The sequence below is a fragment of the Paenibacillus sp. FSL R7-0163 genome (genome assembly GCF_037969975.1).
Classification (GTDB): Bacteria; Bacillota; Bacilli; order Paenibacillales; family Paenibacillaceae; genus Paenibacillus_AQ; species Paenibacillus_AQ odorifer.
On the sequence record NZ_CP150224.1, the window covers coordinates 4,094,670 to 4,152,340 of the forward strand.

Sequence of the window (57,671 nt, forward strand, 5' to 3'; positions counted from 1 at the left end):
CACATCCTGCCAAGCGATCCGAATCTTTTGGCGCAGCTTAGTTGAAACAAAGAACATAATCGGAACCGTAACCATTACTGCAAGACCTAGCTTCCAGTTGATCACTAGTAGAATAATGGTAATCCCCATAAGCTGCACGCAGTCGATCATCAGATTGACAACCCCGTTTGTGAACAAGTCCTGCAAAGAGTTGATATCATTGGTTACCCGCACTAATACCGAACCTGCCGGACGTTTATCAAAGAAGTTAAAGGAGAGCTTCTGAATATGCTTGAACAAATCTGAGCGCAAATCATAAATCACTCTTTGGCCGATGATGTTCGTGTATTTAATCCGGTATACTCCCGCAATCCATTGAATCAGATATAAGACGATTACCCCTGCTGTAAGCGAATATAGCAGAGATAAGCTGGGATTCCCCACCTTTGGTGCAATCGCACGGTCAATGGCTAAACTTGTTAGGAACGGGACGGTCAACTTCGTGATAGTTCCCAGAATCATCATGATGGACACCAATGGAAGCATCTGCTTTGCATAAGGCTTCATGTACCCGAACAGTCTGGTGAATTGCTTCCAGTCAAAAGCCTTATCGATGACATCATCATCTTTATATACAAAACGTTCATCCAGCTCTTGCTGCTCGGCTGCTTTATTTTTTGCTCCCGTAGCGGTCATTGGTTTGGCTTCAAGTTTCATATGCCTCACTCCTCCCCTCTTCCGGTCGCTCTGGCCAGATAATCAGCATACTGTATCCGGTATACATCCTGATAAGGACCCGGCACTTCAATTAGCTCTTTATGGGTACCACGCTGCTGTACATGACCTTCGTTCATGACGATAATCTGATCCGCATGGCGCAAGGAGGAGATCCGATGGGCAATAATAAGTGTAGTGCGCCCCTTCATGACCTCTTGGAATCCGGCTTGAATCTCGTGCTCCGTCTCCATATCGACAGCGCTGGTCGCATCATCGAGGATAAGAATCCGCGGATTCTTAAGCAGGGCTCTAGCGATGGCAATCCGTTGCTTTTGTCCACCGGAAAGACCCATTCCGCGCTCACCCACCACAGTGTCATAACCATCTTCCATCTCCATGATGAAATCATGGGCTTTGGCAAGTTGTGCAGCTCGGATAATTTCTTCCATGCTTACATTTTTCAACCCATAGGAGATGTTGTTGCGAATTGAGGAGGAGAACAGGAAGGTCTCCTGAAAGACCGTCGCGATCTGTGAACGCAAGCTGCGAACATTGTATTCTCTGATGTCCATCCCATCCAGTGTGATGCTGCCTTCATTAACGTCATAAGCACGCATCATCAGCTGTGTAATGGTCGATTTACCAGAGCCCGTTCCTCCAAGGAACCCTATAACCGCACCAGATTTAGCCTCAAAATCAATGTCTGTAACCGCAGGCATTTTGTTTCCATAAGCAAATGTGACGTGATTAAACGCTACATCTCCCTTAACCTCAGAAGGTACCAGTTCACGGGCGTTCTCTTTATCCTTCACATCAATATTCTGATTAAGTACTTCCAATACACGTTCTCCCGATGCTTTGGACTGTGTATAGTTATTAATATGGAATCCAAGACCCCAAATCGGTCCAATGATGTACCAAATTAAGCTGAAAAAAGCAACCAGTTCGCCCAGCGACATTTTCCCCTTAATAACTAACGTTCCGCCTACTCCAAGCAGAATAGCTGCACTGATCGATGCTAAAAACTCCATCGCTGGAAAAAACTTACTCCAGAGCTCAGCGGCAAAAATCTGGTTATTCTTATAACGTTCGTTGCGGTGTGAGAATTTCTCTACTTCATGAGCCTCTCTCGCAAATGATTTTACGGTGCGCACACCCGTGATATTCTCCTGTACAGCCGTTGTCAGAGAACTGAGCGCAAGACGCATCTCTTGAAAGGCCGGGTGAATCTTAGACTCGAATTTTAGCGCAATAAACGCCAGGATTGGCATCGTAATCAAAGTTACTAGAGTAAGCTGCCAATTGAGTGAGAACATCATAATCGAACCAAAAATGACCATAAAAAAGACATTCAGCAACTGAGCAAAACCGAAACCGATAAAGTTACGAATCGCTTCCAAATCTCCGGTTAGCCGGGACATCAAATCTCCCGTTTTCGCGGTATCATAATAGCGGAAAGATAGGAATTGCAGCTTCTCATAACAAGCATTACGCAGCCGGTATGCAAGAAAGTTACCTAGCCGTCCTCCAAAAAATCCATGTGCAAACTGCAGGCATGCTTTTACTATTACTACAGCTAACACGCTCAATGCGAGCACTGGCACCTCTGTAAACTTAAGTGGCACAATAACATCATCGATCAGCTTTCTTAACAAATTGGGGGTAATCAGCCCCACTGCAGTTGCAGCGGCCAAACATATAATCGAAAGAATCAGAAAATGCAGCTTCTCCCGATAATAACCGCGCAGTTGCCTGAGAACATCCATATCTCTCCTCCTTAAGGCTTACTTAGTAAGCATTTTTTTGTATAAAGCAAATGTTACATCGTAAGCTAGCTTTTTTTAGCGCTTACAATTTAGTGACTTTAAGCAGTGTATCATCCATAATTTAATGCGGCAAAGGGGAGAATTGCGCGTTTTTGCGGTTATTTCGGAAAAAAGCAGCATCTACATGATATAAAGGACCCTCGTTATCTTAAAATGCTCGTGTTTCCTCCTTAATCCTGATGAATTAAGAATCTACATGATTATTGTAATCATCGTGTAATATTAGGAGGACCTTTATTCGGTTTTTTGCATAATTATTGGGATTTATTCGGGGATACGAAGAGTTCACTTTTTCGCCGTCTTAAATTTGCTTCAGATGTAAAACTTTTACCACAATTTACCGTAATATAGTAATACAACACTTTTTACTTATATTATGGAGGGGAACTATATTGAAAAAGCAGCTTGTTTTATCTTGTATTATCGCCATTATCCTTCTTTCAGGGTGTAGCAATACAAATAACATTAACCCTACGGACGCAAACACAGCGATCAACGAATCTAAAAACTTGTTTAATTTCGGGGAAATCTCCTCAAAAACTGATACAGCACCCTCACCTGAAAAAATGCTAAGAGAAATAAGCAATTTTGTTATTGCGGACATTTGGAATGTGGGGTTTGTAGATGTTATCTCATACACTAGAAGTGGTACAAGCAGTACAGGAGCGAGCATGGACATTGACTTTACGATCGAACAGCTTGGCAAAGCCATGGAAGAGAAAAAAGAATACGATACATATATGAACAAGTTAGATACTAAGTATGATTCTATAAAAAAAATATGGGCCAAGCTTTCCCCAGAAATTGATCTTTTATATAAACAGATTCAGGAGACACCTCCAAAAGCAAACGATAACAGCTTAAAACTTGATGCAGGTAAATTCAATCAATATTCAGAGGCTTTTAGTAAAGAAGTGAATGATCTGGCAAAACAGTAGCCTTTACTATATAAAAAAACCCCGCCAATGATTTGGCGCCATTCTATTCTTTCTCTCATAAAATATAAAATCTACAATGAGAGGTTAGGTGAATTGGATGAGTATACAGTTTCTTGATATGAGAATTTCACAGGGCAGCACTATGGATGCACAAAGTCTTAATTTAGTTCGTTCAAGTGCAATTTTCGGTGATATTGGACTTCAGACAGTAAATGTTAACCCTGCCAATGCAGGTTTAGTGAGAGTCACATTGAATGCTTTTGCCAGACTTAGTGTTGATGTTAGCATTATAGTTCAGAATGATGTTACTTTTAGTATTTACCGCAATAATATATTAATTTTTAGTACAACGTACCCCGGAAACATCAATAATACAACGACCCAATATGAAATGGTTGGAATCACCGCTGTCGACTATCCGCCTTCGACCGATGTGCTTACCGGCCAGATTCAATACACCATTGTAGCATCAGCGATTAGAACGGCATCTCTGGGAGCCAGATCCTTCAGTGGAATTGCCGTTGCCGGAAATGGATAGTTGAAAATATTAAAGGTGTGTCCCCGGAGCATTCGGGGATTTTTTCAATTGTGCCCATAAAAAAAGCATCCGTAGAAAAATATCTACGGATGCTTTGAAGAAATATAAACGTTAGGAGGACGGGCCTCCATTCATAAGCGCTCTTATTAACCGATTGAACCTTCCATCTCGAACTTGATCAGACGGTTCATTTCGACCGCATATTCCATCGGCAGTTCTTTTGTGAACGGCTCGATGAAGCCCATGATGATCATTTGAGTCGCTTCAGCTTCTGTGAGGCCACGGCTCATCAGGTAGAACAGTTGCTCCTCAGAAACTTTAGACACGGTTGCTTCATGTTCAAGAACGATGTTATCGTTCATGATTTCATTGTAAGGAATAGTATCCGAAGTGGACTCATTATCCAAAATCAGCGTATCACATTTAATGTTCGATTTCGCACCTTCTGCTTGACGGCCGAAGGAAGCTAGACCACGGTAAGTTACTTTACCGCCATGTTTACTGATGGATTTCGATACAATGGTGGATGTTGTATCTGGAGCCAAATGGATCATTTTGGCACCCGCATCCTGATGCTGGTCTTTACCTGCTACCGCGATGGATAGTACTGAACCTTTAGCACCACGGCCTTTAAGAACAACCGCAGGATATTTCATGGTCAGCTTGGAACCGATGTTACCATCGACCCATTCCATGGTAGCATTCTCTTCTGCAACCGCACGTTTGGTAACGAGGTTGTAGATGTTTGGAGCCCAGTTCTGGATTGTGGTATAACGAACGCGGGCGTTCTTCATACACAAGATTTCAACAACCGCACTGTGCAGAGAGTTCGTGCTGTAGATTGGAGCAGTACATCCTTCTACGTAATGCACGAAGCTGTCTTCGTCCGCAAGGATCAAAGTACGTTCGAATTGTCCCATGTTCTCGGAGTTAATACGGAAGTAAGCCTGCAAAGGAACTTCACATTTCACACCTTTAGGAACATAGATGAAGCTGCCGCCTGACCAAACTGCACTGTTAAGTGCGGCAAACTTATTATCGGTTGGAGGGATGATCGTCCCGAAATATTTTTTCAGAAGCTCTGGGTGCTCACGCAATGCAGTGTCGGTATCTGTAAAAATAACCCCTTGATCTTCAAGGCTCTTCTGCATGCTGTGATAGACTACCTCAGATTCATATTGTGCCGATACGCCGGCGAGGAACTTCTGTTCCGCTTCCGGAATCCCCAGCTTGTCAAAGGTTTCTTTGATTTCGGAAGGAACTTCTTCCCAAGTCTTCCCTTGCTTCTCTGAAGGTCTTACATAATATTGAATATCCTCGAAGTCCAAATCATCCATATTGCCGCCCCATGTAGGCATTGGCATTTTACGGAACTGCTCCAAAGATTTCAAGCGGAAGTCAAGCATCCACTGTGGTTCATTTTTGATCGCTGAAATTTCTTTAACAATTTCGGCCGTCAAACCTTTACCAGACTGGAATATCGACTTATGCTCATCACGGAACCCGTACTGGTATTCTTCCATATCAGGCGCTTTCTTAGCCATGGTGTCAGCCTCCTTGTTCTACTGTTATTTATGTTGCTCTTCTTCGTCAATTCCTTTACGGAGTGCGTTCCAAGCCAGTGTTGCGCATTTGATCCGCGCAGGGAATTTATTCACACCCGAAAGGGCTTCAATGTCTTCGTAATCTCCAAAATCCACGTCTTCACCCTTCATCAGTAAGGAGAAGTTATCGGCCAGTTCAAGCGCACGTTCAACCGTTTGTCCTTTGATCGCCTCAGTCATCATCGAAGCCGATGACATACTGATCGAACAGCCTTCACCATTATAACGGGCATCCTTTACAATTCCATCCTCTACCTTAAGCTGAAGAGTAATACGGTCACCACAGGTTGGATTATTCAGTTCGATTTTTAGAGCATCATCTTCAAATGAACCGCGATTCCGAGGACTTTTATAATGATCCATAATTACGCGTCTGTATAAGTCATCCAAGTTCATAGCTGAAGTACTCCTTTGTCTTGATTAAAGCGTCCACCAGTCGATCTACATCCTGCTCAGTATTATACAGATAAAAGCTTGCACGTGCTGTAGAGCTGGCTTCCAGCCAGCGCATCAGCGGCTGACAGCAGTGATGACCAGCGCGGATGGCAATACCTTCCGCATCTAGCACTGTAGCGACATCATGCGGGTGAACGTCACCCAGATTAAAGGTGACAACGCCGACTTCACGATTCCGAGGACCATAAATGTTCAGACCCTCGATCTCTGACAGACGTTGCTCTGCATACGCTGCAAGAGCTTTCTCATGGCGGTGTATCTCATCCAATCCGATTTCTTGTAAGAAATCAATGGCTGCACCTAAACCAACAGCACCAGCTATGATCGGCGTACCGCCTTCAAACTTCCAAGGCAGTTCTTTCCATGTGGATTCATAAAGACCCACATCATCAATCATCTCGCCACCGAATTCGACGGGCTCCATGGCTTCGAGAAGTGCTCTCTTGCCATACAAAGCGCCAATTCCGGTTGGTGCGAGCATTTTATGACCAGATAGTGCATAGAAATCACAATCCAGATCCTGCACATCGACTTTCATATGTGGTGTGCTTTGTGCACCATCTACGACAATTACTGCACCATGACGATGAGCAATAGCCGCAAGCTCTTTAATAGGATGAGTTACTCCCATAACGTTGGATACATAAGCGATAGCAACGATCTTGGTTTTATCCGTAATCGTCTGCTCGGCAGCTTCCAACGTAACCGTTCCATCAGGTTGCAACGGTATATATTTCAATGTAGCACCTGTCTTCTTAGCGAGCTGCTGCCATGGAATCAGATTACTATGATGCTCCATTAAGGTGATGACGATTTCGTCGCCTTCACCCACAGCAGAGGGTCCGTAAGAAGAGGCTACAAGATTTAAGGCTGTAGTCGTTCCGCGTGTAAAGATAATTTCTTTAGTGCTGCGGGCGTTAATAAACTTAGCTAGCTTCTCCCGGGCTCCCTCGTAGGCATCGGTTGCTCGGCTGCCTAAAGTATGGACGCCACGGTGTACGTTGGCGTTATCCCACTCATAATACGACTTGACCGCCTCAATCACTTTCCGAGGCTTCTGTGAAGTAGCAGCACTGTCCAGATAGACCAGTGGATGTCCGTTCACATTTTGGTTCAGTATGGGAAATTGCTCCCGGATGGCGTTGCTAATCATTGAACTAACTTCCTTTCCACAAGAGATTGGAGCTGATTGCGCAGTCCCTCCAGTGGAATTTGTGACACAACAGGAGCCAAGAAGCCGTAGATGATCAGAGTCTCTGCATCATGCCGTGTAATTCCGCGGGACATTAGGTAAAAGACTTGCTCGTGATTGACCTGTCCTACGGAAGCGGCATGGCCGGCTGTAACATCATCTTCATCAATAAGCAGGATCGGATTGGCGTCACCACGGGCTTTTGGACTCAGCATCAATACTTTTTCCGTTTGCTGGCCATCCGCTCTAGTAGCACCTTTCTCAATCTTGGTGATTCCGTTGATGATAGAAGTAGCAGAATCACGCATAACTGCACGAGTGATCATATCACTTGGTGTGCTTTTGCCAAAATGCTGAGCTTGAGTGGTGTAATTCAGTTTCTGTGATCCCGTACCTACTGCAATTACTTTAGCATCGGAGCTAGAACCGTTGCCTTTAAGCACAGACTTGGTATCACTCGCAGTATCTCCGTAGTTCATCTCACCAACGATCCATTCGATGACTCCGTCATTCTCAACAACAGCCCGGCGATAAGTTACATCTGTAGTATCTACACCAAGCTGATGCACTGTAGCATAACGAACTTTAGCGCCAGCGCCCACGAATACCTCTACCGCACCATTGTGTAGTCCAGCTTCTTCTTTATCCGATACGTAGTTGTCTACATAGGTTACGGAACTGTTAGTATCAGCTACGACCAGAATGTGTGGAACAAAAGTAGCTTCCGCATCATCCGTTAACAGCACTGCTTGAAGCGGAGTTTCAATAACAACATTCTTAGGAACATAGAGGAATACTCCACCATTCCACAATGCAGCATGCAGCGCTGCGATAGAATGCTCGTCTGGCTGAATGGCTTTATGCAGGTAACGTTGAACCAAATCTCCGTGTTCTTTAACAGCTGTCTGTAGATCTGTAAAAATAACACCCTGTTCTGCAAGCTCAGGAGCGATACGTGTATATACTGCACCAGAGTTGCGTTGAATAATCAGGCTGCCTTCCTCCTGATCCTTGATCAAGGAAGAAATAGATGCAGGTGCATCACTTAGCGAAGCAAAAGGTTCACTTGCTTTATAGCTACCATAATTATTGACATTCCAACGATCAATCCGTGTCTTCTCTAATTTAGGCAGTGTCAGAGTAGCTGCCAATTCTAGTGCCTTCAAGCGGCTTTCTTTCAGCCAACCCGGTTCGCCGCTGCTGTGCGATAATTCGCTCAAGCGTTCGGCATCCACCGGAAGAATGGTCTGTGTCGTCATAGTGGTCTCCTCCTTCCTGGCGTTTCTTACGCTTCTTGCCCTACAGTTTCATCTTCAATTCCAAGTTCTTCTTTAATCCATTCATAACCCTCTGCTTCCAGACGCTGTGCAAGCTCTGGACCACCGGATTTCACGATTCTACCTTGCATCATAACGTGAACATAATCAGGTTTGATGTAGTTCAAAAGACGTTGATAGTGGGTAATAACTAAGAAGCCGCGTTCTTCGCTCCGCATGGAGTTTACGCCTTCAGCTACAATTTTCAAAGCATCAATATCAAGACCGGAGTCAATTTCGTCCAAGATCACGATTTTTGGATCCAGCATCATCATTTGTAGAATTTCATTACGTTTCTTCTCACCACCGGAGAAGCCTTCGTTCAAGTAACGGTGTAAAAACTCAGGGTTCATATCTAGTTCTTTCATCTTTGCTTCCATTTGGCGAATAAAACGAATCAACGAGATTTCGCTTCCCTCTTCACGACGGGAATTAATGGCAGAACGCAAGAAGTCGGAGTTAGTTACTCCAGAGATTTCGCTTGGATATTGCATTGCAAGGAAAAGACCTGCACGTGCGCGTTCATCAACAGCCATCTCCAGAAGATCTTCACCATCAAGAGTTGCAGTTCCATCAGTTACTTCGTATTTAGGATGACCCATTAGCGCCGAAGCCAAAGTACTTTTACCTGTACCGTTTGGTCCCATGATGGCGTGAATTTCGCCACCTTTCATTTGAAGGTTAATCCCCTTCAAAATTTCTTTTCCCTCAATCGTCGCTTTAAGACCCTCAATGACAAATTCTGCTGCCATAATATTATTCCCTCCATTGATCGATTTGCGAAATCAAAAGTTGTATTGAAACAGGATAATCCTGATTCCCAGCACAATTAGATTTTCTATCACATTATAATTATTATAAATTGAATCACAATGATTATCAATGATTCTCACTAATTTTATATCAAACCTTGTTTTTTTACAAATTTCTCTTTAGCTAATCACTTGTGACTCAGAGAAGATTTTCATTAAGTATAAGACTAACGCAAAAATAAGACTTCCCGCAGGAAGTCTTATTCAAACTGCTTAATGATTAGCTAAGAAATGAACGTAGCATCCATTGGTGTTTCTCCAGATCACTACGGATTTTAATGAACTTATCTGAGGTTGGCTGATCCTTGGTTTCTTCGGCAAGCTCGATGCCTTCTGTCAGCTCTTCAGAGATGGTGGCGAAGTCTTCAATCAGAGACTGAACCATTCCCCGTGTATCTTCCTTACCTGTAGCTTCTTGAATTGTAGCTAATTCCAAATATTCTTTCAATGTTGCTGCCGGACTACCTTTGATGGTTAGCAAGCGTTCTGCTACTTCATCCATGTGAAGGGTTACTTCATTATATAATTCCTCAAATTTCACATGAAGGGAGAAAAACTGTTCTCCTTTGACGTACCAATGAAAGTTATGAATTTTTACGTACAGGACATTTAAGTTAGCAACCTGACGATTCATGATCTGTTCCAGTGAAGTTGTATTTACTTTATTCGATGCTTTAGCCATGAGATGATCCCTACCTTATCCATTATATTTACCGGTTACTATTTCCTTCGTCCGGTAGTAACTTGTCTATTCTTAATTTACCCTTTTACCTGTAATACGAAACAAGGAGAAGCCTTCCATAACCCCTTTATTTGTACTAGCATGAGCAAAGACACACCCGATTATGCTTAAATGTGAATACTTGCACACAAACAAAAAGGGCCTAAGCCCCGTTTGTTTGGAATTGTTAAATTTTCCGGTCAGACCATAAGAAGTAACGCTTCCGCACCCGTCATACCTGGTACGATGCCAAGACTCTCTGCTTCTATCGTTACAGACTCCAACGGGGCAGCTAAAAGCTGGGCAAGTGTCCGTACACCCACCGCACGAGCCGCGATGATATGCCGATCACTAAGTGTTTCATTAAGGAGACCGACATCCAGTGCACCGCACATAATATAATGGTCAAAAAACCCTTGATACATAAGGCTTTTTTCGTCCGTGGTCACAGAATATCACAGATTGGTCACAGAGTTATGATTTCTTCTAGAGTGTCAGTGACCTCTTGTTCCATGCTTGGCAATACATGCGAATAAGTATCTAAAGTTACTGCTGTCTTACTATGACCTAACCTTGACGAGATGACCTTGATATTGATTCCCTTTGATAACAATAAGGTCGCATGACTGTGACGAAGGTCGTGGAACCTGATGTGTGGCAATTTAGCCTGTTTAACATCTCTTGTATAGGACTTAACTAAGTTGCCGGGAAATACTGTTTTTCCATTAGCCAAATTAAAAATTACAAGATCCAAATCAACGAAATTATCACCTAGCTCAATTCTAAGAATCTCATACCTTTTCTTTTGTTCCTCTAGAATCTCAACAAGTTGATTAGGAATTGATATTCGTCTCGTTCCAGCTGTTGTTTTTGCTCCAAGAGACAATTCAGTACCATGAAACTTAAGAGTCTGAATGATACTAATTTTTTTATTAACAAAGTCAACATCTTGCCATCGTAAACCCAATATTTCCCCTTGACGGAGACCTGCTAACAGTGCCAAAGCATATACGCAATGATACCGCTTCTCCTTTGTTTTATTCAAAAATTCATTTGTCTGTTCCAATGTCCAAATATTAAGCTTATTTTTCGTTTGTTTTGGAAGGGTCACTTTTCTCATGTAATTAATATTTATGATCTCATATTCAATTGCCTTATCAAATATCCTTTTCAGCATTGTACATATTCGATCAATTGAATTCCTTGCAAGTCCTTTATCTACCAATTCCTTAACAAACTGCTGACAAGACTCAAGATCAATTCTTTGGAGTTTTTCTTTGCCAAAGGTTTCTTTGATGTGATTCTTAAAATACAACTGATTATTATAAAATGTTGTTTGTCCTACTTCCATTTTTCTTATGTTGTCTAACCAATATTCAGTAAATTCATTCAAAGTGGTGTGCTTAGTACCAACATATTGACTTGTTTGTACTTCAGATTGTAGTTCAATCATCTTATCATTTGCTTCTCTACGACTGTCGAATCCTCTTCGTTTAACTTGTCTTCGTTTTCTTAGTTTCTTGTCGTAATAATCAAATACGAATTCCCATTTCTTCGTTTGCACATTTTTACTGACAGAAGCCATTTTAATTCCTCCGATTCTTATTGACCATATAAGAATGGAGCTAAACATGTGACTAAAAATATCTTAGCACAGTCTTAACTCCATAGGTATATTAAGTCAAACTATTTGGTTGCAAATGATGTAACCCAATTTTCTAATGTCTGTTTTGGAATGTAGTACCTCTTTCCAATTTTCTCAGGATTCAATTTGTGCATAATTTCCGTTGCTGAATTTCTTCCAACATTCAAACGTTTCATAATATCTTTGACACACAATAATTCTTTTTCTGTCGTACTTGCGTTCATATTTAATCACCTCAATAACACTTATGTATTTTAAAATTTGTCCTATGTATTCTAATTTTCATAGCTTGTCTCTTTTAGCAAACGCATTAATAACTTCTCTACCCGCTCCACACAACAAGCAAGAGGGATTAACCCTCTCACCTTTCTTTAATTAGAATCATTCCAGATAAAATAGTCGTTTCATATGTATGTTTATTCATTTAACTTTGCTCTTACTTAATCTAAATACTCGATTAATACAACTCTCTAAGATATGATTCTCTAACATCCTGTAAATAGAAGTGTTCCAGAAATACCCTAGCCTCTTCTTCTGAAACATCTTCATCCATTAGTAAACTTCTAATATAGACAATTGGCTCAAGGTGTTCTCCATCAGTACTGCACTGCCCTGCTACAATCCCATAATCCTCAAGTAAATTCTTATTACCCAATACTTTCCATCCTCCAATTTATTACATTTCATAATCGTCATACTCAACACTATCGTCCACACTACTGCTACTACCATATGTATCTACTTCTTGTTCCTTCTGAGCCACAGCGACAGCAGTAAGTGATTTAATTTCATTCTCGCTCAAACCGACATCATTCAATTTAAGTATCATCTTTGACAATTCCTTATGTGAGATAGTCCATCCACGTTCAACAAACTTAATTGTTCGGATAAAGGTATGTGCTATGTTTCTAGCTCTCTGCTCATTGTAAACGAGTTTATTATCATCAAGATATTTAAAGCTGCTTAGTGTTCCAATCTCTCCATCATGGTAATAGAACTGGTTGTGTTTAAAATCAAACTCTGAAACAACCTCATCAATACTTCCTACCCATTGAGTAATGATTTGATATTTGCCAATAGTAATTGCATTATCAGTTAGAATAAATGGGAGTCCTTTATATTCTCCCTTTTTAACCCCTTTCTTCTCTTCCATATCATCCAAGTTGTCAAAGTACTCTCTTAACGCAGTAGCGAATCGTTTACTTGTAAGGAAGAAATCATAATCGTTTGGCTCCTGCTCATTGTAAATACTATGTATTCAACCACCAGCGATGAATGAATATGTATCAAAACTTTCTTGAAGATTTTTAGGTAACAGACTTTTTAATTCAGCTTTAGCTTTTTTATATAAATTCTTTTCAGTAATCTTAGCAAGTGGTTTATTATCATCCAAACTATGTTCCTTCAATATCTCACTATATTTCTTATAAAATTCATGTCTATCAGTAATCTCTTTGCCTTGTTCAAACCGTCTAACCTTTTTGTCTGAGCATCCAATAAGTCCAGCAATAGCTTTTTGCGTAAATGAAGTTTCAAGGCGTTCATTTTTCATCATCTCTCCGACTAAATCCCAACCAAGGTTTTTCATTAACTCCATCATCCTTTTTATGTATTTTTATTATTAAAATAGATATATTAGGAGCGGGACAAATCACCAATTTGATGAGTCGTTTAAGCCGCTCCTATATAATAATACTCTAGTTTACTATTACATTATCACTACCACCATCTATTGTTGTTGTATTCCCTAGATGTGTTGTAACAGTTGAACCCTCAAACGCTAATGCTTTACCATTTACAAAAACATTACTACTTCCCACAGAGACCGAACCTGAGCCACTTCCTGATGTTGCTGGACTAATTGAAGTAATCCAACCCCCATAATGTGGATAGGGTTCAGGATCGGCTGTCCATTGCTCTTGTGTCGTATCTCCAACGGTTATAGCAGGAGAACCATTAATAAAGACATTACTATTGGATGAATTCAATTCCCCTGTAACCTTAGCATCAGAATTCCAAGATGTATTACTATATGTGGGATTACCATTACTATTCGAACCAGATTGATAACGCTCAGTATACGTTACGTGGCTTGATTTAGTTGAATCGTTAATTGTTGAATTGCCGTTTGCTGCTCTTGGCATTAAATCACTCCTTGTTGAAAAACATGTAAGTTGTAAGACCAGTTTCTATAGCTGAATTTTTCTCAGCATAATCAATTGCTTGTTTCCCGCTATTATCTTTAATTGTTGCTTTTGCTTTCAAATTCTTTAGTTCACTTGTATAAAAATCGCTTTTCTCAATTACCGCCAAATGTAACGGCGTTTGTTTTTCGGAATTCTGTAAATCCACATTCAAACCATTAACTTTAATTACTGAGTATAGTGCAAATGTGTCTTCCAAAATTGCATAGTGCAACAGAGAATTGCCAGTCTCTTTATCTTGTGCATTTACTGTAATCTCTTTAGCTGCAATAGCTGCCTTAACTTTCTCAGCATCTAACTTACCATCTGTACTATATTTGTCATGTAAACCTTGCACATATTCCCCTCCTGCTTTGGTCGATGAAGCGTTCGTATTCCCTGTATTAGTTTCTGTAGATGCTGAATTAGTAGTATTGGTTACTCCTTCTGCAAACGTTACAGTAGATGAAGTAACACCATTAACTGAATATCCGAAAGAACTACCTGCGTCACGTACACCTACGTATAATTTGTCATTAACATTCATAGCTTCGACCGATTTTTGATTACTACCTACTACAATTTTAACCGTTTTAGGAGTTGCTTTTAAGTAGGTGACTGCTCCCACTGCCGTTCCTGCTGTTAAAGTGATACCTACTATTAAACCTAATGCAAATGTTGGAATTTTTTTCATTGTTATGTACCCTCCCGATATAGAATGGTGTATTTCTGTATTTCTAATATATACCCATTCTATATCGGTTATTTAAGTATTTTGAATTAGTTCAGCTTAATAGTTTGACCGTTGATTGTAACTGTTCCAGTAGCTTTAATATCAAGATCTCCTTGAACATTTAACTTTGTACCTGTTGGAGTCATTTCAAATACAGAACCATTTGAAAGTCCCATTTTCAATGAACCCTCTTGAGCAAGAAACTCAAACTCTTTACTGATTGCTGTAAACTTTCCCTTGTCAGACCGAACGGATATGCCATCATCATTCATGTCAATACTGCGTTCAAATCCATAGTTGCTACTTTTATACTCACTTTTATATCCTCCATTACGCTTACGATTAACAACTCGACCATTGCCCGTGTTATCACCTGTACCAATATACTCTGCTGGTGTGGCTGCATCTCCGCTTTCCTCAAACGTTAGAACACGCTTCTCTTTGATATCTCCCTTATTGAATCCATATTCATAAGCAATAATTCCCGTGTTTTCAGTGGTCAGAATTCGCTTTTCTCCATCTTGCCAATACAATAATCTATCTCTGGAGTCTTTTGCCTGTGTTTTCGTGCTCACTCTTGCAGTAATAAACTTTATAAAATTATCTTGAATATCAATGTAGTCAATATATTGCCCGACTTCAACGTCCTTACCAATCGTTTTAAGGCGATTAACAGTTAGATTGTTAACATAACCATCATCAGCTAAGATTGTATTCACTTCGAGCATCTCAGCTACCAATTTACCCACATTGATAATATCTAGCTTATCCATATCAATGTATCCTGCTTCAGCATCAATCAAGATGCTTCCATCTTTACCAATGAATTTCCCTTTTTTAAAAATAGCTTCACCATTTGGTTTAATAAGTGCAGGTGCATCTTCTGCGTTTTCCGCTCCTGCCCAGAATCCCTCACTCGGATAAAGTTTCATTACTCCACCATGACCATCACGAAGAATGATGTATGAGCCTTCAATTCCCCCGCCCTTGACAGATGGATTGTTAATCTTAAAGTCTTCTGCATGGACAATACCGTCAGTATCTGCCCAAAATAGATCAACCCAAATTGGCTTATCAGCAGTACCATTATTGCGTTGCACTGCGAATCCTTTGATTGCGTTCATAACAGTTCTGTACACAGTATCGTTTCTTGTTGCTGTAATGCCCTCTACGCTGTCGATTAATACGTTATTGTAGTAGCTGCCAAGCTGAACACTACTATACTTAATCGAATCATTAATCCCTTGTACAATTTGTACTACAGCATCAAAGTAGGCTTTAAATTTCTGGATAAACTCATCACGGTTGATATCAGATGTAATCGTCATATTGCTCAAAAGCGGCTCAAGATACGTAATCAGCGCATTATAAGCAGATGTAAATGGAGGGATATCAATTCGAATGGTATCGTCACGACTTGTCTTCTTATATGCGTTAGCTTGATCTAGTAACTTAGTATACTCAGACATGATTCTGGTGCGTTCGCCCAATACTGTTAATTTTTCAATTCCTGTCAATTTACCATCAGTAACAATATTTTCGAATTTACTAATATTCATGTACTTCGTAAAACCATCAAGCAACAATCCATTATCTTTATCAATGATCTTTAAGGATTTCGTGGTCATATCTTGAGTGTACAAATAACCATTATTATCAACAGAGAATACCTTGTCATAGTTATAACCATTCCAACGTTCAATAGTAAAGCCGCCATCCTCTTCAACGCTAATTTTATTGATTGGAGTTTCATCATCTTCATCATCTGTAGCATAGCGATTAACAGTCATACCAAACTTATCAGGTTCTTCCTGAATTAAACCAAGAAACATAGCTTCTCTTCCGTGTCTGTCTCTAATTGTCGTTGTTGGTCCTTCCATTAACCACACGCCGTCGCTGTCACCAATGACAACACGTTGGGAAAGAACAACTTTACCATAAAGCGTCTCTGCCACTATTCTATGTTTTTGTGGTAGCAACCATTCTTGTTTATTCTCAAGAGCTATACTTTCTTTTACTTTTAAGGCTAAATCTAGAAAATAATCACTGTCCATTTCAATTGCAGCGTTAGCAAGCCAATCCGCCAACACAGATTGATTAAGCTGCTTTAAGTTGTGTGGCTCTTGGATCTTCTTTTTCATTGTGTTTTTTACGAATTTCTTATTAATTTGGAAAACATTCAATTCTCCACCAACTTGTTCACATGCAAGATAATTAAATGTATTTTCAAATGTCTTTCTAACATCTAATCCCCATTCTAAGAATTCAGATGCTCTATTAAATGCTTCCTTCACTTTGAATCCCGCTGCATATACAGCAATGCCATCTTTTGGAGCTTCAATTCTTTTGACATCAAAATTATTCTCACGATCAATTACATAGATTACAGGAGTTTTCTTTTCCATTTTACACAATACTGCACATATTACTCCGTTTGTACTTTCATTAAATGCCTTTTCTGTCTCAGGAAATTTATACAGATAATCAGGGAGCATTCTTCTAATAATATCTCTTAATGTGTAGATATTTCCATCTGAGTCTTTGTAGACCTCATATACTTCTTTAGCCAACTCATCGGCTCCAGATAAGAAAAGTACTGCTTTTTCTTTTTTGTTGTATGAAAGCTTATTAGTTTCTCCACAACGGTATGATTGTCCATTTACTGATACGGATAAGGCGGTATCTGCACCTGTATAAATTTCATTTTTAGTCATAATAATTAGATTAGCGCTCATATTATCTCCCTTTAATATATGTATTTTTATTAATAATATTCATTTACTCAAAGTTATATCCCGCTTCCTCCAACTTACTACACAGTTCATAATAGATATCTGCACTTTCACCAGATAGTGGTTTATCATATGTACTGAGTTTTTCATACAGAAAGTCATTCATAAACGCTTCATTAATCCACTTCATTTCTTTCTCATTAATCTCAATCAATCCTCTCACCACCCTTCACCATAATAAGCATTACAATTCAAACGGCAATCCATTATATTTCTTGAATAAATCCCTTACCTTGCTTTCTTGATCAGGTTTTAAATCTCTGTTACCAGTTAAAAACATTGAGAATTCTGATAGTGAGATACCTATTCCTCTTGCAATGAAATTCTTCTTTACTCCATATTCCTTAATTACATATTCGATTTTTTCCTTCACATTCATCATTATCACCTCTTATTTTTATGTATGTTTATTATTAAAACCCCATCAATTCTAACTCTTCCAAGAAATCTGAGTATTGATCAACATCATAATCATGTAATTGAAACTCAAACATACTCAAGTCGCTACAGATCTTAGTTGGATTTTTCATTATTCCCCCGCTCCTTTCATTTATTCTATCAAATCGTCCACCTTCTTAGTAGTTGTTGCCTGTTGATGTTTCCATCTTATCATCCGAATTTTATTTTGTATATATTTATTTATAAAAATATACTTTTTTATTTATCCTCATATGATATACAAATTGACCACCACTCAGTGCGTGTCTCATGACACATTTGAAAGAATTTCGCCAACTAGAGTGAGACTCTTTTCTCGTTGGGCAATTCTGTCGGATGTCACTTAACTATTCCTTTTATGGGGTTGTAAATCTGCAACATGTATACTCTACCTGACCTTCATATTAGACACGCCTTCAACCAAGACTCATCACGACACAATATGTGAGCTTTGCATTTAAGCCTATCTTTAGTCGATGCCCTCGATAATATCGCCGCATCACATCATTTATGTTTTATTTTAAAATGTTGCATATGTTTATTATTAAATGATAATATTGTTCTCATAATTACTTATGGGACGGTGTTAAATGAAAAAAGATAGAGTTGAGCTTGAACCTCTACTGATCGAAGTTATTGATCAAGTGAAACACAATCGAAAGATAGTTCAGCAAATCAATGACGTTTTTAGAGAGTATGGGTTGCCATCTGGCACGTTTCAGTCAATCAGTAGATCCAAAAACGAAGTTTATTCATTAGATGCAGCAAGGTTGTATGTCCTAACACATGCACTCCATATCACAACTAATAATAATGCTATTTCACCTTTCGAATACTTCACTATAAAAGAAATAGACCAAGCCAAGGAGTATATAAAAAAGACAAAATCGAATAACGTCCTGGAATTACCTATTATACTGGATAACGTTATCAAAATGAGTGATGAAGAATATGTAACTAAGATAGATGCAAGTACATTAGTGCAAATGTATTTATCACAACTGATTTTTTACGATTTTGAAACGCAAAGAAGTCCAAAATTTAAAAAGCATGGGAAAAACAGTTTTATTGAAGTACCAGAGATAAATAAAAGTAGTGTTGATGATATATCTCAACATATGTTAAACGGAATCTATCTTCCAGACACAATCACTCTCAATGTTTATTCAGAACAAGTTGAATCGATTAGCTATGCTCCCAAGACACAAATACTCACTATAAATGAAGAAGCTATAATCTCAATACTTGATGGATTTCACCGTTTACAAGGAGCTGTAAAAGCTTTTTCAGTCAATCCTGACTTAACTCAACAAATGTTCTTGTCAATACGTTGCTATGATAAAGACACAGCTAAAAGATTCTTTGGACAAATAAACACGGTGAATATTGTAAAACCGGAAAGATTGAAGGAATTAAAATCTGAAAAGTATTCGGATAAGATTGTTAAGGATCTTCAGCGGAAGTCTGAGCTAACTGGTAAAATTGCCTCCGCATCAAAAGTGAGTAAGATAGCTGGTCAGTTAACAACTTTCGATACATTGTCTTACGCCATTGAAAAAGTGTTCAATCCAACTAACTTTATTGAGGAACGAGAAATCGCACAATATCTAACCGATTTTTTTGGGTATCTGATTGCTTATTATGTTGATGAATTCAAGGATACTAAAACAACATATATGAATCACCCAAAGATGTTTGCTGGATATATTCAAATCGCGAAAATATTTAAGAATGAAAATATAAGCTTGAATAAACTTAAACAATATGTTGATGAAATAGACTTTAATGATTCCGAATTGATTAAGGCTTTAGAGGATCGTAGCACAAATAAATCGAGAAATATGACTATCACTTACTTCGAAAACAGAGGTGTACTAAATGTCTAACAAAATATATGAGGATACTCTGTATAATCAAGCTCAAAAACTGAGGTATTTAAACAACCACAATGCGAACACAAGAAGCATATACTATCGGGTGTTAATCAGAGCATCTTCTCTGGAAGAAGAGTATGGCAAAGACTTATATAATTTTAATATTGTAGAAATCGAACAATTGTTGAGTTTCTTGAATCCTAAGACACTCAGTTCGTGCAAAGTTGCTACTTCAACTATCCAAAGATACATACGATGGGCGATTGAGCAGGGACTCAGAACAGACAATACAAACCCTTTAGATGCTATGGTTGATAAAGATTTCATGAACAAATTTATTGATCAATCGAATGAGTTATTATTTTCCAAAGAAGACATAGACAATATTACGGGTAGATTAACTAACTTCATTGATGCTGCTTTGGTACAATCTATATTCGAAGGAGCCTTAGGTAAGGGATATTCTGAGATCCTTAATCTGCAATTTAACGACATTGATGAAGCAAATAATCAGATCACTTTAACTAATAGTATTGAAGATGGACAGACAACAACAAGAATATTGAAATTACGGGATGATTCTAATTTGATCACCTTGTTAAAGAAAGCGTTTGAACAAAAAACATACTATAAAAACAATGGTAATCCATCCCCTAACAATAAGTCAGATGAAATTAAATTAGTCGATAATAATTATATATTTAGATCTGCTGCTCTTAATATTAAACACGAAGATAAAGCGCACCCTCATATGGTTCTACGTAAGCTTAAATTAATGTCTGAGTGGTTTGGATATCCATATTTGACTGCTATTAATTTACGAAACAGCGGTATGTTATATGAACTTTACAGGCTTTATATGACATACGATGAAATTGAAAAAGAGCAGTATGATATTTTATGTGATAAGTACAATGTTAACAAATCAAAGGTAGGATATTACATTGTATCGAGATATAAAAATGAATTTTTAAACCTACAGACCTTAAAACAGATTTATGATATAGAGTGAGCAAAATCCTGCTTTCCCTATACTTTATTAATAAATATAAACATAATATATACAAATTACATTTATCCGTGTACATTAAGATTACCAAATATTATTTTTGATATAAATATTATATGTTTGGGAATGTTTATTTAATAGATCAATGATCTATCAAAAGAGGATTTTATTAATAAACATAGTTATATTTTAAACCACTACCTATTCTATAGGTGGAATTAATGGGAAAGGAGTAAAGACAATCACAAACAAGGATGATGGTTTTTGCAAGTCGCAAAAAGCCTTGGCGAAGGGGCTAATGTGACAACAAGGGTATTGACATTGTGTCAAAAGCCTTACCAAAAACTAAACACTCTTATGAAAATATGAATATTAAAACTAGCTTTAACTGAGTTACAAATAAAAAGGAGAGGTTATTTGATAACAGAAAATTTACACGTTGGGTTAGTGGCAAAGAATTATAAGCACATGTGTCTATTATTAGGTGAGTCGGTTATGAAGGGCAAATCTAGGCAATTACAGTTGAAAAGATGGGGTTGTTATTTTGAACATGAGAATAGCGGTCAAAAATGGACAATCACAGAAATATTTGACGATCCAAAAGAATTAGTAAAAGGGGGGAATTTCACTCCATACATAGGCGAAATAAACAAATTGATCGTGCAACTGCTATTGTGTACAAAAGAAAAACGTGTGATATTGCCCAAAAATAGGTTATTCCTATTATTGAATATGATAAATGGGAATTACAGAGAAGGTAAAAAGAATATCGCAAGTCTAAGCGAATATTTAAATATGGCGAGGATTGATATATATGATTTTTACAACTCTGCAAACGATGTTCTCACAGGAAATATTGAATCATCATTAAAAGATTTGAAGAATAAAAAGGCGGTTTTCCACCATTCTGTAATGATGGTTGTTAAAGGGAATATCTCACATGAAGCAACTGATGCAGAAATGGATATCATCTACCCTATTCAGGCTAGAGTATTAAAGGAAATGGGATTTGATAGTATGGTTGATGTGTATAGGACTGGACGAATCGAAACATATACAGATAGAACCAATAAATTGTTAATTGCTGAAGCAGGAATATCATATGTATATGAAGCTTATAACATCTATCTGAACAGAGAAGTTTTACAAAAAGAATTACATAGAATAAGTAAAGACAAGGTAAAGGAAATAGAGGAAGGGTTGAATCAGTCAGTCAAGGAAAGATTGGTGAATCTATCCGAAAAAAGGAGAGATAGGGAAATAGCAAGCATTGATCAGTGGTTTGGTGTTTCCAATTATAAAAAAGGATACAGAGTGAGTGACAATTACATAGGTAATCAAATCAAGCTGGCAGATGTTTTAATAGATAGCAAACATAAATTAATTGTTGATGATATCAAAAAAATCAATGATAAGTGTGGGAAATAAGGAATACATATCAAAAAGTGTCACCTAAAAACCATAGTACTATATATTCTATTATAGGTGTTTGGGTGACACTTTTAACAGTCGTTCAATTATATAAGCGTAAGCAATCCATAATGAGCCGTGAAGGTGAATTGCCGTAGGCAAGAGGATGGTGCGGCAGGTCTATTATTTTGACAGTACTGCTTGCCAGTGCTGGAAATATAATAGAGTTGGTATTAGCATCTTGCACTTGACCTAAAGTATGAGCAACTCTAAGCGTAAAGGTCAAGAGAATCGTCACAAAAGCTGCGCTTATGTTCCGTAGTCGGTTCCCGCCTTCGTTAAGTTATAAATTCTCAATTTCAAATGCAAGAGAGAAAGTCAAAAGCGCTTAAACATGGATGAAGTGTATAACTAGTCAACTATTACTCTCACGTCAATTCTAAGCTTCATTTACTTATAGTATTATGTATAAATTCAAACTATACCTGCTTCCCCCTACACTTATGACTCCCTTTAGTTTGAGTATGGATTTCACTGATTAATTATAATGAAAATGACAGGTCCCGTCCCGTTGTTGGGTTAACTACTGAGTCGAATACAATTGACCGCTGGACTAATAGTCCATCTTAATAATCAAGTTACATATAAAAATAGCACTCCATAAGAGTGCCATGAACTTTACTTATACTAAACTAAGAACAAATTAAATCTATTTGTTTTGTTCCCGTAAATCCAAAAATCCACCCTATCCTCATAATGTGAAAAGGAGACTTCCGTATAATTAGGGGTCGTGATGGACTCTTGATCCATTACAATTGTTATTTCTGAATCTACGATTATGTAATCCTTGAGAATATCATCGGTAAAATTGGATATACCTTCAACTCTATATCTAACCTTATTACCTATACAAGCTTTAAGAATACCTTCTAGCTTGCTAACTTCTTGTTTAATATCTCTTTCTTTCATTTTATCACCTCCATAAATATACATTCTGCACAAATCGAGTAAATCCTTCATCAACCTCCAAATATATCCTTATATTTCGACAAAATAAAGGCGTAAATGAGTGTTGCTGATTTAGATATAATGCAATACAGATTAATGCAAATCTCTTATTGGTTGATGGATGTAGAGTTGATTTGATGATGGGATTAAACACCTATAAAACTGTAGGGTATTTAATAGTCGCGGAGTGGAACAGATAGCGGATTATTTTCCAGTTCTAATAGGTTTTATAATTTAAAGTACCCCCACCGTATTGAACATAAAATAACTATGCGGTGTGAGTGGAACAGATAGCGGATTATTTTCCGAATTCAACACTATTTAGGATGTAAAATACCCCCCTGCTCTACACAATTCATTCACTTAAATAAATATCAACATAACTATATTAATAAATATAATATATCAAAATAATACTCTACAACCGTTATCGACTATTATATAATTATACTTCAGTCATCATTGCAACTCTTTCATTCATACGCTTAATCGTCAAAGACATACTCGACTATTCAAAAGCTAAGAAGAAAGAACGCAAAAAGAAAACGTCTAAGACTTCTCACAAAAGTCGTAGACGCAAGCGCTAGGCTCCAATAGCCTGATGATATAGAATGGAACGGACACTAACACCGTTCCTCTTTTCCCTTACATTGTAATCAAATCGTTGCTTATGGTCAACACTAGACAAGTCACTTATAATCAAATTAAGACAAATCAAACTATGAGAGGAGTTGAGAATATATGTCTAGTTCAAAACGTGAAGGTTCTTTACGTTTGTCGTTATTTATCATTTTCACAGCTTTAGCGATTGCCGTACAGTCTAATAAATGGGCTACTATTATTGTGTCATTTGTTGCCTTATATTCTCTTGTAACAGGCGTATATAGGCTCACACGCAAAGACTGAGGGGAGTGTTTTTGATGTTAGAAAAGGATAAACTGTCTGACCAACTTGATTCAATCATGACTCAGATTATGACTACAGAAGAAGCTGCTATGCTTTGGAATCTCTCACAGGATCGGATTAAGGCTTTGTGTGCATCGGGACAAGTCATAGCAAGTAAGCGTGGTAAAACGTGGCTTATACTCAAGGAACAGGATAACCCAAAACAAAGAAATAAAGACTAAGAAGTCCTAAAGTTAGGGCTTCTTTTCTTTATGTATAGGATAAAGCCCATACAGTCGCGTATAGGCTTGTGTGCTGCTAGAGTCTATCCATCTTGGCAAGCATCTTATCCCTAGTAGGATTAGTGTATAACAATGTAGTGTGTATGTTACTGTGTCCAGCTTGATTCGCAACCTCATGCACACTCATATCATTCTCTAAAGCATGAGAGCAGAAGAAGTGACGCATATCGTGAGGTGTTAGCTCTTTCCCTATAACAGTCGAGTAGTGCTTAAACAGCTTATTGATTACTGTCCTGTCTATCTTACTACCTCTATTAGAGACGAATAGATATTCACTATCTATTCCCTTCTCGCTTCTCTCCTTGATCCAACTGGACATTGCTGTCTTTGCCTTACTGCTTATGATTACGGTACGCTGCTTATTCCCTTTACCCTCATACACAATCAATTCCCTTGATGTTAGATTGAAGTCGCTCATACGAATGTTCAAGCACTCACTAATACGCAAGCCACAGTATGCAAGCAATGAGACAATGCCATAGTTACGCTTCGAATCACTCTCTAATACTAACTGTCTGAACTTCTCTACGTCTGCAAGCCCAACGGTAGCCAGTGAAGCATATTGAATTTGGAGCTTAAGCATGTCCTTCTTGCTTAATGCCTGTTCTGTTTGTACATGTGATTCAATAAGGAAATCATTAAATTTTATCAATGCTGAAATCTTAGCATTAATGGATGATGAACTGTTTTTCTTGATTGTCTTCAAGTATGAAATGTAATCCTTTATATTCTCTCTATGTAATTTCTTAAATTCAGTACCCTTACTTTCCTCAAACCATTTAATATATCCTTTAACATTAAGTATGTAACTTTTGATTGTATTAATACTCATATCATCGTTTTGTAGATGCTGCTCAAATAATTGAATCATTACTTCCACTCCTATCAATTATGTTGCATTGAATATAGGCTAATAAGTTATAAATTATGTTGCATTTCATACTCTTATTGTACCTATTATTAGCCTACTTTGCAACATAATTAATATTATGTGGCATTATATTATTTGAGAAATTTTACTGTGAAATAGATTCATAGAGTAGATTAATAATCAAAGTAAGATATTCAATTGTAACGTTCAGTTACTTTAGAATTCTGAGCGGTCTATCGATTCGGGAAGGGACAGCATTTCGAATATTTTGCCGATTGGCATAGCTCGCGACGTCGCGAGGTTTCCAAACTGATCAACTGCTTGGATGAAACTATATTCAAATGAGGAGATGTCTCCTCATATTAAAATGGGAAGTAAGTGTATATATAGGGTCGTCCCTACATTTGGAGTGTCTATATTCTTCATATAAGGTCGTTGTCATACCGACCACGACTAACGTTAGGTCGTTGACTTTGGTGATTAATCGGTAAAAGCGTCGATGTCGTCGTATTTGATATTTCAGATGTAACGAATCGTTATATCCGAACCATGTATGTAGTTTTAACCATACATTTCACAAGGTGGATAATCTTCCACCCTGTTTAATCTGTTAAACAATGAATATCTGTTACACGGTGAATACACGGTATATGGTGCGATGTCGCACGATTTGCCATATACAATAAGGGTTTATCATGTAATCATGTGTAACTAACTGTAATGTACACGGTGAAACCTATATATAGTAAGGGTTATTACCTGTTAGGAGGCAATACAGGGCTATTAGGCGTTGTCTGAAGGTGGATCAGGATAGGAAAAAGCTTGATATATAAGGGGATTAGCGTGTGGAGGTACGTGTATATTATGCATAGGAAATGGATGTTAATCGAGATATTCACATCGTAAATGCATAAAAAGCTCAATGTTTATAAGGGTTTTAGTGTAAATAAATGGCTAAAATAGCGTAATCGAAAACTGTATCGTGAATATTAGTGAATATATATACATAATATGCAGTGTTTATGCGGTTTTTATGCATGATTATACATCAAAATGTTATATTAATCAAAAAGAAAAAGCCTTATCCATCAAGGCTTTTACATTTACAGTACACGTATCGTGAAGATAACGTAGATCGCGGAGTAGAACACATATATCAGCACAATATTATGATTTAATCTTCACGTAAGTCTATCCAGCTTCTTCTGAAATGTTCAATCCCTCAACATGTATAATATTGTTATCAGCGAATACACTTACTTCTGGTAAAACCTCTGTCACCGTTTTAGACGGTAACGCATCAAGCACGCTATTTCTATAGTGTGAATTCACTCTTAAACTTAGCCTTGAATCAAGAATGCTTATTATTCGCTTATCGATTTCAGATCTTATCAATCTTCCTGTTGTGCCTTGGTTATTACTGTTTTGTGCCTATTTGTGTTTACTAAGAATATAAAAATTCACAATCATATCTTATATTTATCTTCATTCTTCGTACATAATTAATGTACAAATCATCAGACTCTTTAAAGTTTAATAGCGCATAGTTAATGTAGTTTTCTCCTCTAACACCTTTATAAAGAATTCCATTGTAACCAATCTCCTTACAACATTGCGCTATAAAATTAGTTAACGAATAGTCAGAATTATATATCCCCTCAATGTTTGTATTCTCTCTAACTAAATCATTAAAGTTATAAAAAAGCCTGTCAATATCTAGCATTTTTAAAGACTCTTTAATTATAACATCAGCAATACAAACGTCTTGTTTGCTCGTAGTGTTAATTTCGTAAGGAATAGAGTCCATACTGTCACAACAATATAAAACAGAGCTACCAACCGGATTGTATCGTCCATGACTAGCCCACGATTGTGGAGGATTCCACATCTGATCTGGGACATAATTCTTTTCGCTCTTTGAAATATTTCTTCCTCTAAAAAGAATTCTGCCAGATTCAAGCACAACATAATGTTTCAGCCTATAATGCTTTAATAAAAGCTCATAAATTAATCGACCAACGCGATGCAGTGAACCAAGCATATTATTATTTTTTAGATAATCTGAAAATTCAATCAGATCAGTATATTTCAGATCAATTGCGTAATCAGACGCGAAATTTCTTATTTTAAATGAATTACACATATCATAAAACTTCTCTATGTCTGCTTCACTGTACACTCCATCTTCCATATAGAATCTATACTCAGAATGATTTCTATCCGACAATGGATCACTTCTGTTGTATCCAAACCCGCAGTTCTGGCAATATAACATTAACAACAAGTCTTTTTGAACTCTAGTGTCTAAAAGTGGGAAAATAAATTTAGAGATTTTATTACCCAACATAGATAAATTTTCTAAGTCATGTTCGGATAAATCATATTCTCCTTTTTCACGAGAACTGTCTTTAATCAATTGTTCTATTACTGCCCCTTCGCAGTGAAAACAATAATCTATTTTACTAGAAATGCTCTCTGACAACGCTCGAATAGAATTGTTATAGAAATTATCCATATCGACATAGAAACTTTGAGGTAGTATCTTTTTTTGACAGGAGCATAGTAAATCATCATCTTCTTCTGACAAGTCAAAATATGAACTCAAATACTGTGGCTCAATCTTTAGCAATAAATCTCTAATAAGTTTATATGAATTTTTTTGAAAGCAAGTTGGACATTTAAAATTATAATACATGCTAAATTCACCTTTCTTATACTTTTGAAGTTTTCATTTAAAAAGAAAAAGATCGACCCTTACGTTTTCATTTATATATCATTCAATTCATCTATTAATCCGAATATTCCGGGGCTATAATTAAAGAACCTTCACCCTCTTTACTCCTAAAATTTATAATATTCTTGTAAATTATTGTATCATTCATTCAACAGCTATATTGTGTCTATTTAGATATAAAATGCATTCTAATGTAGTTTATTCTCCCGAAAAAAAGACCATCACTTTAATTCAGTGACAGCCTTCTAATTTATAATTAATCGTCCTTACACAGTTATGTATACTAAAGTTTGTCCTTCCTTCATCATCAATGGCATATTCCTCACCATTAAAGTTAGTGAATACCTCATACACTCTACCGATTGTAAAGCCGCAATGATACTCAAAACAAAATCCAATCACTATTACACATTTCATTGTTTATCCTCCAATTTTAGTAATATTCACGTCTTACACTTTTAACAGAGCGTTCATCAACAATTTAGGATTGGCTTGCTTAAGGTCATACATTTTCTTAAGTGTTGCTTTAGACTCTATAAATTGCTCCTCCATAACAATGTTAATAGGTTGCTGGAATAAGTGTTCTAAAGCGTTTAGCAGACTCATTTTTTCTAATTCTTCAAAAGAAGTGTATGTATAATTGTGTGATCCAATCTCCTTAGAAAGCGCTAATACCTTAAGACCTTTTTTTCTATCTCTCCATAATTGTCTGGATTCATATTCATTGATGAATGTGTTACGGTCTTCATTACTTTTGAGAAAGAATTCTAATTGTTCGATTACAATAGTTGCTTTTGGTGAGATTTCACAGTGAGTAAGGATATCTTTGATTGTTACGTGTTTATTAGTTGCTTTAGGATTCTTAATTGAAATGCTTACCGTGTTCAGCTTTTTCACATTTAATACTTGGTTCTTAGTGATTATTTGAGTCAATGTTATCGTCTCCTTTAGTTGTATCGCTGGTAATGGGAAAAGGGCATGGTTAAATAAGGAAATGTATGTACATTCCTTTTGAGAAATGGTAATATGAAATAGTGAACGTTTAACGTTCAACCCTTATGTAGACAATATAACACATGAACGTTTAACGTGCAACAATACATTTTTTTTAATTTCAGGAGGTATTTTTATGTGTGAGAATGAGAATAATTTTATTTTGTATTGTAAACTTGAAGAATTAATAAGTGTACACGATATCTCAATCAATAAATTATCAGAAGATATTGGGCATAGAAGATCTACAATTATGGAATTACTACATAATAAAGATATGGAAAACAAACGGATACCAGCGTCACTTATCGTTAAACTTTGTAATTATTTCAACGTTACACCTAATGACTTGTTTGAAATCAGACCTATTAAATCCTAATAGATTGATTCGTATACAGTTTGAAGAATCCGACTAACGCAGTATATAGTTTAATAAGCACACTTACATAACTCGTTGTAAAATCCGCCTAAAGGGCGGAAGTTCAATATCCAGACACAAAGAAAAAGCCCTAGAGAACGTGTCTCAGGGCTTATATTTCACTTATTATTCTCAAATAATTCCTTACTGTTATTCAAATAGCCTATCCAATTTTTATTAAAATTCAGTATCGTCCAGAGGAGATCATCAGAAATTCCAATTTGTCTTAAAATTGTATTTAGCATTATTAATTTCAAACTCTCATTAATGCTCATGAATTGATGAGGCGAAAACAATTTATCGCTTATTTCTCCGAAGTGAGTATTATAATCTCTATTTATCCGAACAATATCAGCAAAATCTCTTACCTTTAATCCCATAATTACTTTTTCTTGAATTTTCGGGTCTAATGATTTGATGATTTCTTGAATTCTTCTTTGAAAACCAAATTCATTAGCATATCTTAATGTAGATGCCAATTTGCTGTATAAATCTCCCAAACCCTCCTGTCTAACAGATTCCAACATTGTACTTGTGATCTGCTCGTACTTCTCCTCATCTACAAATTTATTATTATCCAAGTAACAATCCCGATGTGCGCTTTCAAGTGCTTTACTGTATCCTAAAAATATATCCTCATAAAACATATACTTTTCATTAGCTAGAATATTCACATAAATTAAGGCGCTTGAAGTAATTTTTAGTGTGTACCACTTGTTTAATATGTTATCAATTTCTTCCTTAATCACTGTAAAAGGTATCATAAACCCTTTATATGGACTAATCTTAGATTTTTTGTAATCATTATAAGAGATGGGATAATATCTAACGCGTTTCTCTAACGTAGAATACTCAACATACTCCATAATTATATTGGAGTCCGTAAGTATAGATAGTAAATCTTTAAATTTTTTCGCAACCCTTTCATACCATTCCAATGATTGAGGTTGATCTGGTTTTATAGTAACAAAGTTTTTGTAGGAAAGTTGCTGGTATGAGAACTCCTCTCCTGAATTTCCAAAAGTATAGGCGAAAGAAATTTTCGCCTTTATTTCTTCAACATATGTTTCAAATGTCTCAAAAGTTTTTGCACTTATTTGTATTCCATTCTCAAGACATTCAACCTCTATCGGTGAAAAGTTCATCCATTCATTAAAATTAGAAAATTCAAATGATAATTCTGGAAATACAACATCTGCAAGGGTCTGATAGTGTTCTCCAATTAATAACTTTGTGAAACTAAGTTTTAAAATACTATGCGGATTATTCTTCCCTATACCATAATTAGTATTTTGACTGAGAGGAAAACCATTAAATAGAGTAATTGCTCCCTCAAGGCAGTTACCATGAATTACAGATAATCTCTGAGGATCATTCTGAAAACTTAAGATATTCACTTCTTCGTCATTTAATTCTAACAATATATCATTAACCGTAAACTTTAAAACCCCTCCAACTTTGTTTCCTTCCTCTCCGGCAATCCACCATACTCCTTGATATTCAAAAGTATCATAAATTTTGGGGTATTTATTCAAAATCAGCAACTCCCTTCCATTCTATAAATCATCTACTAATTCTATACTGAAGTTTTCTTTTGTTGTTTTGTTAATAATCACCCAAGGACTATCTTTATCAACAGTTAACCTCGAAGCAGAGATAAGCCAACCTTTGTTAAAAGTGCTCTCAGTAAAGTCAGTTGCACGTTTAAAGAACACTGTGACAAAACTCTCGAGATCAACCACGACATATTCTTGTATACCCTCAAGTAGATAATTCTTAGCTTCTCTTTTACAGTCAAATCTTAGAGCTTTAATTATTCCTTCTGTATTTAGAAATCGTTCAAGCATAAAATCCACAATTCTCTCTGACATATTTTTGTCAAACTCTATTGCTATAATTCCAGATGCAAAACATGATATAAAAATTTCACGAACCAGAAATGTCTCACTAATAAGCTTCTTCTGGTTCACAAAACGATTAAACTTTGCTCCACGTTTAGGACGTTTTTTGTATCCAAACGCTTTCCAAGTCCAATCATCTAATATCATTTTTGCGGATATACCAGTCAATTGAGCTACAAACTCTTTTACACTATAAGCCATTCTTCTTACTCCTGACTTTTATATGTAATCATTAAGTAAATACACTATTCATCTTATCGCCAAGTGAATAATAATCATCCACAGCTTTCTCATACCTCTTAACTAAGTCATTATGTTCACTAAGTTTATAGCTATTGAATCCTTGACTTTTCATATGTAGATTATGTGTTATGCCCTGTAGTAGTTGCACAGCATACATAAGCTTATCAACGTAATCGATAAATATATTGCACTTGTTGGTATCTTCGCTTCCTGATTGCCTTATGCCATTAACTTGCGTCTTATATCTTGACAGATCATTATGAATGTTCTGAAGCCTGTACTCTAAGTCCTGAAAGTTAATTGCTTTAAATATGAATGGTAACGGAATAGTCTTTCTAAGAGATTTCTTGAATATCGCATCATGGATGGTCGTGTAATCGGTAAGAGAATCATTCAGGTTTCTGGCTATGGCAATTAAACTACTCATTTATCTTATCTACACCTCTTTTATTTTTTAGTATTTCAATAAAAGTGAAGATACAGAGGGATTACAAAAACAAAATCAATACCTAATTCCAGCGTCATAATGAAAGTGGTTTTCCAATTTAGGGATCTTGACACTCTATTTTCTCCACCAAGAAAAAGTAAAACAATACCAGATATCAGTGTTATTACATATCTGATGGTTTGTATACCAACTAACACCATGATTAGCCATAAACCATATACTCCAACAAAGGTGTATTTAGATAATAGAAACAAAAATAGCATAAGTAGGAAATTCGGGATTAGACCATTCTTGTTTTTTTCATATGCCAGATTTGCGATTTGTAAATCTTGTCTTTGTTTCTCAGGTACATATTCAATTCCTGCAAGTGTATAAACCCTTTGATGGTATAAAGAATCCTCTTCATCTAGATCACTTACATCTGAAATAAACTGTTCTATCTCTTCCATTAAGTCTATATTCACCATGTTTTTCATGAAGTTACTATACTCTTCTGATGATACATATTCATCATACATTCCAGACTTGTACAGTTTAATGGATCGATTAAAATCCATTGCATTCTCATCGGAAATAAATGATCCGATTCCACTGAGGGAAACTATCAATGCATCTTTTGTTTTCTCTTCTAAGCTTTTGTACTCAATTAAGTGTGCAATAAACAACTTATATGCTTTAACAATTGTTTCTTTGTCACAAGGAAGAAGAGAAATCTTTCTAGCCATTTCGCCCTCTTTTCCAGATGCTAAAGCTGCCCCATATTCATTAACAATTTTTTCAGCTTGCTCAAGATCCATTTTCTACTCCTATCTAATTAGAGTTATAGTGAAACTAGAATTGATTTTGCCGAATCCTATCATTCAGTAATATTTTACCACGGAAAATAGTACAAGAGCACCAATATTTTGGATAAAACAATATATGCTTATTGCTGAGAATACTGAGAGACGTGGAGAATCAGAAAATGATCCCATTAAAAAAGGTAAGATTGCCGCATTTTTAAAAGAGTATTGGGAGATTAAAAACAATAATAATAACATTTCTGCGCGACAAAATGACACGCAGAAAACCATTAATGATGTAGCAGATTCAATTGGCGAGAACAAAAGAACTACGCAACGTTTAATTAAACTTAATGATCTTATTCCAGAAATTCAATCTCTAGTATCGTCCGGCACACTTGGCACAACCGCCGCAGAACAACTTGCATACTTGACTGAGTGTGAGCAACAAGGCTAATTACAAGTTGTCTTGTAATTTAGATGGTGTTTGAAGATTATGAACAGAAACTAAAAGCAGAAGTCCATGAGAATGAACAACGTAAAGAGTTTAGTTTCTCTGAGCGGCTAGAGTGGGCTAGAGAGCTTGAGCAAGTAGAAAGATTGAAAGCTGAAGAAAGAAAGATGTCTAACTTAAAGCAAAATAAAACCGAGTGCGAAAACTTTCCCGTTCGAGAAGGTAGAGCAATAAACATTGTTGCCGAATCAACTGGGTTTGGTTCTGGTAAGCAATATGAGAAAGCTAAATACATAGTTGATAATGGGTCTGAAGAAGTTATTCAACAACTAGACAATGAGGAAATTAGCATCCATGCTGCTTACACAATTAGTTTGTCTAATGAATTCTCATGCACATCAATTTTAAGGCTGATTTACTTATAGTTTTCTTATGTATTTTAAATTGTCTCAATCTTGGAGGGTAGTTGTTAGGGTTCAGTGGAGTAAGAGGAATTACTTATTAGTTATTGTAGCTGATTAGATAAAAAAAGGTACATATATCTGTTATGGGCAGATGAGCATGTACCTTTTTATTATATGATGCTGAGACGTTCTAGGACTGGCTGTGAGCGGTTATTAATTATTAGCAGGTTTGTATATCAAATCATTATATTCAAAGCAAGTAGAGCTAATATAGCGGCTGAGAGAATGGTATTTTTCGGCACCTACTTACTAACCTGATTTATCATCTTTCTGAGTATTTTTTTAAGTTCGAAAAATCACAAAAAATGAATTAGAAAACTGATAAAACTATCAAAAAACTCAGCATTGTCACATGCTTGGCTCACTCTTCCGTGGTCACAGGATTGGTCACAAACTTTAGATTTTTGTAGGTTTTTTAGGCATTTTTCAAGATCTTTTAAGTTTTTTGAAAAAGAAAGAAAATCAAATGAAAGCTTGTCCCACAAGGGATTATGGGCAATATCAGTTTTTTCCAGCACCTATCGGATTAGCATACTATAGTTGCACCGCACATAATATAACCTCGGTTCGTGCTGATGGAGAGCAGTGTAGTTTTGGGAAGCTTAACCTCTACCCCGATCAGCGTATGTTCACCTACTGTAATAGGCTCCATAGTAACCAATAGCAGCACCTCCTTTTTTTCACTATCCACGTTGTATATGTATGCTAATTTTCCTGTGGGTGTGCTGACGGTAGTCCTATGCCTAGTATAAAATGCAGTATAATAGTCCCTATTCCAGTAGTCCTGGGTATATGAATATTGCATGTTTAATGTTATAGTTAATTACATTCCTGTAACCATTCAGAGATGTTCTAAACGAAAAGCTGGGGGATTTATGGACGAGAAACTACAACGCACAGACGGCAATTATTTATTTAACGTCGACATCCTGATTAATGCCCGTACCAACCCGCTTGCACTGCAATTTCTGCTCGAAATGTTGAACAATAATGACCATATCACAGATTTCAACATTAACTCCGGTCTTGAATTAGGGAGAACCATTGACAGCTTGCTACGCTCCGCTAAACTAGCTTTGAATCAAAACTCTGCTCCTCCCATTTCATTAAAGCTGCCTCCAAAATCCACAAAGAAGCAGCTGGATACACCGATAAAAAAACAGGCAGAAACGCCTGCACAGCAAACGGCAATTGAAACGCCAGCTGATGCATACGGGAAGATTCGTCAGTATATTCAGAATAATCAATTGGTACGTTTACGAGCGAACCGGTACGGGAAACAAGTGTCCATGCCCTGTCGTATTTTAAACTTTGATGAAGCAGCCAACTCTATAAGTGTCTACCATGTGGATGAGAAGCAGGTGTACAGCTTTAATCTAAATGAAATCGACGAGTTTCTGTAAGCGCATGCGTTACAAGCAAATAAGCACCCTCCCTCTTTGGGAATAGGTGCTTATTGGTCTTTCTTTTCCTAACAACTAAGACGACGTTTTACGTGAAAATCCTTCTATCGCAAGGCATAACCAGCCAATTATAAAGCATACCCCACCGATAGGTGTAATCGCTCCTAGCACCTTAATTCCGGAGATACTCAGAACATACAAACTGCCAGAGAACAAAATGGTACCTGCAATTAACAATCGACCCGCCCAACGTAATCGGGCACTTTCGCCCCATTGGCCCACAGCCAGTGCGATGAGAATTACCCCCAGCGCATGTACCAAGTGATACTGCACGCCAGTCTCATATACCTTCATATAGTCTTCACTGATAACTGGTTTTAGTAGATGGGCACCGAAAGCACCAATTCCTACTGCCAGCATTGCTAGCACAGCCCCCCAGGCCATAAATTTCCGTTGCAAATGATTACACCCCCTTAATTTTAGACTCATTCTATCATAACGTAATGCCAGCTCCTATTTCCAGCAGTCATTTTTTAATTTGCCTCATTCAGGGGTTGCTTTTTTAGCATCAATATGAAAAAGTGGATATTAACAACATTTTCATTCTAATCTCTCAAGGAGTGCAAACCATGGACTTAAATTCTCTGTCAAAATCAGACGTACCTGCGGCAGAGGTAGGAAATCCCAGCCCTCATCCGGATTACCCAAGCGCTGATTTATCGTCTACGCATCAAAAAGTAGAACATGATCTTCAACATTCTGGACCTGGTATTGCTTCATTCATTATCTGTCTCGTGTCGATCATCGGCTACGCAGCCATCTTTATCTCTATTATAATGAAGTCTTCTTCATTGGTTAATGAGAATTCCGAACTATTAAGCCAGTCCTCGCAATTCATAATGCTTCTAGGATTAACGGTTATTATTCTGGCTGCTCTTAATGTAATCGGTGTAGTCATCGGCATCATTGGGCTTTCCATTCGGAAACGGCGCAAGGTGTTTGGCATTATTGGCACGATAGTCAATGGTGTTATTATCTTACTCTTTATGCTGCTTATTACAACCTTTCTAGTCAATGCAGGAACGCTTTAAGCTTCTTTTAAACATGCTAACTTCATTAAAAAGGGTATCCCAACAACTTTGAGCTGTTGTGGGGATACCCTCATTTTATGTATGAAGCTAAAATCTGCATCGGGGAGTCCTCATCGTCATCCGCGGCTTGCGGACTCAGATGACGTTATTTACGAATTTTCGCCCTTTGGAGCAGAGTTTCGGACCCCAGTGACGCTATTGCATCGAAAAAGGATCCTATTGGGCGCTTTTCATGGCAATAGCTGCGATAGGGTCCGATAGTAATTCAAATATCGGAAAAAGCTGCGTATAAGGGCCGCTGGGTCCGATGATGCTGAGTCCGATAATGCTGAATCCGATAATGCTGAATCCGATAATGCTGAATCCTATCCCTCATCCGCTCACGGACTCAGATGACGTTATTTACGTTTTTTACGCCTTTGGAGCACAGTTTCAGACCCCAGTGACGCTATTGCATCGAAAAAGGTTCATATTGGGCTCTTTTTATGGCAATAGCTGCGATGGGGTCCGATAGTAATTCAAATATCGGAAAAAGCTGCGTATAAGGGCCGCTGGGTCCGATGATGCTGAGTCCAATATAGGGGCTACCAGTTCCGTTAGTGGGGCTGCTAGATCCATAGTGGTGCTGCTAGATCCATAGTGATGCAGCTAGGTATGCGTACTGTGATCGACCAAACAAAGTTTAGTGTTTTGAGCAAGAACTATACTTAAAAAATACGAGGGTGTCCCAGCAACTGATATGCTCCCCATATAGTAGACAGGTGAAATAATAAAAACCTGTCGCTGTATGGGGAGCATTTTTATGGAACAAAAAAAGTATACAGCACTGGAAAAGTTAACGATTCTCCAAGAAATTGAACGGGGCGACATTGGTTTGAAAGCTGCGAGTCGGAAGTATGGAATATCCAAAAACTCTATAGTGAAGTGGCGGCAACGTTATCAATTGTATGGATACGAAGGGCTGGAAGTCCGAAGCTACAATCGTACGTATTCTGCAGAACTTAAACTCTATGCCGTTAAGGATTATCTCGAGGGAGGATTGTCGCAAAACCAAATCATCTGCAAGTATAAGATTGCAAGTGCAACCCAACTCGCCAACTGGATTAGGAAGTATAATGGTCATAGCAACAGCTTAACAGCTCATTCAGGAGGAACTAAAGCTATGACCAAAGGACGCGTAACCACTTGGCAGGAACGGATAAATATCGTGCTGTACTGCCTTTCGAACGGAGAAGACTATGCGAAGGCGGCAAGCCATTTTCACGTGTCTTACCAACAAGTATATAGCTGGGTAAAGAAGTACGAAGCAGGTGGTGAAGAGGCATTACGAGACGGTAGAGGACGCACCAAAGCGCCTGAAGAACTTACGGAAGCAGATCGCCACAAACTCGCGATGCAAAAGCTGGAATACGAGAATGCACGCCTGCGTGCGGAGAATGCTTTTCTAAAAAAGTTAGAGGAACTCGAAAAGAGGAGGCGTTAAGAACCATTCGCCAGGTGAATATCTACCTTACCATTCAGGCTGTTCAGCAGGAACAGTCTTGCTCCATTCGGCTTTTGTGTGACATCGCAGGGATTTCACGGTCAAGTTATTACAAATGGTTGAATCGCAAACCCAGTTTTCGAGAGGCTGACAACGAGAAACTGACAGAGCGCTTCATGCTCCTCTTGTATGAGAAGGTGGAACGAACCTTTGGGTATCGCCAATTGACCCTGCATTTGCGCAGACAAATGGATAAATCTATTAACGCAAAGCGAGTGTACCGGCTGATGAGATGCCAAGGTATCCAGTCAGTCATCCGCAGAAAGAGAAAGAAGTATGTAGGCTCCACGCCTCAGCAGGTTGCAGAGAATGTGCTGAACCGTAATTTTGAGGCTGAAGCTCCAAACCAAAAATGGGTAACGGATGTAACGGAATTCAAATACGGCAACGGCAAGAAGGCGTATTTAAGTGCAATAAAAGATCTGTATGACAAGTCCATTGTTGCTTACGTTCTGGGTCATTCCAATAATAATTCGCTAGTTTTTAACACACTGGAATTAGCTTTGCAGGCAGCACCGGAGAGCCGAACCTTACTCCATAGCGACCGTGGTTTCCAGTATACCTCTCTGCATTTTAAGAAGATGCTGGACGATGCAGAACTGAAGCAAAGCATGTCCCGAGTAGGCTGCTGCATTGACAATTCGCCGATGGAATCCTTCTGGGGAACATTGAAATGTGAGAAGTACTACTTACATACCTACCAGACCTTTGAAGAACTCCAAACAGATATTGATACCTACATTCACTTTTATAATAACGAACGGTTACAGGCAAAACTAAACGAGCCAGTCCCATTGAATTTAGGACTAAAAGGTACTTAAACTACTTTTATTTTTTGTGCTGTCTACTTGACGGGGTGCAGTTCACAACCACTATATGATTGCTGAGACACCCTCTATTAATTTGCAAATCAATACATTCAATTATTTTGCTAGAGCCAGCTTTGTCAGCACACGCTGCTTGACGGACGGATCGCCCTCCACTGCTTTTTCGACATATTCAATAACTACGGAATCATCCGAATTCAAAGTGTCAAGTATGCTCTCCATTCCAGCTGAAATCTCAAAAGCGGTTGGACCTTCTTTTGTCGCAATCTCAACGGAATGACTATCAATTTGTCCGATATAAACGGCTGTCATTTTTATTGTTTTACCTTCAGCTTTTGGAGTAGAACTAGGTTTAGCTGTGCTCGGATTTTCGGTTGGTGTGGCTGTACTTGGGTTCTCAGTGGGTACGGGAGTGCTTGGAGCTTCTGTAGGCTCAGCAGTGCTTGCGCTCTCGGTTGGTGTTGGAGAAGGTGTTGCAGTCGGTTCTCCTGAAGTCTGTGCCGAATTATTCCCACCGCAAGCGGTTAAGGCAAATGTTAAGGCAGCAATCGCTGCTATGGCGGGTAATGAACGTTGTTTTTTCATGTTGAGTGCCTCCTCTATGTGGCGATTATTTTCAAAGTCATCTTCATAAGTATACTCCTATAACGTTAACCACTCTATGAAAGTTTCATATGAAGTAATTTTAGATAACTTCCAGCTTCTATTAGGCATCCGTCGGATGCAGGCTACAGCGGTATTAATACAATAGTGTGAGCCTGATTTATCCCAAAGGAGTGAGCCCCTTGAGAATCGATATCGGCTGTGGATCTAATAAGGAAGCAGGTTATCTCGGGATCGATCGGATCGCGGGTCCTGATGTAGATATTGTCTGTGACATTTGCCAAGAGATTCCTCTCCCTGACAATAGTGCTGAGTTTGTTATGGCTAGCCGTGTACTGCCTTATGTGGACAATTTATTCGCAGCCCTGTCGGAAATTCACAGAATTAGCATCCATAAAGCAGTTGTTTGCATCCTAGCACCCTATGCCCACAGCTTTGCCCATATGTCCAACCCTGCCTTCAAGCAGAAGTTTGACGAATATACCCCCCGGCATTTTACAGGATCCTTCTTCCAGCCTCCATCCGGTCCAGTTTGCCCAGCTATTCCAGACTACCCTGTACCCGCACCACCCTTCGATTATCGGTTGCTGCGGATGGAGTTATTCTATCAGCATCCTTATGAAGATCCGCTTTACGAAACTGAAGAACTAGAAATACTAAAGACCCTTCAAGCAAATGTAGTGCATGAAATCATGTACCATTTTGTCGTAGTCAAGCACAATATCAACGATCAGGAGTTAGAGCTGATGAGCAGAAGCCATTATCCTGAACCTCATGTTCTTGTCGAACGAAGACTTAAATCACAAAACAGACATTTTTTTCTATAATTTTAAGATGGGACATACACTAATACCCATTTTGTGTCATAGGCTAACATACAGGTATTAACTGTGCCATCCTAGTTATAGGACGGCACACTTTTGATCAAAACCAACCTCGAAGGAGGTGAGAATCATCCCACTAGTCGTACGGGCAACGATCAATGCGACCGGTGCTATCACATTTACCGGCAACACGCTTGGACTTAGCCGCTCCGATACGATCGGAGTGCCAGGGACACTAGACAGCATCGGTGGCTTTACTACTGTTAATACTTCATCAACATTTGGTACCTATCCTAGCGGAACTACTAGTCTTTATACAAGCAACAGTTCAGCAGCCATACTGGTCCTACCCTCAGGCAGTACCGTACTGTATGCGGAGCTAATCTGGGGCGGTACCTATATTAACGGAAATGTAAACCTTAGTTCGGCCATTAACAACCCTGTCTCCTTCATAACCCCTGCCGGCACTACATTCAGTGTTACTCCTGATTCAGCAACGAGCAACGTAGTCGATTTGGGAGGTGGTGCATCAGCATATGTTCGTTCCGCCAACGTGACCAGCATTATCCAACAAGGCGGTGCCGGCACCTACACCACTGGCGGTGTAGTGGGTACGATTGTTATCCCTAGTGATTCTACAGCCAACCATGCGGGCTGGACGCTGGGTGTAATCTACCAAAATACAGCCTTACCTTTTCGCAATATGTCCCTTCGGGCAGGTGCAATACTTGTACAGGCAAACTCAGCTCCGGTATCCACTACAATAACTGGATTTGCCACACCCATTACTGGTGCGCTTGGCGGCAGAGCGTTATTCAGCGCGCAGGAGGGGGATGCCAACCGTTCGGGGGATCAGGCATTATTTGGTCCAACCTCTGCTACACTTGTTGCTTTATCGGGACCTAATAACTTTGCCAACAACTTTTTTGCATCGCAGATTAACAATGATGCAGGTAACCTAAACACAACGGGTACCTTTGGAAACCGCAACCAAATAAACGGAAATCCAGGAACCAACATTATCGGTGGTCGCCAAGGCTGGGATATTACCAATGTTGACGTCTCCGCACGGCTGATAAACAATCAATCTTCAGCCGTATTACAATTAACCACCTCAGGCGATGCTTATGTACTCAACGGTAATGCCATACAGGTTGATATCAATGCTCCAAAAATAAACCTCACTAAAAGCGCTAATGTAGCCGGCCCCATAGTCGGTGATACGGTAACTTATACGGTGACTGTCAGTAATACAGGAACAGCGGGAGCAGCAAGTGTCGTTTTATCAGATGCGCTGCCGGCAGGATCCACTTTTGTAACTGGAAGCGTAGTTGTTGCTGGTGTCTCCAGACCTACTTTTGATATTACAGCAGGAATCTCACTAGGCTCATTAGCTTTAAGCAGTTCAATAACTGTTACATATCAAGCCAAAGTCACTTCATTACCACCAAGTCCGCAAAATATCGCTAATACCGCTAATGCTGCCTTTACATTTCAAAGTGTAGCCGGAGGCCCTATCATGACCGGGGTCATTCCATCTAATACAGTAACCTTACCTGTATATTCACCCGTCCTTAACATTGTGAAATCAGCCAGTACTACCAATGCTACGGTTGGAGATCAGATCACCTATACCCTTCAAATCACTAACACAGGAAATATCGGCGCGGTAACAACACTTACTGATAATATTCCTTCAGGCAGCTCTTATGTCGCAGGTAGCTTCACCGTCAATGGAAATCCTATCGCCGGTAACCCTGCCACAGGGATTGCTATCGGTACGGTTGCCGCCGGTGGCAGTTCTACTGTTCAATTTCGGGTCATCGTGAATAGCCTACCTTCTCCGCCACAGCTGGTCGACCAAGCAAGCGCCGCTTATACGTTTCAAGTTCCAGATGGGCGAACAGTAGCTGGATCTGCCTCGTCCAACATTTTGTCTATTCCAGTTAGAACACCTAATGTTACCGTAGTCAAAAGCGCTGGATTCGCCGACGTAACTGTCGGAGATATACTACTCTACACCTCTGTAATCAGCAACAACGGAATTGCAGCAATTACCAACGTGTCACTCTCAGATACCATCCCTGCGGGTACATCGCTGGTCCCCGGAAGTGTCACTGTCGCCGGTGTATCGCAACCCTCAGCTAATCCTGGAACAGGGATTTCTGTCGGTACCATCGCTCCAGGAAGCTCCGTCGCAGTCACTTTTCAAGTCAACGTTATCTCATTACCAAGTACCGCTCAGCTATTGAATAAATCTAGTGCCTCTTTTAGCTCGGGTGCTTTTACTGGCATTTCAGTCTCAAACACGACGACAACTCCCGTGTATCAGCCTGTAATCCAAATTGCAAAAAGCTCGAACGTTTCCAGTGCAACTGTAGGCGGCAATATTCTTTATACGTTAAATGTGCAGAATTCTGGAAATATCGGGGCGGCTGTAACCCTGAGCGACAATATTCCTTCAGGAAGCACCTTTGTCTCGGGAAGTGTAACTGTTAACGGTGTTGCTAGACCTGCTGACTCTCCACTTACAGGAATTAACTTAGGTACTTTAGCTTCAGGGGCAGCTGTTCCTGTGACCTTCCTTGTCTCTGTGCAATCTCTGCCTGCTCCACCTGTTCTGAATAACCAAGGCAGCAGCAATTACACCTACCAACTGCCAAGTGGAAGATCATTCTCCGGGACCAGTCTATCCAATACCCTAACCATTCCGGTCTCCGCTCCAAACATTACACTAACCAAAACTGCAAATCTAACTAATATAGCAGTTGGAGAAAATCTGACTTATTCAGTCGTAGTGTCCAACCCAAGCAGCGTCACTGTCACTAACGTTGTTGTCTCTGACCCTATTCCTACGGGGGGAGCATTTGTAGCAGGCAGTGTGACTGTCAACGGTTCGACGGTAGCAGCGGCTAACCCAAGTACAGGTATAGCAATCGGAAGTATCGCCGCGGGCAGCTCTGTCACGGTGTCTTTTAGAGTGAATGTTGCTTTCTTGCCAAGTCCAGCACAGTTTACAAACAGAGCCAGCGCCTCCTTCACCTCTGGAGCGTTTACCGGTTCTTCGCTCTCAAACACGATAGTAACACCTGTATTTCAGCCCATCCTTAGTATGGTCAAAAGTGCCAATGCAGCACAGGCATCTGTAGGGGGATCTCTCTCATACTCCATCCTGATCAGCAACACCGGGAATATTGCAGCTACTCTATTAGTAACTGATATCCTGCCACCCCAAGCCGTGTTTGACACGAATAGTGTAATTATTGGAGGAACGCCTTTGCCCGGATATAATCCGGCAACTGGCATTCCAGTAGGACCGCTCGCTCCAGGTGACAGTGTCACCGTAAGTTTTCTGGTCACGATCACAGCACTGCCTCCATCACAAGTATTGCTGAACTCTGCTTCAGCGACATATAATTTCACCCTTCCAGACGGGCGTCAGCTCGGTGGAAATGTAGTGTCCAATACGCTCTCTGTCCCAGTGTCTGCCCCTAACGTCAGTGTTGTAAAAAGCGTAAACGCTGCTACTGCTGTTACTGGTGATATCCTTACCTTTACCTCTGTATTGACCAACAACAGTATTGCAACAGTAAGCAATATCATTCTCAGCGATCCTCTGCCTGAGAATGTAGCTTTCATTCCCGGAACCGTAATTGTAAGTGGCACTCCCCTGCCGCTAGCAGTTCCGTCCGCCGGCATTCCAATCGGTAGTTTGAGCCCTGGCGCCACAGCTACCGTAACATTCGAGGTGAGGATAACAATGCCGATACCATCACAGATTAACAATCAGTCGTCTGTCAGTTTTACATCCGGTGTATTCTCCGGTTCTTCTTCATCTAATATCACAACTACACCAGTTATTCAGCCCCAAATCTCCTTATTAAAAAGTGCCGCTGATGGAGACGGCGATTTCGATGCTTTAGTTGTCGGTGATTCTGTCATCTACACAGTGCTTGTTAGCAACACAGGTAATCTGGCTGCAAATTTAACACTAACTGATAACATCCCAGCAGGTACTGTCTTCGTTCCTAATAGTGTCATAGTGGGTGGTATGCCTCAACCTGGTTCAGCCCCAGATACAGGGATAGCTGTAGGAAATGTCGCTCCTGGTGCCAGTATTGCAGTCAGCTTCACCGTTGATATCATCTCCCTGCCAACACCTCAGCAGATTAGTAATCAGGCTTCTGCAAGCTTTACCTTTACTCCGCCTGACGGTAGACCGTTATCTGGGACTGCGGTGTCTAACACTGTAACTTTACAAGTCTCTGCTCCTAACATTGTCGTTACCAAGAGCACTACTTCAACATCAGTTGCTGTTGGTGAAACGGTCACTTACAACGTCAATATAACTAATAATGGTATAGAATCTGTTACTAGCGTCTTACTCAATGATCCTACACCGGTAGGGAGTACTTTTGTAACAGGCAGCGTGTCTGTCAACGGAGTTCCATTCCCGAACTTGAATCCTGCTTCGGGGATATCTATCGGTACTCTAGCAGCTGGTGCATCAGCGCTGGTTACCTACAGTGTTACTGTTATCTCCGTCCCTCCTACAGCTTCACTCATCAATCAGGCATCCGTTACCTTCACTTCAGGCGTTATTTCAAGCTCCACTTTTTCTAATACTGTTACAGTCCCTGTGTTCCAGCCGAACATTGCCGTAGTCAAGAGTGCTAGTACAGCCAATGCCACGGTTGGCGATTCCGTTAGCTACACACTGACAGTGAGTAACACAGGAAACTATGCTGCTAATTTAACACTGACGGATAATATTCCCGCAGGTACCACTTTCGTTCCGAATAGTGTGCTCATCAACGGCCTCCCTTTAGCGCAAGCGGATCCTTCCACCGGAATTGCAGCTGGAATAATACAGCCTGGAGGAACGACCGTAGTCATTTTCACGGTTGACATCACTTCATTGCCTAGTCCTCAGCAACTGGTCAATCAAGGAACCGCAGCATACAGCTTCACCTTACCCGACGGACGTACACTTAATGGGTCTGCACTCTCTAACACCGTCACTATTCCGGTCTCCTCACCTAATATTGCTGTAGTTAAAACTACAACCACAACATCAACTACAGTCGGTGACACTATTACTTATTCCATAGCTTTAACTAATAACGGGATTGCCACTGTAAATAATGTGGTCTTCACAGACGCCCTTCCTGCCGGCACCACCTTTGTGACAGGCAGCGTGCTTGTGGACGGTGTGCCTCGCACAGGAGTTAGCCCAGCTATTGGAGTGACCCTAGGCAGCATAGCACCCGGTGTAACCGTAACTGTTGCTTTTACCGTAAATGTAGTTTCACTGCCGCCTACTGGATTGTTAAATAATCAGTCAACAGTCAGCTTCACCTCAGGTGTTGTCTCAAATGTAGCCTTCTCAAATATCGTCACGACGCCTGTCTATCTGCCTATCCTTGCAGCAGCAAAAAGCTCCAATTCAGTCAATGCTACCGTTGGGGATACGATTACTTATACTATAAATGTGACCAACACAGGTAACTACGGAGCTTTAGCAACCCTGAGTGACACCATTCCAGCGGGTACAACGTTTATTCCAAACAGTGTACTCATTCAAGGCGCTCCTGCTCCAGGAGCAGACCCAGCTGCCGGGATCTCACTGGGGGTAATCTCCGCGAATGGAAGCCTGTCTGTAATGTTCTCAGTGCTTATCACAACATTGCCGGCAAGCCAACAGCTGCTCAATCAAGCTTCCGTCGCGTTTGCATACACACTTCCAGATGGACGGACATTTAACAATTCGATCAATTCCAATACAACAACAATCTCAGTATCCTCACCGAACGTTATCGTCACTAAATCTTCGACAGCTACCGATGCCGTTGTTGGGGATACCATCACTTATAACTTCACTGTTACCAACAGCGGAATAGCAAATATCAGTAACGTTAACCTCAGTGATCCAATACCTGCAGGCTCTAGCTTTGTCGCTGGCAGTGTGACCGTAGATGGCACTCCACGCCCTAGCGCCAACCCAGCGAACGGGATCTCGCTCGGTACACTTGCACCGGGAGCATCTTTCCAAGTCTCGTTCAACACGATTGTCAATGTGCTTCCTAATCCTGCAACGCTTAGTAATCAGGCTTCCGTCAGTTTCACCTCCGGCGCATTCTCAGGATCTTCTTTCTCAAATACACTTGTTATTCTGGTATATCAACCTATCATTGTAGTTGTCAAAGGGGCGGACAGAACCGCCGCAACTGTCGGAGATACGATTACTTACTCCTTAAATGTGACGAATACTGGTAACCTCATAGCAAATGTAGTTATTACCGATACCATTCCGAACGGAGCTGTCTTTGTTCCAAACAGCGTGCTCGTGAATGGGGTACCACAACCAGGATCAGATCCATCTACTGGCTTAAGCATTGGGGCGGTAGCTCCGGGAAGTACAGTAACAGTAACGATTACCTTACAGGTTACTATTGCGTCCCTGCCTTCACCGCAGCAGTTGGTCAATCAAGCTACAGCAAATTTCACATTCACACCGCCAGATGGACGTTCACTCACGGGCTCCTCTGTCTCAAACGTCCTCATTATCCCTGTATCTTCTCCGGACGTAAGTGTGGTTAAGAGCACTACTTCTATTGATGCGGTTGTTGGCGATATCATTACCTATACGATAGTTGTCACCAACTTAGGGATTTCACCAGTCAATAACGTCATCATGGTTGACCCTATTCCAGCTGGCAGCCAGTTCGTAACGGGAAGTATTACCGTAGATGGAGCCCCTCGTCCTAGTGGCAGTCCGGCTTCGGGAATCGTAATTGGTACAATTGCTGCAGGTGCTTCTTCAACCATTACCTTCCAGGTTCAGGTAGTAGCGTTATGATTCCCGGCTCACGTACCCAACCTGTCGTAACCAATCAATCCATGGTACTCTTCAATTCGGCAGCGGGTGTTGACGGAATTGTCTATTCCAATACCGTTAACACCCCGGTCGTGGGCCCCGTGCTTTCATTGCTGAAGAGTACAGATAAACTCCACGCCTCTTTAGGCGACACTTTGGTGTATACCATTACAGCCAGTAATAATGGAAATACAGATGCTTTTTTGACGGTGTTTGACATTCTTCCAGAAGGTGTATCCTTTATTTCCAACAGTGTGCTCAGAGACGGTGTGCCTCTTCCGGGGGCTACACCGTCTTCAGGCATCCCCCTTGGTTCTATTGCACCGCAGAGTCAAGTGAGCATCGCCTTTCAAGTCGTCATCATTTCCCTGCCGTCTTCCCTAGTGCTGCAAAATAAAGCGCTAGGCCGTTTTTCTTTTTCCACTCCGGAGGGAAGAACCGTTAAGGGTGAGCTTGCGTCTAACTCTGTACTGGTTTCTTTACGCTCCTACCAGCTCTCGACCTCCTTGTCTGCAAGTACTCCGACTTCTTTTATAGGGGATGTAGTCACTTACACCTTGCGGCTTACAAATGAAGGCAACAGCCTTTTAACTCAAATCAACGCAATAATTTCTATTCCGGACGGGGCCGTGTTTATACCGGGGAGTGTCATTGCAGGTGGGATTTATTACCCAGAATCGGACCCGGAGCAGGGGATATTACTCGGTTCGCTGGACACAGACCTAAGCGTTGATATTACTTTTCGTGTCCGAGTAACAGAGTTTTCTCCCTCGTTGGCCTTAACCAACAACGCGGTTGTCACCTATTCAGTCGATGAGCATACAATTATGACCGAAAGTAACACTGCGGTTGTCTCACTTGTCCAAGCGGGGGTCAACATTAGTAAAAAAGTGGATCATGTTACAGCAGCTCCGGGCGATAATTTGAGATATGAGCTTACGGTAACGAACAACGGGAATCTGGCTGTAAATGCAGTCCTAACAGATGCTATACCTTCAGGTACTCTTTTCGTATGGGATAGTGTTCTCTTAAATGGAGTGTTGCAAAAAGGTGCACGACCAGCGGAAGGCATCCAGTTAGGTACTTTAAGAGGCGGAACTACAGCAGTTGTAGTATTTCAAGTGAGTATACCTGCAGCCATTAACATTCATGAAATCGCAGCCGTACAAAACCATGGTAGTGTTCAGTATACCTTTGTGCTTCCAGACGGACGGACCGTACGACAAACCTCTCGTTCCAATACAGTTACCACCTTAGTAGTCACACCTGTCATTTCACTCGTAGTCCATGCAAAACCAACTATTGTAGAAGCAGGAGAGCGAGTCCAATGCTGGATCTCACTAACCAATAGCGGAAATTGGCCTGCGGAAATATCTCTGAATCGGCTAACCCCGGAAAAATGTTTTCTTGATCCCAACAGCATTGTGATTGATGGAGTTCCGAATCCACAATCTTCATTTGCCGGCACCTTGCCGCTGGGGGTAGTTAATGCTGCATCTATGGTTAACATTCATTATTTTGTCCAGGTAAGTGAACAGGTAATGGGTCGTTTCCTTAAGGGCTCCGTGAATGCTCAATACTCTTTCAATATGGATGGACGTGACTACTCTGGCGAAAGTCAATCTAACAGTTATGTGCTGACCGTAGATGAGATCAGTGAATAAGAAATCACATATCCCTCATCCCCATGAATATACTTTAGTTACAACCCCAAAACATCCCCACAAGGTGAGGCTTTGCTCTCTATGCGTACTCAGGTACTTTGCGGGGGATCCAAATATATGCTTTGCAAAAGATTTCTTCAATCAACATTCATATTCCATGGGAGGTGGTCATCCTGTCGCAATCATCCGGTCCCTTTTCCTTCGTAGTCTCAAAAGAAGATTGGTCCCTTCATCGTAAAGGTCATCAGGATCAGGAACGCCATCAGCAAAAGGTCAGAGAAGCCATCAAGGATAATTTGCCTGACCTCGTTACCGAAGAGAATATTATTTTGTCAGGCGGTAAGCAGATTGTGAAGGTTCCGATTCGCAGTCTGGATGAATACCGGATTATTTATAACTTCCGTAAACAGAAGCATGTAGGACAGGGGGACGGAGAAAGCCAGGTCGGAGATGTGCTTGGGCGCGATTCACAATCGGCACAGCCAGGCAAAGGAGAAAAAGCAGGCGATCAGCCCGGTCAAGACACCGTGGAAGCAGAGGTCAATCTGGAAGACCTGGAGGACATTCTATTTCAGGATATGGAATTACCACATTTGAAGCCTAAGAATAAGGAAGAGATCGAGGTCAAATCCATTATTTTTAACGATATTCGTAAAAAAGGGATGATGTCCAACATCGATAAAAAACGTACGCTGCTGGAGAATCTTCGGCGCAATGCAAGCAGCGGCAATCCCGGCATCCACAGTATCAGCCCAGATGATCTGCGCTACAAAACATGGGATGATATTAGAACCCCTCATTCCAATGCGGTCATTATTGCCATGATGGATACGTCAGGTTCGATGGGTTCATTTGAAAAATACTGCGCCCGCAGCTTCTTCTTCTGGATGACCCGTTTTCTGCGCCGCCAGTATGAGAAGGTAGAGATTGTCTTTCTCGCCCACCATACGGAGGCTAAGGAAGTCAGTGAGCATGATTTCTTCACCCGTGGCGAAAGCGGGGGAACGATTTGTTCCTCGGCATATCAGCGAGCGATTGAAATTATCGATAGCCGCTACCCGCCTGCGCAGTACAATATTTATCCATTTCACTTCTCCGATGGTGATAATCTCACCTCCGACAACGAACGTTGCGTGAAGCTGATCGGAGAACTGCTGAAACGAAGCAATATGTTCGGCTACGGTGAGGTGAACCAATACAATCGAAGCAGTACCTTGATGTCAGCTTATCGCCATCTGAAACATGAACAATTCATGCATTACGTCATTAAAGACAAAAAAGAAGTGTATCAGGCGCTGAAGACCTTCTTTAGTCCAAAGGGTACGGTTAATTCTTAATCCCCCACTCCAAAACGCGGGTATCCCAAAAGCCAAAAATGGCTGATGGGACATCCGCGTTTTTGGCGTTGCTCCTTCTTGAACAAAACAACAAACTTCGTAAATTGCGTCATCTAAGGCGAATCGCTTCATCTGGGTCCGTAAGATCGAGGGATGGACGAATAGCGTCACCTGGGTCCGTAAGATCAAGGGATGCGCAGAGTAGTATATTAGGGCAACTGAGGGATTACTGGGGGATCGGCGCTTTCGGACACAGATGACCTTATAAGTAGCTTTAGCGCACATTTGGATTGCTATCGGACCCCATAGCTGCTATAGGCATGAAAAACACCAAAAACGAACCTCATTCTGAGCAATAGCTGCACTGGGGTCCGATAATACGCTCCAAAGGCGATAAATTGCTAAATAGCGTCATCTAGGTCCGCAAGTATCGGGGGATGGGCAAATAGCGTCATCTGGGTCCGAAAGTACCGGGGGATGGACGAATAGCGTCATATGGGACCGCAAGTATCGGGGATGGGCAAATTGCTCATCTGAGTCCGTAAATATCATAGAATGTAGGGCAACTGTGTGGGATTACTGTAGCGCTCGGCGCTACGGTATAGATTAAAAAATAAGCCAGTGAAATTAAACTAACTTTCTTTTTTCAGTTACATAATAACTCCTACTATACACCTAATTTCACAATTTGGATCGGCACCGATAAACTTGTACTCCCCACCCATGTCAGCTTGTTATCGTAAGCTATGACTGCTGTTTTGTTTTTCCCCGCTTAGATTTCCACCATGCAAATAACCTCCAATCTCAAACTCTGGAATGCGGAGGTTATTTATAGTTAAAAAGCTTTCAACGCTACAGCCTAATGAACCTTCTCTCTATCCTTGCCTTTATCAGACTCACCAGCATTTTTGTTCGCTGCTTCCCGGTCCTGCATCATCTCATCCACCGTCTTCACCTTCAGGCGAGCAGCGCCCTCGTTGTTAGCGTTCGTTGGGATAAGCTCTCCTGAAGCCAAACGTTCCTTGGCCCTAGCAATAGCTTCGCTGTATTGAGGCAGCCACTGTTCCCCTGCGACGAGCATCTCATCGACCATCTGCCAGATTTCTTTTGGATTACATACAGCACCAACGAGTGGGTCCATCATAAATGCCTGACGCAACAGCTTATCATCGCCGTGTACAGCTGCTTCAACCGCCAGACGTTGCACTGAAATGCTCACGTTACATACGGCGGCAGGCCCAAGCGGCAATTCACCTACCAATGGCATGGAGATCCCGTTCCGGTCTACATATCCCGGTGCTTCGATAATGGCGTCCTCTGGTAAATTAGAGATTACGCCATTGTTCACTGTATTAAAGTGCCCCCGGTACACTCGTCCCGTTTCCAATCCTTCTATAATATAAGAGCCGTGCTCTTCCCCGCGATTCTCCTTCGTATACTCCAATGCCGGGTCTTTCATCCAGTTTGGAAAATCGGTCTCGAACCAATTCCGACCTTCCGTGCAGACACGCAGATAACCGCCTGTTTCTCCGTTAATCCAGCTCCCCAGATCGATCCAATCCATAATTTCATCACTGCGTTTACGATACCATGGCACGTACTCACTTAAGTGTCCATTGGATTCTGTACTATAGTATCCAAAGCGACGAAGCATATCGATGCGCACTTTTTCCGTACGGCTGAATTCCGGATGTTTCTCAAAAGCCTCTAAAAGACCTTCGGTCAGATCCTTCCCCTCATGACTTGCTGAAATATACCAGGTCTGGTGATTGATGCCCGCACAGATAATATCAACTTCGGATTTCTTAAGCCCATACACATCCGCAATTTGTTGGTGCCCATGCTGTACACCATGACATAGACCGATGGTCCGAACACCACCATATTTATTGCAGGCCCAGGTCAGCATAGCCATCGGGTTCGAATAGTTAAGCAAAAGCACATCCGGTGCTGCCATCTCCCTAATATCACGGCAAATATTCAGCATCTCCGCAATTCCGCGTTGCCCGTACATGATACCTCCCGCACACAGAGTATCTCCCACACACTGATCGACTCCGTATTTTAAGGGAATGTCCACATCCGTAGCAAAGGCTTCAAGCCCACCCATCCGAATAGTACAAAATACGTACTTAGCATCCTTCAGTGCTTCTCTGCGATCCGTTGTCGCCTGAATTTGTATATTTAAACCATTCTCCTTAATATCACGCTGGCATAGCTCCGTGACCATCTCCAGATTGTGGCTGTTAATATCCATAAATGAGACTTCGATATTTTTAAATTCCGGTACAGTTAGTAAGTCCCGCAACAATCCACGGGTAAATCCAATGCTGCCTGCCCCTATAAAAGACACTTTAAATGACATGGTTATCATCCTCCGGTAATGAATTGGTTGTTCCTGTCCATTGTAGCAAGGGACCTGAGGAAAGCGTAACCAATATCATGACCTCTTTTGAAAGAAGGTGTCAAAAATCCTAACCTATCTACTAAAAATCATGCTCTTCATAACTCCAGGCGTGACGCTCAATGGAATTGCGGAATTCTACAGGCGTGCAATCGGCGTATTTTTTAAAAAGAAGGTGAAAATATTGCCTGCTGCTAATTCCTACGTAATCTGCAATTTCAGCAATCGGGATGTCGCTCTGCCCAAGCAGCATCTTCGCCTTCTCCATTCGCAGCATATTCAAGTAATCGCTGAGTGTCCGACCCGTATGGCTCTTAAAAATTCGATGCAAATATCCGGGATGCAGATTTACTGCGGCAGCGATGTCCTTAACCTGAATGTTCTGGTCATAGTTCTGATGCAGAAATTCGATGCTCCGGCGCACATAAAGCTGCGAGGGCTGTTGGCTGGTATGAAGCTGCTCTTGCCGAAGTCTGGATAATCGCAACAGAAGCTCACAAAATAATAAATCAACCATACTTCCCCCCTTCCCGCCGCTCTGATCAAGCTCTAACACAAGTCCCTTTAGAACATGATAGATTTCCTCCGGATCAGGCATTACTAAACTGGAAAAAGGAAGCTGCAGCATTTCTGCGAGCGCCGTTTCTTCACGGGCTAGCTTGCCGACAGAGGGTGCAACCCCTCTATATTCCATGAAGCCAAATTCCACATTTAGCATCCGACAAGGTGCCCCCTCTTCAACAATCAGCCTATGCGGAACATTCGCGTCTAGGATGATCAATTCTCCCCGCTTCAGCCGAACTCTCTCTTCTCCTCCTGAGCTTGGACGGACATCTACGATACAACTTCCTGAGATCAAATACATGATTTCCGTTGAATTATGCTGATGGTAAGACATATTGTAGTTATTCCACTGTTTATAATAGTAAGCAAAAAAATGAGGACTATAATCTCCCTCGATTAAAACCTGCTGAAAAAGACTCCCGCTGGGGCTCAGATTTAAGTTCGTCAATGGATCACTACTTTCTTCATTTATTACTTAATACAAGTGTATCTCTTTAGCCACTTCGAAGACAAGATAACGTCCGATAGCAATCAAATCAACAAAAACGAGCAACTCTCCATTATATTGGAAAATTGCCCGTCTCTATTAGAATAATATTGTCATACTTGAAAAGAAACCAAAGAGTGCTTAAGATCGGCTGCCAAGCCCTCCAGCTTTTCCGATAGGGCAACCAATTCCTCACTAACCGTGAATTGCTGAGATGACATAGAAGCTACCTCCTCCGTCGAAGCAGTGGTTTGCTGGACGATGGAGCTTACGCTGGCCATGGATTCACCGAGTTGACGCTGGAACTCAATCAGTTCGAGGACAGAAGCAGAAGATTCACTAATATGTTTCATGAAATGTTCCATTTCCTCTTTGACACTCGCGAATATCGTTGACGACTCTCTTACAGAAGAGATTTGTTCACGGAACTTAGGAGCGGCTTCATTGATATCCTTAACGGTGTTCTCGATATGTAGACCAATCTCTTCCGTGATCTTGGAGACCGATTGAATCGATTCATTCGACTGGTTAGCGAGCTGCCTGATTTCATCAGCAATCACTATGAACCCTCTACCTGCCGCACCTGCTCTAACTGCTTCTATGGTAGCATTTAGTGCCAAAATATTGGTCTGCTTATTCACAGCAATCATAGGGCTGAGTATACTGCGAATTAAATGAGTGCTTTCTCTGAGCTTAGTAGAATTATCTTGAATTCGATTGATCACCTCTACCGTAGACTCACTCTGCTCTACCAGCAGCTTCATCAGCTCTGTACCTTGATTGCTAACCTCAATGACCCGTTCTGCTGAATGGTCCATCACTGTATTTATTTCCGTCACTTCACTCATTTTGTTGCCGATAATCTCAACATTGTGATAACTGCGTTCGGCTTCAACAGCGAGGCTGGCTGACCCCGCTGCAATCTCACCGGTAGCGGTCGCAACCTCTCTGGCATGGAGGGAGATTGTACTTGATGCTTGTACTAATTGTTCCGAAGTAAGGAGGACCTCATCTGCCGAATTCCCGCTCTGCCTTGCAAGTAAGGAGATCTGCTCCATCATTTTGTTGAAGCTTTGACCCAAGCGGCCAATCTCATCTTTGCCCTTGAAATTGGTTCGTACCTGTAGGTTCCCACGCTCTCCTTCCTCCATCAAGATTGCCAGCTTACCCAGCGGGCGCCCTACCAATCGAACAAGAATATAACCAATTAGCAGTGCTATTAAGGCTGCCGCCAGCACCACAGAAAATGTGATATATAAAAGCTTGTCCGCAGACTTAGTAAAATCACTGACAGGAGCATACCCCATAAGCATCCACTTGGCAGTCGCCAGGGGCTGGTATACAACAAGCTGAGAACTTCCGTTCTCATCCTCCGCTGTAAATGAATGATTTTGCTCTTTCCCTTGTTCTTCTGAAACTTTTATGTAAGAGGATTGACCCAGCTTGGCATGATCCGCACCATACACAATGCTGCCATCCGCACTCAAGATACGAATTTCACCGGTCATCCCAATCTGAAGGTTAGACAGCATTTCAGTCATGGCCTTCCCTTTCACTTCGATTAGCATGTAATACTCCGCTTCGGGATGTAAAAGATTACGTAGCAATCTCCCCATAGTTAAGGATGGCTCAGTATAAGCATCAAAAAAGCCTTTCTCACGAACGGGAAACCAGACTGGCTCTCCTTTAGCTGCGGCAATTTGCTCTAATCTTGCGGAAATGCCTTCATCACTACGAATCCCACTTATGCCAGCAGACTTATAAGATTCTGAGTCTACCAAGCTCTTGGATACCAGCCTGACGCCATACATCCGCTCATCAGACCCTTTTACCAAGTCCAGCTTTCTGCGAATCCGATCTTCAGCACCGGCTTTGTCCACAGTTGTAAGCTCGCCACTATTTATTTTTTCTAAATCACCCTTTAACACAGAGTCGAGTGCAAACTGCCTTGATAGTGCCTCATACTCTGCCAGCACAAAATCCAGCTTGTCCGCTGCCTGAACTACAGATTGTGTGGAGGCTGCAGCAACCTCATTCGTAATGATATTTTTAGCGGCAAAATAGGAAGTCAATCCTAGCACGGAGGATAAGAGAACTATAGAACTAAATAAAATAACGAACAGTTTAACTCCAACAGATTTAAAATATAGAGTCCAGGACTTTTTCATTAAGTTCACTCCCCGTGACGAAATAAGGGTACAGCCCTCCATTTCTGTATAAAGGCTGTACCCTGATCATTTATTAGCATGAAGCGAGCGAATGGGTTTACCCCTTACTAGCTCCTGCTGTCAAGCCATCTACTAGCAGACGTTGCAAGAATACAAACAAAATCATAATTGGAATGGAGATCAAAACCGCACCCGCAGAGAACAAGGTAAAGTTCGTGTTTTGGTTCGTGTTAACCATATCCCACATTCCGACTGCGACCGTCCAGTTCTCCTTCGTCCGCAAAATAAGTCTGGCGAAAATGAAATCCACCCAAGGACCAACAAACTGAGTCAGCGCCATGTAAGTGATCATAGGACGTGACAAGGGTAAGATGATCCGCATAAATATCCCGAAATTACTCGCCCCATCTATTCGAGCCGCCTCATCCAAAGAACGAGGAATCGTATCCAGGAACCCTTTAGCGATAAAGGTCCCACCCAGCGGTGCCCCCGCCGCATAAACGATAATTAACGCAATATGTGTATCCAGCAAATTAAACTCTTTAAGCAGCATATAAATAGCGATCATACTCATAAAACCAGGGAACATACCAAGAATCAATACGGTGGATAACGCTGTTTTACGCGCTTTAAACCGGAATCTGGATACGGCATAACTGGTTAACAAAGTAAGAACTACCCCGATAAGCATCGAGAACACAGCTATTTTCAAGGTATTGGCATACCAAGTCCCAAACATATAGCTGGGTGATGTGAACAATTCTCTGTAATGTGATAAAGTGAATTGCTCGGGAATAAACGTTTTGCTGTACAATGATTTACCAGGTCGGAAGGAAGCTAAGAGAATCCAAAGGGCAGGATAGAGTGCAGCTATCGACAAAGCAATCAAGATAATATAACTACCTGCTAAGCGAATAATGTTCGCGACTTTTCTGCTCATTGGATCATATCCTCCTCTTTAAATGACTTCGTCCGGCGGTAATTGTACAGGGAGAATGAAGCGACAATGATAAAGATAATAATCCCTATTGCCGAAGCCATGTTGTTTTTATTCTGATCAAGCGTTAATTTGTATAACCAGGTTACTAGCAAGTCCGTAGAACCGGCATATTGATAGTCACCATTTACCGGACTACCCCCAGTTAATAGGAAGATTGCGTTAAAGTTGTTGATGTTACCTGCAAACTGCGTAATCAAGGTTGGTGCTGTGGAGAATAATACCATCGGCAACGTTACGATACGGAACTTCTGATAACCCGATGCTCCATCCACCTCAGCAGCTTCATACATATCCCGTGGGATAGTAGTCAGAACGCCCATGATAAGCAGCATAGAAACAGGAATACCTACCCACATATTAACGATAATTACGGTAACCTTAGCCCAGAATGGGTCAGTCAGCCACGGTAATCCATCCAATCCAAAATACCCCATGTATTGATTGATAGGCCCGAATTGACCGTTAAATAAGTTGCGCATGAGCAGAAGCGAGATTAACTGTGGCACCGCGTAAGGCACAATCAGAATTACTCTCCACATTCCTTTGAAGCGAATGCCCTTCTGACTCACCAGCAAAGCGACCAACAGTCCTCCGAAGTATGTAGTAATGGTTGAAAGAACTGCCCATATAATTGTCCATGTTAATACACCATAAAAAGTGTGGCTCCATGTCTTAAGGACCAATAAATTACGAAAGGTCTGAAATCCAACCCAGTCCACCAATTTGGCGGGTGGAAGATGATCAGGTGCGGAATAGTTCGTAAAGGCCAACAGGATCATGAAGATAATAGGCATAATAGTAAAGAATAGAACACCGATACCCGGCAAGACTAGAAACGCTTGAGCAAACTTGTAATCCAGGATATAACGAACACTTTGTTTAAAAGTGTTTGCCTGAAGACCGTTATCACGTTTTTCTCCAATCTTGTAAGCATCTCTGATATTCAAATACCACGCGATAATCAATAGAATAAGAATAAGGATGGTGATCAAGCTTTGGATCATAATATAAATCGAGTGATCACCGGTAACCATCTTGGCGATCCCCTTCACTTTAACCAGACGACTCGGATTCTCTCCTAGTGTTACAATGCCCCATAAGGAGTTGGCAAGATTCTCAATAAAATAAAAAACGGCTACAGCTTCTACGGCTAAATATAATATTCCTTTAACGAATTGGCGGTTATATATTTG

Annotated in this window: 49 protein-coding genes and 2 pseudogenes (2 of these 51 cut by a window edge); 16 read left to right on the plus strand and 35 right to left on the minus strand. The window is 40.4% G+C overall.

Going from position 1 to position 57,671, the window contains the following annotated elements; all coding sequences use genetic code 11:
- Both NST45_RS18305 and NST45_RS18310 read right to left on the minus strand, forming a co-directional pair.
- A protein-coding gene (locus NST45_RS18305; protein ID WP_036684176.1) for an ABC transporter ATP-binding protein crosses the window boundary here: on the minus strand, positions 1 to 675 show its start. 1,164 nt of this gene lie to the left of the window's left edge; only the first 675 of its 1,839 coding nucleotides appear in the window; its start codon is at positions 673 to 675; its stop codon lies off the left edge, out of view.
- 26 nt (positions 676 to 701) lie between these two features.
- On the minus strand, positions 702 to 2,462 hold the full coding sequence (locus NST45_RS18310; RefSeq protein ID WP_036684103.1) for an ABC transporter ATP-binding protein: 1,761 nt from the start codon (positions 2,460 to 2,462) through the stop codon (positions 702 to 704).
- Between the two features lie 452 nt (positions 2,463 to 2,914).
- Between NST45_RS18310 and NST45_RS18315 the strand changes: the two genes are divergently transcribed.
- Positions 2,915 to 3,460, plus strand: a complete 546-nt coding sequence (locus tag NST45_RS18315; protein ID WP_076144371.1) for a hypothetical protein — start codon at positions 2,915 to 2,917, stop codon at positions 3,458 to 3,460.
- A 97-nt stretch (positions 3,461 to 3,557) separates the two neighbouring features.
- The gene (locus NST45_RS18320; RefSeq protein ID WP_076144370.1) at positions 3,558 to 3,998 is read left to right on the plus strand and encodes a hypothetical protein; all 441 of its coding nucleotides are present in this window, start codon (positions 3,558 to 3,560) and stop codon (positions 3,996 to 3,998) included.
- A gap of 146 nt (positions 3,999 to 4,144) precedes the next feature.
- On the opposite strand, the gene sufB is transcribed toward NST45_RS18320, so the two are convergent.
- The 17 genes and pseudogenes from sufB to NST45_RS18405 form a co-directional block, all read right to left on the minus strand.
- Positions 4,145 to 5,542: a Fe-S cluster assembly protein SufB gene (sufB, locus tag NST45_RS18325; protein ID WP_036684335.1), complete on the minus strand. Its 1,398-nt coding sequence runs from the start codon at positions 5,540 to 5,542 to the stop codon at positions 4,145 to 4,147.
- A gap of 24 nt (positions 5,543 to 5,566) precedes the next feature.
- Positions 5,567 to 5,998, minus strand: coding sequence for a Fe-S cluster assembly sulfur transfer protein SufU (gene sufU, locus NST45_RS18330; protein WP_036684339.1), 432 nt, complete (start codon positions 5,996 to 5,998; stop codon positions 5,567 to 5,569).
- A complete protein-coding gene (locus NST45_RS18335) occupies positions 5,985 to 7,211 on the minus strand; it encodes a cysteine desulfurase (protein WP_076144236.1) in 1,227 nt (408 codons plus the stop codon). Before NST45_RS18335 ends, sufU begins: the two co-directional genes overlap by 14 nt.
- On the minus strand, positions 7,208 to 8,509 hold the full coding sequence (gene sufD / locus NST45_RS18340) for a Fe-S cluster assembly protein SufD (protein WP_036684344.1): 1,302 nt from the start codon (positions 8,507 to 8,509) through the stop codon (positions 7,208 to 7,210). Before sufD ends, NST45_RS18335 begins: the two co-directional genes overlap by 4 nt.
- Positions 8,510 to 8,535: 26 nt before the next feature.
- A complete protein-coding gene (gene sufC, locus NST45_RS18345; protein WP_036684347.1) occupies positions 8,536 to 9,318 on the minus strand; it encodes a Fe-S cluster assembly ATPase SufC in 783 nt (260 codons plus the stop codon).
- Positions 9,319 to 9,598: 280 nt separating this feature from the next.
- The gene (locus NST45_RS18350; protein ID WP_339823397.1) at positions 9,599 to 10,060 is read right to left on the minus strand and encodes a DNA starvation/stationary phase protection protein; all 462 of its coding nucleotides are present in this window, start codon (positions 10,058 to 10,060) and stop codon (positions 9,599 to 9,601) included.
- 239 nt (positions 10,061 to 10,299) lie between these two features.
- Positions 10,300 to 10,500 (minus strand): annotated as a pseudogene (locus NST45_RS18355) (YunC family protein); the annotation flags it as partial.
- 65 nt (positions 10,501 to 10,565) lie between these two features.
- Positions 10,566 to 11,684: a tyrosine-type recombinase/integrase gene (locus NST45_RS18360; RefSeq protein WP_339823400.1), complete on the minus strand. Its 1,119-nt coding sequence runs from the start codon at positions 11,682 to 11,684 to the stop codon at positions 10,566 to 10,568.
- Between the two features lie 101 nt (positions 11,685 to 11,785).
- The gene (locus NST45_RS18365; RefSeq protein ID WP_339823403.1) at positions 11,786 to 11,968 is read right to left on the minus strand and encodes a hypothetical protein; all 183 of its coding nucleotides are present in this window, start codon (positions 11,966 to 11,968) and stop codon (positions 11,786 to 11,788) included.
- A 233-nt stretch (positions 11,969 to 12,201) separates the two neighbouring features.
- Positions 12,202 to 12,399: a hypothetical protein gene (locus NST45_RS18370; RefSeq protein ID WP_339823406.1), complete on the minus strand. Its 198-nt coding sequence runs from the start codon at positions 12,397 to 12,399 to the stop codon at positions 12,202 to 12,204.
- A 21-nt stretch (positions 12,400 to 12,420) separates the two neighbouring features.
- Positions 12,421 to 12,906: a hypothetical protein gene (locus tag NST45_RS18375; RefSeq protein WP_339823409.1), complete on the minus strand. Its 486-nt coding sequence runs from the start codon at positions 12,904 to 12,906 to the stop codon at positions 12,421 to 12,423.
- Between the two features lie 96 nt (positions 12,907 to 13,002).
- Positions 13,003 to 13,332 (minus strand): hypothetical protein, encoded by a 330-nt coding sequence (locus NST45_RS18380; RefSeq protein WP_339823412.1) that lies wholly within the window; start codon positions 13,330 to 13,332, stop codon positions 13,003 to 13,005.
- 109 nt (positions 13,333 to 13,441) lie between these two features.
- Positions 13,442 to 13,888 carry a PAAR domain-containing protein gene (locus tag NST45_RS18385; protein ID WP_339823414.1) on the minus strand — a complete coding sequence of 149 codons (447 nt, stop codon included), beginning with the start codon at positions 13,886 to 13,888 and terminating at the stop codon, positions 13,442 to 13,444.
- A gap of 4 nt (positions 13,889 to 13,892) precedes the next feature.
- Positions 13,893 to 14,621, minus strand: coding sequence for an ankyrin repeat domain-containing protein (locus NST45_RS18390; protein ID WP_339823416.1), 729 nt, complete (start codon positions 14,619 to 14,621; stop codon positions 13,893 to 13,895).
- An 86-nt stretch (positions 14,622 to 14,707) separates the two neighbouring features.
- Positions 14,708 to 17,395: a hypothetical protein gene (locus tag NST45_RS18395; protein ID WP_339823418.1), complete on the minus strand. Its 2,688-nt coding sequence runs from the start codon at positions 17,393 to 17,395 to the stop codon at positions 14,708 to 14,710.
- Positions 17,396 to 17,438: 43 nt separating this feature from the next.
- The gene (locus NST45_RS18400) at positions 17,439 to 17,606 is read right to left on the minus strand and encodes a hypothetical protein (RefSeq protein ID WP_339823421.1); all 168 of its coding nucleotides are present in this window, start codon (positions 17,604 to 17,606) and stop codon (positions 17,439 to 17,441) included.
- Between the two features lie 30 nt (positions 17,607 to 17,636).
- Positions 17,637 to 17,834 carry an HTH domain-containing protein gene (locus NST45_RS18405; protein WP_339823424.1) on the minus strand — a complete coding sequence of 66 codons (198 nt, stop codon included), beginning with the start codon at positions 17,832 to 17,834 and terminating at the stop codon, positions 17,637 to 17,639.
- Positions 17,835 to 18,480: 646 nt separating this feature from the next.
- Here NST45_RS18405 and NST45_RS18410 point away from each other — a divergent pair.
- The 3 genes from NST45_RS18410 (at position 18,481) to NST45_RS18420 (ending at position 22,201) form a co-directional block, all read left to right on the plus strand.
- Positions 18,481 to 19,776, plus strand: a complete 1,296-nt coding sequence (locus NST45_RS18410; protein ID WP_339823427.1) for a DNA sulfur modification protein DndB — start codon at positions 18,481 to 18,483, stop codon at positions 19,774 to 19,776.
- The gene (locus NST45_RS18415; protein WP_339823430.1) at positions 19,769 to 20,776 is read left to right on the plus strand and encodes a site-specific integrase; all 1,008 of its coding nucleotides are present in this window, start codon (positions 19,769 to 19,771) and stop codon (positions 20,774 to 20,776) included. The genes NST45_RS18410 and NST45_RS18415 overlap by 8 nt, the downstream gene beginning before the upstream one ends.
- A 492-nt stretch (positions 20,777 to 21,268) precedes the next feature.
- Positions 21,269 to 22,201 carry a hypothetical protein gene (locus NST45_RS18420; protein ID WP_339823432.1) on the plus strand — a complete coding sequence of 311 codons (933 nt, stop codon included), beginning with the start codon at positions 21,269 to 21,271 and terminating at the stop codon, positions 22,199 to 22,201.
- A gap of 669 nt (positions 22,202 to 22,870) precedes the next feature.
- Here the strand turns inward: NST45_RS18420 and NST45_RS18425 are convergent.
- Complete coding sequence (locus NST45_RS18425; protein ID WP_339823434.1) at positions 22,871 to 23,152, minus strand: hypothetical protein; 282 nt, start codon at positions 23,150 to 23,152, stop codon at positions 22,871 to 22,873.
- 959 nt (positions 23,153 to 24,111) lie between these two features.
- Here NST45_RS18425 and NST45_RS18430 point away from each other — a divergent pair.
- Positions 24,112 to 24,318 (plus strand): helix-turn-helix domain-containing protein, encoded by a 207-nt coding sequence (locus NST45_RS18430; RefSeq protein ID WP_339823436.1) that lies wholly within the window; start codon positions 24,112 to 24,114, stop codon positions 24,316 to 24,318.
- 76 nt (positions 24,319 to 24,394) lie between these two features.
- Here the strand turns inward: NST45_RS18430 and NST45_RS18435 are convergent, their stop codons facing one another.
- The 3 genes from NST45_RS18435 to NST45_RS18445 all read right to left on the minus strand — a co-directional run bounded on the left by NST45_RS18435 (position 24,395) and on the right by NST45_RS18445 (position 28,916).
- A complete protein-coding gene (locus NST45_RS18435) occupies positions 24,395 to 25,249 on the minus strand; it encodes a tyrosine-type recombinase/integrase (protein ID WP_339823439.1) in 855 nt (284 codons plus the stop codon).
- A gap of 1,444 nt (positions 25,250 to 26,693) precedes the next feature.
- Positions 26,694 to 27,944, minus strand: coding sequence for an RES domain-containing protein (locus tag NST45_RS18440; protein WP_339823441.1), 1,251 nt, complete (start codon positions 27,942 to 27,944; stop codon positions 26,694 to 26,696).
- Positions 27,945 to 28,433: 489 nt separating this feature from the next.
- Positions 28,434 to 28,916 carry a hypothetical protein gene (locus NST45_RS18445; RefSeq protein ID WP_339823444.1) on the minus strand — a complete coding sequence of 161 codons (483 nt, stop codon included), beginning with the start codon at positions 28,914 to 28,916 and terminating at the stop codon, positions 28,434 to 28,436.
- A gap of 196 nt (positions 28,917 to 29,112) precedes the next feature.
- On the opposite strand from NST45_RS18445, the gene NST45_RS18450 reads away from it, so the two are divergent.
- Complete coding sequence (locus NST45_RS18450; protein WP_339823447.1) at positions 29,113 to 29,355, plus strand: helix-turn-helix transcriptional regulator; 243 nt, start codon at positions 29,113 to 29,115, stop codon at positions 29,353 to 29,355.
- A gap of 158 nt (positions 29,356 to 29,513) precedes the next feature.
- Here NST45_RS18450 and NST45_RS18455 read toward each other — a convergent pair whose 3' ends face one another.
- The 4 genes from NST45_RS18455 to NST45_RS18470 are packed head-to-tail and all read right to left on the minus strand — an operon-like array spanning position 29,514 to position 32,783.
- Positions 29,514 to 30,929 (minus strand): HEPN domain-containing protein, encoded by a 1,416-nt coding sequence (locus NST45_RS18455; RefSeq protein ID WP_339823450.1) that lies wholly within the window; start codon positions 30,927 to 30,929, stop codon positions 29,514 to 29,516.
- Between the two features lie 21 nt (positions 30,930 to 30,950).
- Positions 30,951 to 31,496 (minus strand): hypothetical protein, encoded by a 546-nt coding sequence (locus tag NST45_RS18460; protein WP_339823452.1) that lies wholly within the window; start codon positions 31,494 to 31,496, stop codon positions 30,951 to 30,953.
- 31 nt (positions 31,497 to 31,527) lie between these two features.
- Positions 31,528 to 31,965 (minus strand): hypothetical protein, encoded by a 438-nt coding sequence (locus NST45_RS18465; RefSeq protein WP_339823454.1) that lies wholly within the window; start codon positions 31,963 to 31,965, stop codon positions 31,528 to 31,530.
- 35 nt (positions 31,966 to 32,000) lie between these two features.
- A complete protein-coding gene (locus NST45_RS18470) occupies positions 32,001 to 32,783 on the minus strand; it encodes a hypothetical protein (protein ID WP_339823456.1) in 783 nt (260 codons plus the stop codon).
- Positions 32,784 to 32,907: 124 nt separating this feature from the next.
- Between NST45_RS18470 and NST45_RS18475 the strand changes: the two genes are divergently transcribed.
- Positions 32,908 to 33,225: a hypothetical protein gene (locus tag NST45_RS18475; RefSeq protein ID WP_339823457.1), complete on the plus strand. Its 318-nt coding sequence runs from the start codon at positions 32,908 to 32,910 to the stop codon at positions 33,223 to 33,225.
- A gap of 23 nt (positions 33,226 to 33,248) precedes the next feature.
- Positions 33,249 to 33,647, plus strand: coding sequence for a hypothetical protein (locus NST45_RS18480; RefSeq protein ID WP_339823459.1), 399 nt, complete (start codon positions 33,249 to 33,251; stop codon positions 33,645 to 33,647).
- 580 nt (positions 33,648 to 34,227) lie between these two features.
- On the opposite strand, the pseudogene NST45_RS18485 reads toward NST45_RS18480, so the two are convergent.
- Positions 34,228 to 34,347: pseudogene (locus NST45_RS18485) on the minus strand (DUF1805 domain-containing protein); the annotation flags it as partial.
- Between the two features lie 214 nt (positions 34,348 to 34,561).
- Here NST45_RS18485 and NST45_RS18490 point away from each other — a divergent pair.
- On the plus strand, positions 34,562 to 35,089 hold the full coding sequence (locus NST45_RS18490; protein ID WP_036684355.1) for a hypothetical protein: 528 nt from the start codon (positions 34,562 to 34,564) through the stop codon (positions 35,087 to 35,089).
- 75 nt (positions 35,090 to 35,164) lie between these two features.
- Here the strand turns inward: NST45_RS18490 and NST45_RS18495 are convergent, their stop codons facing one another.
- A complete protein-coding gene (locus NST45_RS18495) occupies positions 35,165 to 35,548 on the minus strand; it encodes a DUF423 domain-containing protein (RefSeq protein ID WP_036684358.1) in 384 nt (127 codons plus the stop codon).
- Between the two features lie 170 nt (positions 35,549 to 35,718).
- On the opposite strand from NST45_RS18495, the gene NST45_RS18500 reads away from it, so the two are divergent.
- Together NST45_RS18500 and NST45_RS18505 are read left to right on the plus strand one after the other, a co-directional pair.
- Positions 35,719 to 36,180 (plus strand): hypothetical protein, encoded by a 462-nt coding sequence (locus NST45_RS18500; protein ID WP_051491333.1) that lies wholly within the window; start codon positions 35,719 to 35,721, stop codon positions 36,178 to 36,180.
- Between the two features lie 802 nt (positions 36,181 to 36,982).
- Positions 36,983 to 38,544, plus strand: a protein-coding gene (locus NST45_RS18505; RefSeq protein WP_339823463.1) for an IS3 family transposase whose coding sequence is annotated in 2 segments (ribosomal slippage) — positions 36,983 to 37,616 and positions 37,616 to 38,544 — 1,563 coding nt in all. Because the reading frame shifts where the segments join, the coding sequence is not laid out codon by codon here.
- A gap of 102 nt (positions 38,545 to 38,646) precedes the next feature.
- Here the strand turns inward: NST45_RS18505 and NST45_RS18510 are convergent.
- Positions 38,647 to 39,135, minus strand: a complete 489-nt coding sequence (locus NST45_RS18510) for a hypothetical protein (protein ID WP_036684361.1) — start codon at positions 39,133 to 39,135, stop codon at positions 38,647 to 38,649.
- Positions 39,136 to 39,335: 200 nt separating this feature from the next.
- Between NST45_RS18510 and NST45_RS18515 the strand changes: the two genes are divergently transcribed.
- The 4 genes from NST45_RS18515 (at position 39,336) to yhbH (ending at position 49,855) form a co-directional block, all read left to right on the plus strand.
- Complete coding sequence (locus tag NST45_RS18515; RefSeq protein WP_051491334.1) at positions 39,336 to 39,980, plus strand: methyltransferase domain-containing protein; 645 nt, start codon at positions 39,336 to 39,338, stop codon at positions 39,978 to 39,980.
- Positions 39,981 to 40,098: 118 nt separating this feature from the next.
- Complete coding sequence (locus NST45_RS18520; protein WP_143758716.1) at positions 40,099 to 46,836, plus strand: DUF11 domain-containing protein; 6,738 nt, start codon at positions 40,099 to 40,101, stop codon at positions 46,834 to 46,836.
- Positions 46,833 to 48,518: a DUF11 domain-containing protein gene (locus tag NST45_RS18525; protein ID WP_076316673.1), complete on the plus strand. Its 1,686-nt coding sequence runs from the start codon at positions 46,833 to 46,835 to the stop codon at positions 48,516 to 48,518. The genes NST45_RS18520 and NST45_RS18525 overlap by 4 nt, the downstream gene beginning before the upstream one ends.
- Before the next feature lie 173 nt (positions 48,519 to 48,691).
- The gene (yhbH, locus tag NST45_RS18530; protein WP_036684553.1) at positions 48,692 to 49,855 is read left to right on the plus strand and encodes a sporulation protein YhbH; all 1,164 of its coding nucleotides are present in this window, start codon (positions 48,692 to 48,694) and stop codon (positions 49,853 to 49,855) included.
- 859 nt (positions 49,856 to 50,714) lie between these two features.
- Here yhbH and NST45_RS18535 read toward each other — a convergent pair.
- From NST45_RS18535 to NST45_RS18555, 5 genes are all read right to left on the minus strand, one after another.
- Positions 50,715 to 52,220, minus strand: coding sequence for an alpha-glucosidase/alpha-galactosidase (locus NST45_RS18535; RefSeq protein WP_038569578.1), 1,506 nt, complete (start codon positions 52,218 to 52,220; stop codon positions 50,715 to 50,717).
- A 121-nt stretch (positions 52,221 to 52,341) separates the two neighbouring features.
- A complete protein-coding gene (locus NST45_RS18540; RefSeq protein ID WP_036684557.1) occupies positions 52,342 to 53,256 on the minus strand; it encodes an AraC family transcriptional regulator in 915 nt (304 codons plus the stop codon).
- A gap of 167 nt (positions 53,257 to 53,423) precedes the next feature.
- Positions 53,424 to 55,478, minus strand: coding sequence for a methyl-accepting chemotaxis protein (locus NST45_RS18545; protein WP_051491335.1), 2,055 nt, complete (start codon positions 55,476 to 55,478; stop codon positions 53,424 to 53,426).
- A gap of 97 nt (positions 55,479 to 55,575) precedes the next feature.
- On the minus strand, positions 55,576 to 56,418 hold the full coding sequence (locus NST45_RS18550; protein WP_036684372.1) for a sugar ABC transporter permease: 843 nt from the start codon (positions 56,416 to 56,418) through the stop codon (positions 55,576 to 55,578).
- Positions 56,415 to 57,671, minus strand: the 3' portion of a protein-coding gene (locus tag NST45_RS18555) for a sugar ABC transporter permease (protein ID WP_036684375.1). Its footprint extends 57 nt past the window's final position; 1,257 of the gene's 1,314 nt are visible here — the last part of the coding sequence; its start codon lies off the right edge, out of view; it ends in the stop codon at positions 56,415 to 56,417. Before NST45_RS18555 ends, NST45_RS18550 begins: the two co-directional genes overlap by 4 nt.

Bases quoted from the DNA above. Each gene is read 5' to 3' on its own strand.
- NST45_RS18310 (WP_036684103.1), bottom strand. From the start codon at position 2,462: ATGGATGTTCTCAGGCAACTGCGCGGTTATTATCGGGAGAAGCTGCAT.
- NST45_RS18320 (WP_076144370.1), top strand. From the start codon at position 3,558: ATGAGTATACAGTTTCTTGATATGAGAATTTCACAGGGCAGCACTATG.
- sufB (WP_036684335.1), bottom strand. From the start codon at position 5,542: ATGGCTAAGAAAGCGCCTGATATGGAAGAATACCAGTACGGGTTCCGT.
- sufU (WP_036684339.1), bottom strand. From the start codon at position 5,998: ATGAACTTGGATGACTTATACAGACGCGTAATTATGGATCATTATAAA.
- NST45_RS18335 (WP_076144236.1), bottom strand. From the start codon at position 7,211: ATGATTAGCAACGCCATCCGGGAGCAATTTCCCATACTGAACCAAAAT.
- sufD (WP_036684344.1), bottom strand. From the start codon at position 8,509: ATGACGACACAGACCATTCTTCCGGTGGATGCCGAACGCTTGAGCGAA.
- sufC (WP_036684347.1), bottom strand. From the start codon at position 9,318: ATGGCAGCAGAATTTGTCATTGAGGGTCTTAAAGCGACGATTGAGGGA.
- NST45_RS18350 (WP_339823397.1), bottom strand. From the start codon at position 10,060: ATGGCTAAAGCATCGAATAAAGTAAATACAACTTCACTGGAACAGATC.
- NST45_RS18360 (WP_339823400.1), bottom strand. From the start codon at position 11,684: ATGGCTTCTGTCAGTAAAAATGTGCAAACGAAGAAATGGGAATTCGTA.
- NST45_RS18365 (WP_339823403.1), bottom strand. From the start codon at position 11,968: ATGAACGCAAGTACGACAGAAAAAGAATTATTGTGTGTCAAAGATATT.
- NST45_RS18380 (WP_339823412.1), bottom strand. From the start codon at position 13,332: ATGAAAAACCTTGGTTGGGATTTAGTCGGAGAGATGATGAAAAATGAA.
- NST45_RS18385 (WP_339823414.1), bottom strand. From the start codon at position 13,888: ATGCCAAGAGCAGCAAACGGCAATTCAACAATTAACGATTCAACTAAA.
- NST45_RS18390 (WP_339823416.1), bottom strand. From the start codon at position 14,621: ATGAAAAAAATTCCAACATTTGCATTAGGTTTAATAGTAGGTATCACT.
- NST45_RS18395 (WP_339823418.1), bottom strand. From the start codon at position 17,395: ATGAGCGCTAATCTAATTATTATGACTAAAAATGAAATTTATACAGGT.
- NST45_RS18405 (WP_339823424.1), bottom strand. From the start codon at position 17,834: ATGATGAATGTGAAGGAAAAAATCGAATATGTAATTAAGGAATATGGA.
- NST45_RS18410 (WP_339823427.1), top strand. From the start codon at position 18,481: ATGAAAAAAGATAGAGTTGAGCTTGAACCTCTACTGATCGAAGTTATT.
- NST45_RS18415 (WP_339823430.1), top strand. From the start codon at position 19,769: ATGTCTAACAAAATATATGAGGATACTCTGTATAATCAAGCTCAAAAA.
- NST45_RS18420 (WP_339823432.1), top strand. From the start codon at position 21,269: ATGAAGGGCAAATCTAGGCAATTACAGTTGAAAAGATGGGGTTGTTAT.
- NST45_RS18425 (WP_339823434.1), bottom strand. From the start codon at position 23,152: ATGAAAGAAAGAGATATTAAACAAGAAGTTAGCAAGCTAGAAGGTATT.
- NST45_RS18430 (WP_339823436.1), top strand. From the start codon at position 24,112: ATGTTAGAAAAGGATAAACTGTCTGACCAACTTGATTCAATCATGACT.
- NST45_RS18435 (WP_339823439.1), bottom strand. From the start codon at position 25,249: ATGATTCAATTATTTGAGCAGCATCTACAAAACGATGATATGAGTATT.
- NST45_RS18440 (WP_339823441.1), bottom strand. From the start codon at position 27,944: ATGTATTATAATTTTAAATGTCCAACTTGCTTTCAAAAAAATTCATAT.
- NST45_RS18450 (WP_339823447.1), top strand. From the start codon at position 29,113: ATGTGTGAGAATGAGAATAATTTTATTTTGTATTGTAAACTTGAAGAA.
- NST45_RS18460 (WP_339823452.1), bottom strand. From the start codon at position 31,496: ATGGCTTATAGTGTAAAAGAGTTTGTAGCTCAATTGACTGGTATATCC.
- NST45_RS18465 (WP_339823454.1), bottom strand. From the start codon at position 31,965: ATGAGTAGTTTAATTGCCATAGCCAGAAACCTGAATGATTCTCTTACC.
- NST45_RS18470 (WP_339823456.1), bottom strand. From the start codon at position 32,783: ATGGATCTTGAGCAAGCTGAAAAAATTGTTAATGAATATGGGGCAGCT.
- NST45_RS18475 (WP_339823457.1), top strand. From the start codon at position 32,908: ATGCTTATTGCTGAGAATACTGAGAGACGTGGAGAATCAGAAAATGAT.
- NST45_RS18480 (WP_339823459.1), top strand. From the start codon at position 33,249: ATGGTGTTTGAAGATTATGAACAGAAACTAAAAGCAGAAGTCCATGAG.
- NST45_RS18490 (WP_036684355.1), top strand. From the start codon at position 34,562: ATGGACGAGAAACTACAACGCACAGACGGCAATTATTTATTTAACGTC.
- NST45_RS18500 (WP_051491333.1), top strand. From the start codon at position 35,719: ATGGACTTAAATTCTCTGTCAAAATCAGACGTACCTGCGGCAGAGGTA.
- NST45_RS18510 (WP_036684361.1), bottom strand. From the start codon at position 39,135: ATGAAAAAACAACGTTCATTACCCGCCATAGCAGCGATTGCTGCCTTA.
- NST45_RS18525 (WP_076316673.1), top strand. From the start codon at position 46,833: ATGATTCCCGGCTCACGTACCCAACCTGTCGTAACCAATCAATCCATG.
- NST45_RS18535 (WP_038569578.1), bottom strand. From the start codon at position 52,220: ATGTCATTTAAAGTGTCTTTTATAGGGGCAGGCAGCATTGGATTTACC.
- NST45_RS18545 (WP_051491335.1), bottom strand. From the start codon at position 55,478: ATGAAAAAGTCCTGGACTCTATATTTTAAATCTGTTGGAGTTAAACTG.
- NST45_RS18550 (WP_036684372.1), bottom strand. From the start codon at position 56,418: ATGAGCAGAAAAGTCGCGAACATTATTCGCTTAGCAGGTAGTTATATT.